Origin of the sequence: Luteimonas aestuarii (assembly GCF_004357985.1) — a bacterium.
In the GTDB taxonomy this organism is placed as follows: domain Bacteria; phylum Pseudomonadota; class Gammaproteobacteria; order Xanthomonadales; family Xanthomonadaceae; genus Luteimonas; species Luteimonas aestuarii.
Window position 1 is genome coordinate 1 of record NZ_SMTF01000021.1, and the last position, 49,744, is coordinate 49,744.

Here is a 49,744-nt window from a genome sequence, read left to right on the forward strand (position 1 = left end):
GGGGGAGGGAGTCGCCATGTGTGCCTCGCGCGCTTCTGCCCCTTCCCCCGCCTGCGGGGGAAGGTCGGGATGGGGGTACGTTCCGACGCGACGACAACGATCGCGCCCGCCTCGCCCCCTCCCCGGCCCTCCCCCGCGAGCGAGGGAGGGAGTATCAAGCCGTAATGTCCGTCGAATGCGACTTCGGTCAACACGGACTGCGAAGGACGTTGCAACGAAGGGCGCGGGCACGGAAACGGCCCTCATCGCTCCGCACCCTGCTCCAGCACCCAACGCCGCTTCTCCAGCACACCGTCGACACGGGCATCCAGCGCAGTGACCGCGCGATCCTGCGATTGCCCGCCGCGGACCACGCGCTCGGTCGCCAGGCGCATCTCCTGGACCACGCGCTCCCACTCCAGAACCTTCGGCACCGGCCTGACCCGCTCCAGCTGGTCGCGGAACGCCACGGCCAGTTCGTCCTGCCGCAACGACGGCGTGTCCCAGGTGCTTCGACGCGGCGGCAGGTTGCCGATCAGCGCATGGAAGCGCGCCTGCACCTCGGGTCGCGACAGGTATTCGACCAACAGCCACGCTTCATCCTTGCGCTCGGACGACTTGAACAGCACCAGGCTGGCCCCGCCCGCGATGCCAGCGCCGGGACCGTCCGGGCCGGGCAAGGCCATCGTCGACCACTTGCCCTCGAGCGCCGCCGGCTGGCGCAGCCGGAATTCGCGGATGTTCCAGGGCCCGGAGAGGTAGAACGCATAGAAACCGTTGAAGAATTCGTCCCACACGTTGGAGATCTCGGTCTCCGACATCCGCGGCGCCCAGCCCTGCTCGAACATGTTGGCGTAGAACGCAAGCGCGGTACGGAAGCCTTCGCTCCGGAAGTTGCCGTAGCGGTCGCCATCGCGCAGCAGCGGGTCGTCCTGCTGCAGCGCCAGCGACAGCTGCTGCTCGAACTCGTTGACCGGCAGCAGGATGGCGTAGCGATCAGGGCCGACGTTGCGCTTGATCGCCGCCATCGCGCGTTCCCACTCGGCCCAACTGGTCGGCGGCGCGTCGAAGCCGGCCTCGGCCAGGATGTCCTTGCGATAGAACAGCAGCCTTGTATCGACATACCACGGCACGCCAAGCAACTGGCCGTCGACCACGCTGGTGTCCCAGATGCCTTCGAAGTAGTCGGCCTGGTCGATCATGGGCGACGCATCCACGCGCGCCTGCAGCGGCTCCAGCGCCCCCAGGGTGGCGAATTCGGGGATCCAGGTGTTGCCCAGCTGGCAGATGTCCGGCAGGCCGTCGGCGGCCCACGCCGTCAGCAGTTTCTCGTGCGCGGCCGTCATCGGGATCGCCTGCACCTCGACGCGGATGCCGGGATGCTCGCGCTCGAAATCGCGTACCAGTTCGGCCACCACCTCCGCTTCCTTGCCCATGGCCCAGAAGCGGAGGGTCGTGGTGGCATCGTCGCGCTTGCACGCCGCCAGCAACAGCGCGGCGACGACAAGCAGGGCGATGGCGACCGGACGCGGCATCGGCGCAGTCTACTGCGGTGGTTCCGACGCCCTCGGTTCGACCGGGCGACTGTCTTCCTGCGAACGGACGCGCTGCTGCGCGCGGCCGATGTCCTCGGCGTTGGCGGTCTCGAGATCCGGCTCGCCCGAGGTGCGCGGCCCGTCCTCCGGTGCCAGCCAGCCGCCGGTGAACCCGGCGCGCTCCAGCCCGCGACGGATATGCGGGTTGCGCCGCATCACGCTCCACACGAAGTCGCTGCGGTAGTTGGCGATCATGGCCAGGATCGGCCCCTGGTCGATGGCGATGTAGTCGCTCGCCACCCATCCCTGCCCCGGCACGATGCGGCCGGTCTTGAGCGGGATGTCGTACTCGAAGCTGGGATTGAACGCGTCGAGGAAGCCGTAGCTGGAATACAGGAATTCGCCATAGCGACGATGGATCTCTTCCGTGGCGGGAATCACGATCTCCGGCGCGAACGCGATCGAGGCCACCGCGGCCGTCGGCGCAAGCGTGCCATCGTCGAAGGCGTTGCTCAGCCCGGCGCCGCGTGCACTGTAATGGCGGAACTGGCGCTGCTCGCCCCGGTACTCCTGCGTGGTGTGCTGCGGGCCATCGCTGGCGGTCAGTCCCCACACGTTCTCGCCGTAGCCCTTCCACTGCATCGGGTTCTCGATGGCGTAGGCGCGCTGGGCGTAGGTGGCGCGGCGGCTGTTCTCGAAGTAGTCCATGCCGCGGTCGCGCATGTAGGCGTCGCGGATGCCGCGGAAGTCCACCCAGGTCTGCGTGTACTGGTGGCCGAAATGAGGCGCGAAGCTCAGGTATTCCTGCCCCTGGAACACGCCCCACTCGGTGTCGTAGGTGCTGCTCCACGCTTCCCACGCATCAGGGTCGACCGGATGCGTCGGCGAACCCAGCGCGAGGATGTAGACCAGCATCGCCTCGTCGTAGCCGTTCCAGTCGTGCGGAATGAAGCCGCGCTCGGGATACCAGCCCATCGAGATCAGCGGCTTGCGCTGCTGCATCCACGGCCATTCGACGCGGCGATAGAGTTGTTCGGCCAATTCCCGGATCTCGGCCTCGCGCGGATCGTCGCCGTCGTAGTACGACTGCGCGAACAGCGCGCCCATCAGCATCAGGCCGGTGTCCACGCTCGACAGTTCCACCCACGTGTTGTAGCGGTGGCCGGTGTCCATGTCGATGAAGTGGTAGAAGAAGCCCTTGTGCCCGGCGCGGCCTTCGGCCTGCGGGCCCTGGGGCGCCTCGCGCAGGAACTTCAGCGTGGCCAGCGTGCGATCCACCGCCTGCGTGCGGCTGACCCAGCCGTTCTCGATGCCGATGGGATACGCCGTCAACGCGAAGCCGACGGCGGCGATGCTGGAGAACGGACGCGACGGGAAGCGGTCCGGCGTGAGGCCATTGGCCTCGTTGGTGGTATCCCAGAAGAACTGGAAGGTGCGCCGCTCGATGTCGCGGAACAGCGGCGGCAGTTCCGGGCGCGCCGGCGCGGCTTCCACCTCCGGCTCTACGACCACCTGCTCGATCGGGCCGGGTTTGGGGGCGTCTACGTCGGCCGGTGCAGGGGATTGCCGGCACGCGCCGAGCGCGAAAGCCAGCAGTAAAGACAACAACAGACAAGGAAACGGTCGCAGGTCGTGTGTTCGCATCAGCCCATCTTGCAATTGAAATCGGTTACACCATCAGCCTAGAAAAAAGCCGGCCACCGCAGTGGCCGGCCTGGAGGAAAGGCTTACCAGTCGAGTCCGAACGACAGCTTGAAGGTCTGGGTCGGGAACTGGATCGCATTGCCGTTGCGCAAACCGACGTTGGGGTTCGGCGGCCCACCCGGATTGCCACGATTGGTGTCGAAGGACGTCCAGTTCCTCCAGTTCAACGCATTGATCAGGTCGGCGCGGACCTTGAAGCTGAGGTCGGAACCCGTGTTCCATCGCTTCTCGACAGCAAGGTCGAGCTGCTTGAAGCCGATCGAGCCTTCCGGCGTGACCGGGTCGTAGAACGCGCGCAGATCCCCGCAATTGGCCTGCCCGGTGATCGGACCGCAAGTGCCGTTCGCCGGCGATTCCAGGCGGTTCACGGACAACAGCGGGATCGGCGACGACACGACGAGCTTGCCGCTGAAGATCAGGTCCCAACCCGGCGAGAAGATGCCGGACAGCACGAGGCGATGTTTCGCCACGCCCGTTGAGTCACGGAACTCGTTGCCGGCATATGCGTAATCGAACAGGAACGTCTCTTCGTTGGAGGCGTTGGGACGGTTCTCCTTGCCGTCCGTCAACGTGTAGGCCACGTTCACCCCCCACGGCGAGACTTCGGTGAATGGCTTGTCCAGCGAGAGCAGCAGGGAAGTGCTGCGGTACTCGAAGCCGTTGTCGCCGAGCAGCAGCCCGCCCACGCCGGGAACATTGTCGCCGGGACCATTGCCGAACGTCTGGCCCAGGCTTTCGTACTGGTGGAACGTGCCGTCGGCCCGGCGGCGACCGTTGCGGAAGTAGATGCCGTCGTAACTGCGGATGTGGGCGACGGTGACCGATGAGTTCCAGTCGTGCCCGGCAAAGGGGATGGTATTACGGATGCCGAGGCTGAACTGGTCGGAGTATGGCGTCTTGAGGTCGTTGTTGATCAGGAACACTTCACTCTGCGTACCGGGCGGATTGGTGGCGGCATAGGCGGCAATGCCTTCGGCCGTCAGCAGCGACGGATCCCACGGCACGCAGGCACGGTTGTCGGCGGCGGCACCGCAGGGATGCAGCGGCGTTTCGAACCCGAGGGTGACGGTGGTGGTGGCGCCGGAGTAGAACTCGCGCGCCATGTAGTCGAAGATGTTCCGGTCGTACGCGCGGCCCGCGCCACCGAACACCACGTGGCGCTGGTCTGCGAACAGATCGTAAGAAAACCCGAGCCGCGGCTGGATCGCGCCCTTGAACGCGGACCGGTTGCTGCCGTTGCTGATGTAGTCCTCGATGTCGTAGTCGGTGTTCTGGATGTTCGGCCAGTTGCGCAGCTGCGTGGCGATGAACGGATCCAGCACCTGGTCCTCGTAGCTCGGATTGGCCTCGTAGTCCCAACGGACGCCGAGGTTGAGCGTCAGCTTGTCGCTGGCCTGCCAGTCGTCCTGGATGTAGATGCCGAACTGCTTGTTGGCCGACGTCACGAACGGGTCGCGACCCGGGCGGACCGCACCGTACTGGATTTGGTACGGACGATCGACCGTGTCGAACACGTCGTAGAAATACTGCGGGAACGGCGGGAAGAACTGGAACGCGTTCAGGTCGACCTGCTTGTACTTGATGCCCATCTTCAGCGTGTGGTTCTCCCACCCGAAGTAGGTCAGGTCGTCCTGGAACGCCCAGCCCTTCTGCCCCTTGTCCTGACCGTTGGTGCCGCTGCCGGTCCACAGCACCACGGTATTGTTGTTGGGGTTGGTCTGGTTCGGCGTGATGACGGTGTAGCGAATGCCCGGCACCGGACTGAGCGGCGACGGGTTGTAGGAAGATTCTTCATACGTGAGCTGGGCATCGTTCAGCCAGTTCATCGAGTTGAACTGGTGTCGCAACGCGACGCGGGTTTCGTCGTTGATCAGCGCGGTTCCCGCCGATGCGATGCGCTGGGTGTTGCCCACGTCGAGCACGCCCACCTCGTCTCGATACCTGGCGGTGAGCTCGATGAGGTTCGACTCGTTCGCCTGGAAACTCAGCTTGCCGAAGTACACCTTCTGGTCGAAAGGCTGGCTGGCGGGGCCATAGAACTGCGTGATCGATGCCGGCAGCGTCACCGCGCTGGCCACACTGGACGGCGCCGCGATGAAGCGCGGCACCACGTAGTCCTTGGCCTCGTAGGTGAAGAAATAATGCAGCCGGTCGCGCAGGATCGGCCCGCCGACGGCAAATCCGTACTGCTCGGTCCGTTCCTCGGCCTTCTGTCCCGCGGCCTCCTCCTGCGGCGAGGCCTTGCGCCAGTCGTCCGAGGTGCGATCCCAGTAGAAGCTTCCGCTGAAATCGTTGGTGCCCGATCGCGTCACCGCCGTGACCGCCGCGCTGCTGATCTGGTCGTACTCGGCCTTGTAATTGGACGTGATGACCTTGTACTCGGCGATCGCCAGCTGGGGGAACGGGTTGCCGCGGCTGTCGTCCTGGCCGGTGATGCCACCCGGAGTGACGTAGTTCTTCTGCCCGACGCCGTCGATGTACACGTTGATATTGCTCGCACCCTGTGCACCACTGCGCAGGCGCGATTCGCCATTGTTCGATTCGGTGAACACCATGCCCGGCACGAGATCGGCGAATGCCAGGAAATTACGCGAGTTCTGCGGCAACAGTTCGATCTGCTGTCGGCTGACGTAGGTCGCAACCTCAGACGTGCGGGTCTCGACCAGCGCCGCGCCAGTCACCACCACTGTGTCCAGGTCGCGTGCATCCGCGGTGCCGGCTTCCGCCACGCCGCCAACGCCAAGGTTCAGCGTTGCCGTCTGGCCGACGGCGAGGGTGACGTTCTGCGAGGTGGTCTGCCCGCCTGCGGTCACGTCGATGCGGTACGTGCCCGGCGGCAGGCCGCCGAGGTTGTAGGCGCCGCTGGCGGTGGTCTGGACGCTGCGGGTCAGGCCCGTGGCGAGATTCGTGGCGGTGACGCGGGCGTCGCTGGCCGGGGCGGAATCCGCCGAGACCCGGCCCTGCAGCGTGGCCGACGTGGATTGCGCGAAGACCGCGGGGGCGGCCATCAGCATGCAACCGGCCAGTGCACAGCACAGCAGGCTGCGGTTGAAGCGGCGTGGTGCGCGGATCTGTTGCTTCATGGTGGTGCCCCTCCCAGGGCTGGAACAGATGTGTAATCGCTTACAACGTGGTGTAAAAAAAACCGGTCAGACCAACGCGCCGGGCAAGGCGCGGCACGGGCTCATGGGGTTGCCTTCGTCGTCGAGTCACGCACCACCAGCTTCGGCACGAGCGGGACGTGGGTTCGGGGGTCCTGCGCACCATCCCCGACCTGTTCAAGCAGCGCACGGATGGCGCGCGCGCCCAGGTCGGCGATTTCCACGCGCATCGTCGTGAGCGCGGGGTGAACGTAACGTGCAAGCGGAATATCGTCGAAGCCAGCCAACGCGATGTCCGCCGGGACGCGCACGCCCGCCTGGCTGAGGGCGAACAGGCAGCCCAGGGCCATCATGTCGTTGGCTGCGAACACGGCGTCCGGGCGCTGCGCCGCCGACAACAGCGCCTGGCCGGCACGGTGCCCGGAGGCCTCGTCGAAATCGCCCGGCAGGACCCACGGCTCCGCATCGGGCAACAGGTCCGCCATGGCATCCCGGTAGCCGCGCAGGCGCTCGCTGGCATCGAAGTTGTCCGCCGGGCCGGTGATGAAGGCGATCCGGGCATGCCCGGCGTCGGCCAGGTGGCCCACCATCGCGCGCGCGCCGGCATACCCATCCACGCAGAACGTGGCCCGGTCGCCGGCCGCCAGCCGGGTGTTCATCAACACCAACGGCATCGCCGGCGCCAGGTTCTCGGAAATGAAGTCCTCGGTACCCACGAAGGGCGACATCAGCAGCAAGCCGTCGACGCGGCCGCGCATGGCACGCAGCGCATTGCCCTGCTCTTCGGGATTACCGTGGTAACTGGAAACCAGCAAATGCAAGCCACGCTCGCGCGCAACCTGGTCGATGCCCCGCATCAGCTCGGAGAAGAATTCGCCATACAGGTCGGGCAGCACCACGCCCACGGTATTGGTGCGGCGGCTGCTGAGGCTGCGTGCCGCGTGGTGCGGGCTGTAGCGCAGCTCGTTGGCCACGCTGACGACGCGCTTGCGGACTTCCTCCGCCACGTTCTGGTGTCCGTTGAGGGCCCGCGAGACGGTGGCGACCGACACGTTGGCCCTGCGCGCGACATCTTTGATGGTGACGCTCATCCGCCCTCCCGGATGATGTTGTCGAGCCGACTGTAACCGTTTTCAGCCAACCGTGTAAACGCGAGCTTCGCAATACCAAATACTGCATGGAAAACAGTGGGTTGACGTATGAATCCAGCAGCTGGAATCATGCTGTGATGCAGCATATATGTCCTGCAGGACATCCGCCACAGGGTACCGTGGCCAGCCGGCTGTCAGGCCGGGCGATGGTCGTCTGCCCCGACAGGCACCATGAGCGTCAACGCACCACCTCGAATCGCGCCTCCAGTTCCGCCGTCGAGCTGCCCCCCACGAACACCGTGAACGTGCCTGGCTCGACCACCTTGCGCAGTCCGGCATCCAGCAGCGCCATGTCGGCGAAGCCGAGGTCGAAGGTCACCGTGCGCGACTCGCCCGGCTGCAGCGCCACGCGCTGGAAGCCGCGCAACCTGCGGACCGGCTGGGTCACGCTGGCCACGTCGTCGCGAAGATAGAGCTGCACCACTTCCTCGCCTGCGCGCTGGCCGGTGTTGGTCACGCGCACGCTGACCTGCTGCTGCAGCGCATCCTTAGACACGCGCGGGCTTGCCACCTGCACCGCGTCGTAGGCGAACGTGGTGTAGCTGAGCCCATGGCCGAACGGATACAGCGGCGTCCACGGCACGTCGATGTACTTGCTGGTGTACTTCTCTTCCTCGCTGGGCGGGCGGCCGGTGTTGCGGTGCGAATGGAAGATCGGGATCTGGCCGACGTTGCGCGGGAAGGTCACCGGCAGCTTGCCCGAGGGATTGACGTCGCCGAACAGCACGTCGGCAATCGCATTGCCGCCTTCCACGCCCGGGAACCACGCCTCCAGCACCGCGCCCACCTTGCCCTGCAGCGCACCGATCGACAGCGGCCGCCCGTTGAGCAGCACCACCACCACCGGCTTGCCGGTCGCGGCGATCGCCAGCGCCAGGTCTTCCTGCGCGCCCGGCAGGTCCAGCGAGGTGCGGTTGTGCGCTTCCGCACTCATGTCCGGATGCTCGCCGAGGAACATCACCACCGCATCGGCCTGCTGCGCCGCGCGGATGGCCTCGTCGAAACCGGACCGGTCACCGCCCTCGATGTCGGTGCCGGCGGCCACGACCAGGCGCGTGCCCTCGCCCAATGCCGCCTGCAAGCCTTCGAGTGGCGTGACCACGTCTTCCTGGCGCCCGGCGACCGCCCAGTTGCCCAGCATCGCCTGCCGGTGTTCGGCCAGCGGACCGATCACGGCCAGCGTCGGCAGCGACTTCGACAGCGGCAGGGTGGCGTTGTCGTTCTCCAGCAGCACGAAGGACTTCTGCGCCAGGCGTCGAGCCGCTTCGCGCTGCTCGGGGTTGAGTGTCAGCGCGGCCTCGCGCGCCGGATCCTTGCAATAGCGGTACGGGTCATCGAACAGGCCCGAGCGGTACTTCGCATTGAGCATGCGGCGCACGGCTTCGTCGATCTGTTCCATCGACACCCGGCCGTCCGCGATCGCCGCCGGCAGGTCTTCGTAGTAGATGCGGCTGACCAGGTCGATATCGACACCGGCGTTGATGCCCAGCGCCCCGGCTTCCTGCCGGTTGGCGGCCACGCCGTGCGGCATCAGCTCCATGATCCCGGTGTAGTCGCTGACCAGCACGCCGTCCCAGCCCCACTGCCCGCGCAGCAGGCCATTGATCAGGCCGCCGTGTGCATGCATGGGCACGCCGCCGACGTCGTTGAACGCGGCCATGATCGACTGCACGCCCGCATCCACCGCAGCCTTGAACGGCGGCAGGTAGACCTCGTGCAGGGTGCGCTCGGAGATTTCGGCGGTGTCGTAATCGCGGCCGCCGTCGGCGGCGCCGTAGGCAACGAAATGCTTGGCAGTGGCCAGCACCGTGTCCGGGGCGGCCAGGTCGTCGCCCTGGAAGCCCTGCACCCGCGCGGTGGCGAGTACGGCGCCAAGGTACGGGTCCTCGCCCGCCCCCTCGACGATGCGGCCCCAGCGCGGATCGCGCGAGACGTCCAGCACCGGCGCGAACACCCAGTGGATGCCATGGGCCGACGCCTCGACCGCGGCATGGCGCGCGGCGATGCGGACTTCCTCGACATCGAAGCTTGCGGCCTCGCCCAGCGGCACCGGGAACAGCGTGCGGTGCCCGTGGATCACGTCGTAGGCGAAGATCAGCGGGATGCCGAGGCGGGTCTCCTCCACCGCGATCTTCTGCAGGCGGCAAGTCAGCTCGACGCCGTGGGTGCCGAAGAACGAGCCGATCTCGCCGCGGCGGATCTGGTCCTCGTTGCCGGCCATCGCCTCAGGCCCGGTGTGGTTGCCCACGCCCGGCGGCTGGTTGAGCTGGCCGAGCTTTTCCTCCAGCGTCATCTTCGCCATCAAGGCATCGACGAAGGCGCGCTCGGCGGCGCGGTCGCCGGCCGAGGAGAACGCCGCCTTCGGAGTGCCTGCGGATGCGTCACCGCCCGCGGCGGCGGGGGCTGTCAGCGCCACGGCCATGAGCCCCGCAAGGACAGCGTTGGATAGGGTGTCTGTTTCACGGGTCATCGCCCCTCCCGGCGTCATCGATACGCCGGAATGTAATCGTTTTCAGGCAAGGATGCACGGAACGGGTGCCCACTCGCCGGTCAGTTGGGCCCGGACGAAGAAAATTAGAGTTCTTCCACCAAGCTCTTGGAACACCTAAGGCGCCTGCCGTTTTCCGGCGCACGGGTAAAACCCAGGCCAGGGTCGGCGCCGTTTCGCTTGTGTCGAACGCGCGATGGTCTGTCCAGCGCAGGTTGGATGCCACCGAACCCAAGCGGATATCGGGCCACGACTTGCAGTGCCATCGGGCCTGCGCCACCGCGCGGCGGCGCCTTCCCCTCGACCGGGGGAAGATCCAGGAAATGTCTCCGGGGCGACGCTCCGGTCAGGGCAGCACCTTCCGGAACGGACGCACCTCGACCCGGGCGTACACGCCGGCCTCCACGTAGGGATCGGCCTGGGCCCACGCGCGCGCGGCCTGCAGGGATTCGAACTCGGCCACCACCAGGCTGCCGCTGAAACCGGCCGGCCCAGGATCCTCTGCATCGATGCGCGGGCATGGCCCGGCCAGCAGCAGCCGGCCCGCGTCGCGCAACGCCGTCAGCCGCTCGAGATGGCGCCCGCGCGCCTGCATGCGCGCCGCCAGCACGTCCTCGCCGTCGTAGCCTTCGATCGCGTACCACATCGCATCCACCTCCGGTCCGGGCAGGGATTGTAGGCGCGGTTCATGCCCCCGCTGGACAGCGCAAGCGACAGCACTTACCCTGAATCCCAGTTCCCGGGTACGAATGCAGCGCCTGTCGGCAGGTTCCGACACCCGATCCACCCAGATCCGCTGATCCTTCGCCCCGGTTCGACGCCCCTTTCGCAACCCGTCTTTCGCCGGCCCGGCCGTCGAGCGCGCGCTGCGCATGGACGTCGATCACCAGTCCCACGACTCCCGCGCCACCACGGCGTGGTCGTAGTGGTTGGACCGGCACCGGACGCCCGCTCGAAGCCAAGGCCCGCCGACCGTACGCGCGCCACCTTCGACTCCGGCGCCAGCAGTCACGGCAACGCCGCTTCAATTGCATCCACCGCATCGGACCCCACGCACGGGGCCGCGCACAGAATCGCAGTGGCCCGGAGAGGGGCCGCAAACCCGATGACCCAATCCGGTCCCGCCACCGCTCCCGATGCCTCCGAGGACAGCAGGCTGTCGCCTGCATCGGCGCCGCAGCAACAGGAAATGCCCCTGGCGATGGTGCACGGCCAGGCGGTGCTGCAGATGCCGCAGGACCTGTACATCCCGCCGGACGCGCTGGAGGTGATCCTCGAGGCGTTCGAAGGCCCGCTCGACCTGCTGCTGTACCTGATCCGCCGGCAGAACCTCGACATCCTCGACATCCCGGTCGCCGAGATCACCCGACAGTACGTCGACTACATCAACGTCATGCAGGAGCTGCGCTTCGAGCTGGCGGCCGAGTACCTGGTGATGGCCGCGATCCTGGCCGAGATCAAGTCGCGCATGCTGCTGCCGCGCCCGGTCAGCGAGGAAGGCGACGAGGGCGACCCGCGTGCCGACCTGGTCCGCCGCCTGCAGGAGTACGAACGCTTCAAGCAGGCCGCGGAAGACATCGACACCCTGCCCCGCATGGACCGCGACACCGCGACCGCGCACGCGCACGTGCCGGACCGCGCCTCGGTCAAGCTGCCGCCGCCGGTGGAACTGCGCGAGATGCTGCTGGCCCTGCACGACGTGCTCAAGCGCGCCGAGCTGCTGACCAGCCACGCGATCAAGCGCGACGCCCTGAGCGTGCGCCAGCGCATGGGCGAACTGCTGACGCGGCTCGAGGACGGTGCCTTCCACCGCTTCGAGGCCCTGTTCGATCCGCACGAAGGCAAGCTCGGCGTGGTGGTGACCTTCCTCTCGGTGCTGGAGCTCGCCAAGGAGCGCCTGCTCGACGTGGTACAGGAAGCCCCGCTGGCACCGATCTACGTCAAGTCCCTGGCCACCGGGCGCGGTGAAGGCGGAGCACTGGAGCTCTCCAGCGAATTCGACGACATCGACGCCGACAACGACACCCGCGCCTGACCCGCGCAACGCACACACCGGATACCGCACGACCGATGGACCAAGCCCTGATCAACCGTATCGTCGAAGCCGCCCTGCTGGCGGCCAGCCAGCCGCTCACCCTGGTGCAGCTCAACGGTTTGTTCCCGCTGGACGAGCCCGCGCCCGATGGCAGCGTGCAGCAGGCGCTGGCCGACCTGCAGGCCGCCTGCGCCGACCGCGGGGTGGAACTAGTGGAGGTGGCCTCCGGCTGGCGCTACCAGGTCAAGGCCGACGTGCACCCCTGGGTGGCGCGGCTGTGGACCGAACGCCAGGTGAAATACACACGCGCCACGCTGGAAACGCTGGCGCTGATCGCCTACCGCCAGCCGATCACCCGCGGCGAGATCGAGCAGGTGCGCGGCGTGGCGGTGAACAGCAACATCATCAAGGCGCTGGAAGAGCGCGAATGGATCCGCGTGGTCGGGCATCGCGACATCCCGGGCCGCCCGGAACTGCTGGGCACCACCAAGGGCTTCCTCGACTATTTTGGCCTCAAGCGCCTCGACGAGCTGCCGCCCCTGTCGGAACTGAAGGACTTCGGCGAACTGGAGCCGCAGTTCGAATTCGGCGACGCGCCGCGCGCCGTCGGCGACGTCGCCTCACCCGATGGCGACACCCACTCCGGCACGCTGGAACACGTCGACGACCCCGATGCCGGAACCAGCGCCGACGCTTCCGGCCTTGCGGGCGGCGCCGACTTCGCCGCCAACGACGACGGCAGCGACGAAGGCGACGCGCCCACCGACAACGGCGACGACCCGCAGGCCGACGACCAGGGCCACGAAGACGCCGGCGACGACGACAGCGACACCCCACCGACTTCGCCGGACGACGGCGACGCGCACAACGCAACCAACGCCCCCGCCGACGATGGCGACGGCACCCGGAGCAACGCATGACCAAGCAACACCCCGCTGCCGACAAGGGCAGCCGCAAACTGTCGCTCAAGCGCGACACCACCGCCGCGCCGGACGCGCCGCGCCTGGAGGAACGCCTGCACAAGGTGCTGGCGCAGGCCGGGCTGGGATCGCGCCGCGCGCTGGAGCAGCGCATCGCCGACGGCCTGGTCAAGGTCAACGGTGAAACCGCGCAGACCGGCATGTCGGTCAAGGCCGGCGACAAGATCGACATCGACGGCCGCACCTTCGTCGCCAGCGCGCTGACCGAACCCGCGCGCGTGCTGATCTACAACAAGCCCGAAGGCGAAGTCACCACGCGCGAGGACCCCGAAGGCCGCCCGACCATCTTCGAAGCGCTGCCGGCACTGAAGGGCGCGCGCTGGATCGCCATCGGCCGCCTCGACATCAACACCAGCGGCCTGCTGCTGCTGACCACCGACGGCGAACTCGCCAATGCGATGATGCACCCCTCGTACGAGGTCGAACGCGAGTACGTGGTGCGCGTGCGTGCGCCGGAAGGCGAAGAGACCGTGGCCGACAAGATCGTCGACCGCCTGCGCCGCGGCGTGGCGCTGGACGACGGCCCGGCGAAGTTCGACGAGATCGAACGCATCGGCGGCACCGATTCGAACGAATGGTTCCGCGTGGTGGTCAAGGAAGGCCGCAACCGCGAGGTGCGCCGCCTGTGGGAATCGCAGGGCTGCCAGGTCAGCCGGCTCAAGCGTACCCGCTACGGCAAGGTCGCGCTGCCGCAGCCGCTGCTGCGCGGCCAGTCGCAGGAGCTGGCGGCCGCCCAGGTCGAAGCGATGCGCAAGGAACTGAAGCTGGAGGAAGGCCCGCCACCGGCGCTGACGCTGCAGCCGGTGATCGGCCAGCGCAAGGCCGCCAAGGCCACCGTGCACGTGGGCGGCGGCCGCAGCGGCAGCGCCTACGTCAACGGCCACAACACCGCCGACGAAGGCCGCGAGCTGCGCCGCTTCGACCACGTGCGCGAGGATCGCGGCCGCCGCGGCCAGCGCAGGCCGTCCGGCGGACTGACGGTCAGTGGCGAGCAGGCCGCCAAGCAGTCGCAGAAGCCGTTCAAGCAGCGCAAGGACAAGGGCGCGCGCGCACTTCCCGAGGGTAACCCGGCCGCGTTCCGCACCTGGTACGTGCCCGATGGCGTCGACACCGGCCCGTCCGGGCATCGCAATGCCGATGGCCGTGGCCCGAAGAAGCCTTACAACAAGAACAAGCGTCCCGGTCAGGGCGCGAGCCAGGGTGCGCAGCGCGGTGGCGGTCCCGGCGGCGGCGCACGCAAGCAGGCCGCGCGTCCCTACGGCCATCCCGACAGCGCGCCGAGTTTCCCCTCGGACCACGCGCATGGCGGTGGTTTCAATCCGTATGGCGACCGTCCGCGCAGTCCGCGTCCGGGCGGCAACCGTCCGGGCGGCAATCGCCCCGGCGGCAACGGGCCTGGAGGCAATCGTCCCGGCGGCAGCAAGCCCGGCAATGGCCCGCGCGGTCCACGCCCCGGTGGCGGCGGCAACCGCGGTGGCGGCAACCGCGGCGGCAATCGCTGAGCGACGCGGCTCCACGTCAGGGAATGTCGACAGGCGCCGGAAGGCGCCTGCCGCGTACCCAGGCGGCTACGGCAAGGGCGTAAGTCGAGTCGCGGTGTCCTCACCGCGGCGCCACGCGGCAGCCATGCCGCAAGCGCAGACAGCTTCGCCGTGGCGCGACTTCACCTCCACTTCACCGCCGCGCCATCGCCAGCCAACACCGCGGCGACATCCTGCACGCAGCGAATCCAGTGGAGCGGTCGATGCAGTGGGATGTGGTGGTGGTGGGCGCAAGTTTCGCGGGCGTGGCCTGCGCTTTGGCTGCACGGCGCGCGGGGCTGCGCGTCTGCGTGCTGGAGCGCAAGCGCGACCCCGGCATCAAGCTGCATACCACCGGCATCCTGGTACGCGAGGCGGTCAGCGCGGGTGTGCTGGGCCGGATACCGGAAGCATTGGTGCATCCCGTGTCCGACGTGCGCCTCTACGCACCCAACCTGCGCAGCACGCGCCTGTCGTCGCCCGGCTACCACTTCCTCACCACCGACACGCCCAACCTGATGCGCTGGCTGGCCGGGCTGCTGGTGGACAGCGGCGCCGAGCTGCGGTTGATGCAATCGTTCACCGACGCGCGCGCGATCGACGGCGGCTGGCGGGTGGATGGCCTGGGCACCGCGCGCTGGCTGGTGGGCGCCGATGGCGCGAAGTCGCGCGTCGCCGCGCGAGCGGGCTTGCCCCCGGTGCGCGATTTCCTTTACGGCGTGGAGCATGAGTTCAACGGCGCGACACTGGACGAGGATGCCCTGCACTGCTTCATCAGCCGCCGCTTCGCACCGGGCTACATCGGCTGGGCGACGCGCAACCCGGTAGGGGTGCAACTGGGGCTCGCGTTCCGGCATCGACCGGATCGGCGCGGCGTCCCCGACATCGACGCCTTCCTGCAGCGTGTCGGACCCATGCTCGGGGTGGACCCGAAACGCCGCCCCGACGCCACGCGCGCGGGACTGATCCCGTGCGGCGGACCGGTGGCGCCGTTGTCGGCGCCACGCGTGATCCTGACCGGGGACGCCGCCGGCATCGTCTCGCCGCTCACCGCCGGCGGCATCCATTCGGCGTGGTTGCACGGCGAGGCCGTGGGCAATGCCATCGCGGCACACCAGGTGCACGGCGCCGCGTCACCGGAGCGGGAGGCCGAACGGGTCGCACCGCGCTACCGGCTCAAGCGCCTGTTGCGCCATGCCTTCGATCGCTGGCAGATGGACTGGCCGTTCAATGTCATGATCGGCACGCCACCCCTGCGCCGGCTGGCAGAAGAGGTGTATTTCCATCGCAGCGCGAGAAGGCGGGACTGACCGGCAGACCGTTGCCGTCGAGGCGGAGACAGGGTCGCTCCGCCGCCCCTCGCCCCTGCCCCTCTCCCGGAGGGAGAGGGCAGACAAGTCGTTCACAGCCACGAGGAACATCTTCGTGCGGCGGATTCCCATGCCGTCAAACCCGCGCAGGCGGGCACCAATGGACGTTCCGGCGAAGCGTGGCGGGGCGCGCAGCGCGCACACAAGCGTCCTTGCGGGACGACGCCGGGCACGAGGAGTGCCCCCGGATGATCATGGCGAGCCGCAACCATCACTCGATGGTAAACGCATCCCCATCCAGCATCGCCGGGAAACGCTCGCGATGCGCGGCCAGCTCCTCGGCCAGCAGGGTCGTGGTCACCACCACTTCCTGGTCGGTGCATTCGCTCACCGGATGGCCGAGGAAATCGATGACCGCGCTGTCGCCCGAATACGCGATGCCGTTGCCATCGCTGCCCACGCGGTTGAGCCCGGCCACGTAGCAGAGGTTCTCAATCGCGCGCGCGCGCAGCAGCGTCTTCCATGGGTATGCGCGAGGTGCAGGCCAGTTGGCGACGTACAGCAGCAGGTCGTAGTCCAGACCGCCTGCGCGCTCCACGTCGAAGCGGTTGCGCGAGAACACCGGGAAGCGCAGGTCGTAGCAGACCTGCGGGCACACGCGCCAGCCCTTCCACTCGACCGTCAGTCGCTCGCGCCCGGCGGCGTAGCGCTTGTGCTCGTTGGCATAGCGGAACAGGTGGCGCTTGTCGTAGTGCCGCAGGTTGCCGTCGGGCGTGGCCCACAGCAGGCGATTGAACACGGCATCGCCCACGCGCAGCTGCACGCTGCCGCACACGGCGGCGTCGAGCTTCGCGGCCTGCTCGCGCACCCAGGCCACCGTGGGCCCGTCCATGGTCTCGGCCTGGTCGATGGCATCGTTGCTGAAGCCGCTGGTGAAGGTTTCCGGCAGCAGTACCAGGTCCGTCAGCCCGCGCAGCGGCGCGACCAGGTTGCCGTAGTACGCACGGTTGCCGGCCGGGTCGTGCCACAGCGTGGCGCCCTGGACCAGTGAAATGCGGAGGTTGTCCATGGATTGGCCGTAGTGCTCGATGCGAGGATTGCATGGTAGCGGGATGACCGCTCGCCTGGACCGTGTATCACCAACCAGCAGTCACAGCTTCGCCAGCCTTTCGATCGCCGCGTCCAGCGTCGCTTCGTTCTTGGCGAAGCACAGCCGCGCAAGCCGCTGGCCCTGCGGCGGCGTCTCGTAGAACGGCGACAGCGGGATCGCCGCCACGCCCTTCTCGATCGTCAGCCAGCGGCAGAACGCGGCATCGTCGAGGTCGCTGACCGCCGAGTAGTCGACCAGCTGGAAATAGCCCCCCGGCACCGGCAGCGGCTGCAGGCGCGTGCCGAGCAACTGCGTGCGGAAGCGGTCGCGCTTGGCCTGGTAGAAGGCGCCCAACTGCTCGTAGTGCCCGGGCGCCTCGTCCAGCATCGCGGCGAAGGCGTGCTGTGCGGGCGCGAAGGTGCAGAACACGTTGTACTGGTGCACCTTGCGGAACTCGGCGCTCAATGCGGGCGGCGCAATGCAGTAGCCGACCTTCCAGCCGGTGCAGTGGTAGGTCTTGCCGAAGCTCGACACCACGAACGCGCGCTCGCGCAGTTCCGGATGGCGCAAGACGGACTCATGCCGCGCACCGTCGAACACGATGTGCTCGTACACCTCGTCCGACAGCAGGAACACGCCGGTCTCGCGGAGGATATCGGCCAACGTCGCCATGTCCCGCGCCGACAGCATCGCGCCCGACGGGTTGTGCGGGCTGTTGATCATCAGCATCCGCGTCCTGGGCGTGATCGCGTCGCGCACGCGCTGCCAGTCCGGCGCGAAGGTGGCCGGGTCCAGGGGCACGTGTACCGCACGCGCACCGGCCAGGTCGATCGCCGGCTCGTAGCAGTCGTAGCACGGGTCCAGTACCACCACCTCGTCACCGGCACGCACCACCGCATGGATCGCGTTGAAAATCGCCTCGGTCGCGCCGCTGGTCACGGTGATCTCCGCGTCCGCGTCCGGCCGATGGCCGTACACGCGTTCCGACTTGGTGGCGATGGCGTTGCGCAATGCGGGAATGCCGGTCATCGGCGCGTACTGGTTGTGTCCGCCGCGCATCGCCCCGTCGAGCGCATCGACCAGACGCCCGGGTACGGGGAAATCCGGAAAGCCCTGGCCGAGGTTCACTGCGCCATGCTCGGCCGCGAGTTGCGACATCACGGTGAAGATCGTCGTGCCGACCTTGGGCAACTTGGTTCCTGGCATGGGCGTTGTCGTTCCGGTTTGGCAGATTGGAGACGCCGCAGTTTACGTGCGGCCCGTGATCGGTTACACCTTAGCGGATGCCTGCCACGCCCGACAGCGACACTCGCATCGCCGAGCTCATGCGCGCCTACCTCGTTGCCGACTACAAGTGGGAGCGCGGCGGGCACTGGCACGACATCCTGATCGGCTTGCCGACGCCCGGCCTCGACCTTGCCTACACCGACGCAACCTCGTACGGCATGCTCTCGGCGTGGAATCCGCATTCGGTCGAACGCGAGGAGCGGATCAACCGCGAGCAGGACGAACGCCTGCAGCACGAACTTGCCGCCGCCGGCAAGCTGTTCCTGCCGGCGTTCGCCTCCGCCCCCAACCGCACCTGGCGCGAACCCAGCTGGCTGGTGTTCGACATGGACGCGGGCGACTTCGACGCGCTTTCCCGCCGCTACGGCCAGCTCGGCACCCTGTGGTGGCGGCCCGACCATCCCGTACGCCTGCGGATGCTGTCGCCGCGACCGGCGGGGGTGTCCGACGAACCGAATGTCGACTGGATAGAATGATGTTCCGAGGGTCGCCGTCGCGGCCACTGCGCGAACGATGCCCAACCCGCCCGCCGCCGACACGCCGCTGCTGACCGTTCGCGGCCTGTGCTTCGCGCGCAACGACGCACCGGTGTTCGGCCCGCTGGATTTCGCGGTGCACGCCGGCGAGGCCTTGCTGGTGCAGGGTGCCAACGGCGCGGGCAAGACCACCCTCCTGCGCGTCCTGGCGGGTCTGCTGCGCGCCGACGCGGGCGGCATCACGCACGCACCGGGGCACGACCATCCCGCCTATCTCGGCCACCTGCCCGCGTTCAAGGCCGACCTGTCGGTAGTCGAGAACCTCGCATTCCTCTGCGGGCTGCATGGCCAGCGCGGGACGCAGTCCGTGGAGGGCGCACTGGCCATCGTCGGCCTGGCCGGGTTCGACGATGCGCTGGCGCGGCAGTTGTCTGCCGGACAGAAGAAGCGCCTCTCGCTGGCACGGCTTTGGCTGTCGCCCGCCGCGCTGTGGCTGCTGGACGAGCCCTACGCCAACCTCGACCTGGAAGGCATCGAACTGGTGAACCGCATGGTGCGCGCGCACCTCGATGACGGCGGTGCGGCGCTGGTCACCACCCACGGTGCCTATGCCGCGCCGCCGGTACGCACCCGGATGCTGGCGCTGTGAGTATGGACGTAACGCTCGCCTCGACCGCACGCGCACTGGTCGCGCGCGACCTGCGCCTGCTCTGGCGCCGCCGCGGCGACGCCCTGCAGCCGGCGCTGTTCGCGGTGCTGATCGTGGTGCTGTTCGCACTGGCGCTGGGCAACGCGCGCGGCACGCTGGCCGCAATGGCGCCCGGCGTGCTGTGGGTCGCGGTGCTGCTGTCGGGGCTGCTGTCGCTCGACAGCCTGTTCCGCGGCGACGCCGAGGACGGTTCGCTGGAACAGTGGATGCTGGCGCCGGTGCCTTTGGCCTGGCTGGTGCTGGTGCGCACGCTGGTGCACTGGGCGACGACCGCGGTGCCGCTGTTGCTGGCCACGCCGCTGCTCGCCGAGTTGATGGGACTGCCACGCACCCTGCTGCCCACGCTGTTGCTGGCACTGTTGCTGGGCACCCCACTGTTGAGCCTCGTCGGCGCGGTGGTGGCGGCACTCACCGTCGGCATGCGTCGCTCCGGCGTGCTGCTCGCCCTGCTGGCACTGCCGCTGTACGTGCCGGTGCTGGTCTTCGGCGCCGGCAGCGTGGCTGCGGCCGCGCAAGGCTTCGATGCCGGCGGCGGACTGCTGCTGCTGGCGGCGGGCCTGGTGCTGGGACTGGTGCTGGCACCGATGGCGGCGGCGGCAGCGCTGCGCATCGCGCACGGTTGACCTCGATCAAGGCGCGCCCGCGCAAGCCGCGGAACACTGGCGCCCGACGTCACGGCACGCGGCCGTGCGCACCAGGAGCCTCCACGATGAACGCCCTTCCCCTGCTTGCCGGCGCGATCGCGCTGGCGCTGTCCGCCTGCAGCCCATCGCCCGCGCCGGACTCCACAACGGCGCCAGCCGCCGACACCGCACCCCTGGCGACGGACGACGCCAGCGAGCCCGCGCTCGACGCCGGCGCCATCGATGATCCCGTTGCCACGCCCGTACCGATGGATGCCGACAGCCGGGCCGCCGACGTGGCCGGTTGCGCCACCATCCTCACCTCCAACGACGCCATGCAGTTCGATGCGGACGCAATCGTGATTCCCGCCAGCTGCGCCAGCTTCACCATCCACCTCACGCACGTGGGCACGCTGCCGATCGGCGCCATGGGCCACAACGTGGTGATCGCGCGCGCCGCGGACATGCCGGCCATCGTGGCCGACGGCATGGCGGCCACGCCCCGGCACATCAAGCCCGGCGACACCCGTGTGATCGCGCATACCGACATGATCGGCGGCGGCGGATCCACATCGGTCACGTTCGACGTCGCCCTCGTCCGTGAAGGCGGCCCGTACCGGTTCTTCTGCAGCTTCCCCGGCCATCTCGCGCGGATGCAAGGCAGCCTGCAGGTGCAATGAATCCCGCTCCCCGGTGCGCCCCGGCCGCCGGGCCGGGGCTGGTAAACTTGCCGGATCGACCGCGGCCTTCGCGCGCCGCCCGCCCAGGCCGTAATGTCCCCGCTGATCCGCTGGTTCCACCAACTCGGTTCGCCCCCCACCTTCGACCAGTTCGCCCGTCGCTGGGCGCCCTGGGCGTACGGGGCCGGCGTGCTGGTCATGGCCGTCGGTGCGTACCTGGCGCTGTTCCACGTGCCGCCGGACTACCAGCAGGGCGACAGCTTCCGCATCCTCTACGTGCACGTGCCCAGCGCGTGGATGAGCCTGGCGATGTTCGCGCTGATGGCGTTCTATGGCGCCATCGCGCTCATCTGGCGGATCAAGCTGTGCGAGATCCTGGCGATGGCCTGCGCGCCGATCGGCGCCGGCTTCACCTTCATCACCCTGGCCACCGGCAGCATCTGGGGCAAGCCGATGTGGGGGACCTGGTGGGACTGGGACCCGCGCCTGACCTCGCAGCTGATCCTGCTGTTCCTCTACCTCGGCGTGATCGGCCTGTACGCCGCCATCGAGGATCGCCGCGCCGCCGCGCGCGCCGCGTCGCTGCTGGCGGTGGTGGGCGTGGTGATGCTGCCGATCATCCGCTACTCGGTGGTGTGGTGGAACTCGCTGCACCAGGGCCAGACCATCCGCGTGTTCGGCGAATCGTCGATGGATGCCAGCATGCTGCCGCCGCTGCTGTGGATGGTGGTGGGCACCAAGCTGTGGGCGATCGGCTCGCTGCTGGCCCGTGCCCGCGCCGACAACCTGCTGCGCGAGGCCGGCAAGGACTGGGTGCGCATGCTGGCCGGGGGCCGCGCATGAGCTACCTCGGTTACGTCATCGCCGCCTACGGCGTGTTCGCCGTGGTGCTGCTGTGGGACTTCGTGGCGCCGCGCATCCGCACCCGCCAGTTGCTGCGCGCCGTGCGCCTGCTGGCCGCGCGCCAGGCGGCCGCGCGCAACGCTGCACAACAAGGTGAACTGAAGCGATGAATCCCGTCCGCCGCCGTCGCATGTGGTTCGTCGTGGTGCTGCTGGCCGCCGCGGCGCTGGCCGCCACGCTGATCGCGTACGCCCTGCAGCGCAACATCACCTATCTGTATACCCCCGCCGAAGTGCTGGCCGACGACGGCGCGCCGCTGCGCACGGGCGACACCCGCTTCCGCCTCGGCGGCATGGTCGCGTCCGGCTCGTTCCGGCGCGAGGCCGGCTCGCTGGTCTCGCACTTCCGCGTCACCGATGGCGACGCGCAGCTTGCCGTGGTGCACGACAAGATCCTCCCCGACCTGTTCCGCGAGGGCCAGGCCGTGGTCGCCACCGGGCGCATGCAGGACGGCGTGTTCGTGGCCGAGGAAGTGCTGGCCAAGCACGACGAAACCTACGTGCCCAAGGAAGTCGCCGACAAGATGGGCCTCGCCCACCAGAAGCACGGCGTCGACGATCCCGCGCCCGCTACGGACGCCTACTGACGTGCTGGCCGAACTCGCACAGGGCGCGCTGGTGCTGGCGCTGCTCGCCGCGCTGCTGCAGGCGGTGCTGCCGATGGCCGGCGCCTCGCGCGGCAACGCGGCGTGGATGGCGGTCGCGCGTCCCGCGGCTTACGCGCAGTTCGCGCTGGTCGGGCTGGCGTTCGCCATCCTGGTCACCGCGTTCGTACAGCAGGATTTCTCGGTGCGCAACGTCGCCGAGAACTCGCACACCCTGCTGCCGGTGTCGTACCGGGTGATGGCCACCTGGGGCTCGCACGAAGGCTCGCTGCTGCTCTGGGTGCTGATGCTGGCGCTGTGGAACGCCGCCGTCGCGCGCTTCTCCGCCCAGTTGCCGCCTGCGGTGTCCGCGCGCGTGCTGGCAGTGATCGGCATGGTGTCGATCGGCTTCCTGTCGTTCCTGCTGCTCACTTCCAGTCCGTTCGAACGCCTGCTGCCTGCGCCGCTGGAAGGCCGCGACCTCAACCCGCTGCTGCAGGACCGCGGGATGATGGTGCATCCGCCCACGCTGTACGTGGGCTACATCGGCTTCGTGGTGCCGTTCGCCTTCGCCATCGCCGCGCTGATCGACGGCCGCATCGACAACCGCTGGCTGCGCTGGACGCGGCCGTGGACCAACGTGGCCTGGGCGTTCCTGACCATCGGCATCTTCCTCGGCTCGTGGTGGGCGTACTACGAACTGGGCTGGGGCGGCTGGTGGTTCTGGGACCCGGTGGAGAACGCCAGCTTCATGCCTTGGCTCGCCGGTGCGGCGTTGATCCATTCGCAGGCGGTCACCGAGAAGCGCGGCAGCTTCAACAGCTGGACCCTGCTGCTGGCCATCGCCACGTTCTCGCTGTCGCTGCTGGGCGCGTTCCTGGTGCGCTCGGGCGTGCTGACCAGCGTGCATTCGTTCGCCGCCGATCCCTCGCGCGGCATGTTCATCCTCGCCTTCCTGACCATCGTCATCGGCAGTTCGCTGCTGCTGTACGTGCTGCGCGCGCCGAAGCTGGAAGACGGCAAGCCCTTCGCGCCCGCCTCGCGCGAGACCCTGCTGCTGCTCAACAACCTGCTGCTGGCCGCGGCCTGCGCGATGGTGCTGCTGGGCACGCTGTACCCGCTGCTGGCCGATGCGCTCAACCTCGGCAAGATCTCGGTCGGCCCGCCCTACTTCGGCCTGCTGTTCTTCATCCTGATGGCGCCGCTGGTGGCGCTGGTGCCGTTCGGCCCGCTGACCAGGTGGCAGCGCGAGCAGGCGTCGAAACCCGTGGCCATGCTGCTGCCCTGGCTGGCGCTGGCCCTCGTGGCGGGCGCCATCGCGTTCTTCATGGCGCCGCAGGGGCCGTGGAAGACGGCCGCCGGCATTGCGTCGGCAACCTGGGTGGCCGCCGGCACGCTGCGCTTCGTGTGGACGCGCCTCCGCAGCAACGGAAAGTTCACGCCGGAGATGACCGGCATGGTGCTGGGGCACCTGGGCATCGCCGTGTTCCTGGTCGGCGCGCTGCTGATCGAGGCGCAGCAGGTGCACCGCGAGGTGGCGATGTCGCCGGGCGATCGCGTCGAAGTGGGCCGCTATGCCTTCCGCTTCGACGGCGTGAAGCACATCGAAGGCCCGAATTACGAAGCCGACCGCGCACTGGTGCAGGTGTTCCGCGACGACGCCCCGCTCAAGCTGCTGCGCGCCGAGAAACGCCTCTACGCCAGCGGTGGACAGGTGATGACCGATGCCGGCATCCATGCCGGCGTGACCGCCGACGTGCTGGTCACCCTCGGCGAACCGCTGGGTGGCGAGACCTGGGCGGTGCGCCTGCACGTCAAGCCGTTCGTGCGCTGGATCTGGGCCGGCGCGCTGCTGATGGCGCTGGGCGGGTTCGTCACCGCGCTCGACCGCCGCTTCCGCAAGCCGGTGGGGGAGCGGCGATGAACGCGCCCCGCGACGACCGTGCGCCAGACCGTGGCCGCGCCACCACGGCGTGGATCATCGGCATCGCCTTCGTGCTGCTCATCGGCCTGCTGCTGTACGGCGTGCTGGTGTCCGACCGCGCCGGCCGCGATGCCCTGCCCTCGCCGCTGATCGGGCGCGCCGCCCCCGAGTTCTCGCTACCCGTGCTGCACGAACCCGGCCGGCTGGTGTCGTCGCAAGAGCTGCGCGGCGAACCCTACCTGCTCAACGTCTGGGGCAGTTGGTGCCCGGGGTGCCGCACCGAGCATCCGGTGATCGCGCGCTTCGCCGAAACCCGGCGCATCCGCGTGATCGGCTACAACTGGAAGGACGAACACGCCGACGCGCTGCGCTGGCTGGAGCACTTCGGCAATCCCTATTGGCTGGTGCTGGTGGACTACGACGGCCGCAAGGCCATCGACTGGGGCATCTACGGCGCGCCTGAAACCTTCCTGGTCGATGCCGACGGCATCGTGCGCTGGAAGCACGTGGGCCCGATCGACGAAGACGTCGTCGCCAACCAGCTCGAGCCGATGCTCGACCGCATCGGGGTGCCGCAGTGAACGCGCCGCACGCGCATCGCCTGCTGGCTTTCGCCTGCCTTGCGGCGCTGTGGCTGGCGCTGTCGTCTGCCGCCGCCCACGCGCAGGCCGTGCGCGACGCCACGCCGCTGGAGTTCAACGACGCCGCCGAAGAGCGCCGCTTCAACGCGCTGCTGGCCGAGCTGCGCTGCGTGATGTGCCAGAACCAGTCGCTGGCCGACTCCAATGCGCAGATCGCGCACGACCTGCGCCGCGAAGTGTTCGACTTGATGCGCAGCGGCCGCAGCGACCGCGAGATCAAGGCCTACCTGGTCGAACGTTACGGCGAGTTCGTGCTGTACCAGCCGCCGCTGGGTGCCTCCACCTGGCTGCTGTGGTTCGGCCCCGCGCTGCTGCTGCTGGCGGGCGCGGTGCTGGTGGCGCGCATCGTGCGCAAGCGCTCGCGCGGCGCGGTGCCCGAAGACCCGGACCAGGAGTGGTGATGACCTACGCCTTCTTCGCGCTGCTGCTGGCGATCGCCGCACTGGCCGCGGTGGCGATCGTGTGGCCGCTGCGCAGCACGTCGCCGCGCGTGTTCGGCGCGGTGGTGCTGCTGGTGCCGCTGCTGACGCTCGGCCTGTACACGCTGGTCGGCACGCCCGCCGGGCTGGATCCCGCGGCCGCGCGCCTGTCCGAGATCGACACGCCCGAATCGCTGGAGGCCGCCATCGCCGAACTGCAGGCCGAGCTGGAGCGCAACCCCACCCAGGTCGAAGGCTGGGCGCTGCTGGCGCGTTCGCGTGCGATGCAGGGTCGCTTCGCCGAGGCGCGCGACGCCTACGTGCAGGCACTGATGCTGCTGCCCGACGATGCCAACCTGCTGGTCGAGGCCGCCGAGGCGCGCGCGCAGGCCAACGAGGGCAACCGCTTCGACGACGAAGCCATCGCCATGCTGCAGCGCGCGCTTGCGATCGACCCCGAGAGCCAGCGCGCGCCGTGGTTCCTCGGCATCGCCCAGCGCCAGCGCGGGCAGGACGCCGAAGCCGCCGCTACATGGGAAGCACTGCTGCCACGCCTCGACGCCTCCACCGCCGCCGCGCTGCGCCAGCAGATCGTCGCCGCGCGCGAAGCAGCCGGCCTGCCGCCGGACGCCGTCATCGCGGCCCCCGTCGCACCTGACGCGGCGCAGCCCGTCGAAGCCGCGGCCGATGGCCTGCGCGTGCGCGTGGCGCTCGACCCCGATTTCGCCGCCCGCGTGCGCCTGCGTGGCGACAGCGTGGTGTTCGTGATCGCCCGCGTCCCGGGCGGCCCACCGATGCCCGTCGCCGTGCAGCGCCATCCACTGCAGGCGCTGCCGCTCGACATCGTGCTCGGCGACGGCGACAGCCCCATGCCCACGCAGAAACTGTCGGCCCTGCGCGAAGTGGAAGTGTTCGCGCGCCTGTCCGCCAGCGGCGATGCCGCGCGCAGCGATGGCGACCTGGAATCGGCGGCGGTACGCGTTGCCTTGCCGAGCAGCGCACCTGTCGAGCTGGTGATCGGCGAGTAATCGCTGCACGCTACAGCCGAGGCGACATCGCTCCGCCTCCCCTCACCCCTCTCCCGCAGGGAGAGGGGCCTCCACCCCTTCTCCCTCCGGGGCGACAGCACACAGCTTGCGCACCGCTGGCGCGCGTGTGCTGGAGCGCCCGTGCTGCTGGCACGGGCCGGAGGCGCGGAGCGGGGATTGGGGTGAGGGCAACGAAGCCACGCCACCCACCCGCATCGCGACAAAGAGCACCCTCCCGCAAGACAGGCGCAACCGCCACTGCGGATAGAATCGCCCGATGACCGAGTTCATCCCCCCCGGCACACGCTTCATCGACCTGCCCTCGCCGTTCCCGATGAAGCGTGGCGGCGTGCTGCACGGCGCACGCATCGCCTATGAAACCTGGGGCACGCTGTCGCCGGCGCGCGACAACGTCATCCTCATCGTCACCGGCCTGTCGCCCGATGCGCACGCCGCCGCCAACGCCGACAACCCCGAGCCCGGCTGGTGGGAAGCCATGCTCGGCCCCGGCAAGCCCATCGACACCAATCGCTGGCACGTGGTCTGCGTCAATTCTCTGGGCAGTTGCAAGGGCTCCAGCGGCCCGGCCTCGATCGACCCCGCCACCGGCACGCCGTGGCGGCTGCGCTTCCCGGAACTCTCGGTCGAAGACGTCGCCGATGCCGCCGCGCACGTCGTGCGCGCGCTGGGCATCGAGCGCCTGGCCTGCGTGATCGGCAACTCGATGGGCGGCATGACCGCGCTGGCGCTGCTGGCACGGCACCCCGGCATCGCGCGCAGCCACATCAACATTTCCGGGGCAGCGCGCGCGCTGCCGTTCTCCATCGCCATCCGCTCGCTGCAGCGCGAGGCCATCCGCCTCGACCCGGACTGGAACAACGGCGACTACGACGACCTGCGCTATCCCGAAAGCGGCATGCGCATGGCGCGCAAGCTGGGCGTCATCACCTACCGCTCGGCGCTGGAGTGGGACGGCCGCTTCGGCCGCGTGCGCCTGGACTCCGACCGCCGCGACGACGAAGACCCCTTCGGCCTCGAGTTCGAAGTGGAAAGCTACCTCGAAGGCCACGCGCGCCGCTTCGTGCGCCGCTTCGACCCCAACTGCTACCTCTACCTCAGCCGCTCGATGGACTGGTTCGACATCGGCGAAAGCTGCCACGGCAGCACCGACGAAGGACTGGCCGCCATCCGCGTGGAAAAGGCCCTGGCCATCGGCGTGCATACCGACATCCTGTTCCCGCCCCAGCAACAGCAGCAGATCGCCGACGGCCTGCGCCAGGGCGGCGCCGACGCCACCTTCCTGCCGCTGGAATCGCCCCAGGGCCACGATGCCTTCCTGGTCGACATCGCCCGCTTCGGCCCCGCGGTCGGCGACTTCCTGCGCGAGCTGTAGCGGAACCGTCCGCGCCCTGCCCGCACGCGCGCCATCCCCTGTCGCGCCTGCGCTTCGCGTTCGCCCTTGCCCCTTCCCCCGCGTGCGGGGGAAGGCCGGGATGGGGGCGCGCTTCCTGCCACGGCAACCACACGCCACCACGCTGCCGCCGATCCGCGGCGACAGCGCGACGCCCTTGCCGCCGGGCCCGCAACCCGCAAGCCCGGCGAACACCCGGAGCGAACGCTCAATCCTTCGGCTTGCAGCCGCAGAGCGTGCCGATGCAGTTCAACGGCGATGCGCAGATGTTGTCCACATGGTGGCAGCCGTCGTACTTCTTGCCCTTCCAGCAGAAGCAGTTGTTGGCCCCGCACCAGATGGCCGGATCGTCCTGTCCGGAGCTGATGTCGGTGACGGCGCTGCTTGCCGGGCTGCGCGGCGGCGTGGCAATGGCCGCGCGCATCGGTCGCGGGTCCGCTTCCATGTTCGACAAGCGGCGGCACCATTCCTGCCACTCGCTCCGCTCGGCACGGCTGAGCCTCGCAGCGTCCGCCCCGCGGATCTGGGCCAGGACTTCCACCCGGCAGTCGTCCGCGGCGGGAGCCGCCACGCTCGCCCGCCGCTCCTGCGCCTGCAGTGCGCCCGCCAAGACCACCAACACCAAGCCGGCCACCATTCCACCAAGCATGGATCGAACCCTTGAACGGATCATGCGCTTACCCTCCTCGACTGACGATGTGCCCGATGAAACCGGATTCGCAAGGCGGTACGGGTGGCGGCCGAAGGCGCCGATGCGCGATGCCGACGGGATCGGCATCGCTCCGCATGCGTCCGGTCTAGTGCGTCCCCCCATCCCTGTCAACGCTCAGCGGCGGATTCCGCGGCCATCCGACCAACGGTCGCACCGTCGCTGCGAGATTCGCGTCGTGTCGAACAAGCGCCCGGTGCCACGGCGGCCTGGAGGCGCGGAGAATCGGCGCTGTAGCGCGTCCGATGGGTTCGGCCATCCACGCAACGCGCCCGTCGCCGGCATCGGCGGTCATCGCCATTCATGCTGCGCCGCAAGGTGACCCACCGCGCCCCCTCGCGCCTGGCCGACGGTCTAGAATGCCCCCATGAACACCGCCGCCCTGCCCGATATCGCCTTCCCCGGCCGCGAGCGCTTCATTGCCGCCGTCGATGCCGCCGTCGCCTCGGGCGACGAACACGCCGTCACCGCCGCCCTGCGCAACGCGCTGTGCGGCCTGATCCGCGACCCGGCCGTGTCCCTGCCCGACTGCGTGCACGACCCCATCGAAGACCACTACGCCCGGCGCGAGATCTACCGCAGCCCCGAGCACGGCTACAGCATCGTCGCCATGACCTGGGGGCCCGGCCAGGGCACGCCAGTGCACGACCACAGCGGCCTGTGGTGCGTCGAAGGCGTGTGGCACGGCGAACTCGAGATCACCCAGTACGAACTGCTGCAGAACGACGGCGACCGCTGCCGCTTCCGCGCCGCCGGCGGCATGCAGGCGGGCCCCGGCAGCGCCGGCAGCCTGATCCCGCCGCACGAGTACCACACCATCGGCAACGCCAGCGCCGACAAGGTGGCCGTGTCCGTGCACATCTACCAGGCGCCGATCGAACACTGCTGCAAGTTCGTACCCGACGACGGCGAGTGGTACCGCCGCGTCGACGCCGACCTGCCGGTCGACCGCGCCGCCTAGGCCCGCACCGCATCCGCTATACTGCGCCCCCGCGCCGGAGTGGCGGAATCGGTAGACGCAGCGGACTCAAAATCCGCCGCCCTTAAAAGCGTGTGGGTTCGAGTCCCACCTCCGGCACCAGATGACGAAAAGGCCAAGCTGCGAAGCTTGGCCTTTTCGTTCTTGGGTAAATGTACGTGACCCCATTTTCTGAAGCTAGTCGCACAGGCTGAGACCTCTGGATTCAAAGCTCTGCTCGAAGCTACGGGAAAGGCTAAGCACCTTACATGCAGCGCTGGAGTTGAATCGATGAGGGGCCACCTGCCACCACATCAGGACAAGCCAGAGATCCTCTGGCCATGCCGCTACTCCCACGTCACTTCCCGATGAAACAATCTCTTCACGAAGCTTGGCGACCTCGTAGGTGCTCGGATAAATCCTTGTGACCTCTGCCCCCCGCTGAGCGCGCAGCGTCCAGTAATCTTCGGATGAAGTGAACTCGAAGCATCTATGTCCGAGCTTAGTGAAGTGCGGCCAGAGTGCCTTCACCTCGTCTATGTATCCGAGAAGAGTGGCGGAACGAAGTAGTGCTTCCGCACAATAGGACGAACCCCTAAATGTTTCCCTATCCGACAAACTCAACCCCGCCGCTTTACGGACACCAATCCGATCTCGTTTGATCTCCTCAAAGGAGTAGTGCGGGGTGGGCAATGCCGTTTCATCTCCCGCGAGATTTCGTCCTATCAATTGCGATAGAACAGTCAGCAACAACGCCTTTGCCTCATCGTGATCGCGCACACTTACTTTGAAAGCTATCCATGGAAACAGCTGGGCAACCGCGCCCTCACCCCAAAGCTCTGCCTTTTCTTTGTGCGAGATAAGCCACGCAGCCAGAGCGGCAAGACTCTCATCACCTAGAACATTCCGCTGGACGGACGCGAATGCCAATACTGAAAGAAGCCCGACAAGCACCGTAACTCGCCAGTGGAAAATGTCCATATCGACCAGCGGACTGCCTTCACCAAGGTTTTCTCTCTCCCTGACCTCTTCCCACAACTCTGTCAGCGCATCCAATACCGCGCTCTCGCAGATCGACACAGCCTCTTCGATTCTTGAGATTTTTCGAGACTTTCCAACATAGGTCGCTCGAATAAGAGACCAACACAGCATCCACCCTACCGCAACAGCATAATGATTCCCACGCTCCGCGAAGCGCGAAATTCCTATACCAGTCGCCCAGCAAGCGCTACTTACGGCGCGGGAAAGTTCCGCGCTTTTGAGGCTCCTGTCTGGAACTGAAAGAATGGACGATAGGAGACCATCAAGAATCTCGACTGGCAACGGATCACCAGCATTAGTCATATACAGCTCTAACAGCGCTTTTGTGTCCGCAATTTCGCTAGGCCACAAAGAAGCCGCATGTCGTTTACAAAGATCAAGCAAGGTACCTCTTGACCAAAGCTCGAGCATTGCAGGATAGGAGGAGTCATTAATCTCACGCGCGGCAACCTGCACCTCTTCGTTGAACTCTCCGTTAGAAACAAGGTAGGCGCGGTAAGGCCCTGCGGGAAAACCTGGAAAGGAAGGGCGCTGCGTCAGTAACTGGACGACCTGCGTCTGCATCTTACGGAAAGACTCCACATTCATTCGGCCACGTGGATCACCCTTCAGTTGGAACGCGCAGCCAACTCCATCTGGCGCCACAGCTAGAACGTCTTTCCCATACTCAAGCGTGCAATGCCTAGTGCTGTGAAGCACGCGATACCCATCAGCTGCGAGCATCTGCACAAACACCGCTTGATAGCTCCGCTCGCTGGCACTATCCAACCAGTTTTCTAGAAGCTTCTCTAGCACGCCATTCCTCCCGTTTTCTTTCCATTAGCTCTTCCCAGCGCTGAGAAATCGCGGGGTCACTAGTAATCTGCTCTTCAACCTTCTTCAAGCCCTCTATCGCCCCAGCACCTGCACTGATTACAAGACCCTTAATGTTCCCAGATTCATCGAAATCAAGATGCACCTTCTCGAAGACAGCAAAGACGCTTTCTAGCGGCGTCATACCTGCCTGACTCACTACTTGACCCGTTGCCTCCAATACTCTGTCAATCTCGCCATAGAAGTGCGTGGCCATCTGCTTCGCCATCCCTTCGGATAGTTCATCAATGAGCTTGGCCCGCTCTTCGATAGTCAACGTCCCAACTTTGCTGGTCGGAATTGATACTTCTCCGCTAGCCATCTTCATGTCGGAGACGTCGCTTGATCCATCGGCGCGCAACGTCCTCATCTGGTCGCCTTCATGGATTATCTGTACAGGTGACAGCGATAGCGCCCCCATCTTGCGGTGAGACTCAGAACGAATGTGCCTATTGATAATTTCCTGCAACTCATTCTTCAGAGACTGGATATTGGGAAGCACGCGCTTTCCCCTAGGTGTTGGCGTCGGCAGATCCTAGCGCACTATCTCAACCACGCCACCCGCACGGGCTCCGCTGGCTCCGACCGACTTAACCCAAAAAATGAGGTCAGGTTCATTTTTCAAACGATGCCCCGCGTTGAACGCAACCGCGCGGGCGATGGCTGCCAACAAACATGGCACCACTCGCTGCAGTAGTTCGCACCCAACTGATCCAACGGACCCGCTTCACACGCCCCACCCCCAACAGCGCTATCGTGCCCACACCCCGCATCGGGATTGCGAACATGACCGCTCGCCTGTCGCTCCTGGCCTGCGAGAGAAAAGGGTCAGGTTCATTTTTCAAACGGCTGCCGCGTTGAACGCAGCCGCACGGGCGATGGCTGCCAACAAACATGGCACCAATCGCTGTAGTAGTTCGCGCCCAACTGATCCAACGGACCCGCTTCACACGCCCCACCCCGAACAGCGCTATCGTGCCCAAACCCCGCATCGGGATTGCGAACATGACCGCTCGCCTGTCGCTCCTGGCCTGTGCCTTGCCCCTGCTGGCCGCGTGCCAGATGCCTGCCGCCGGCAGCGAGGCGGCGCGCAAGGCGGCTGAATCCGAAGCCTGGCCCGCTACGGCAGCGCCCCTGGCGCAGTCCGCGGCACCGGCCAGCGCGCCGCCAACGGCCGACGCCCCGGTGCAGGCCGCCGCCACGCCGCAAAACACCACGCCGCCGCCGATGGCCGGCCCCGCGCCCGCGCGCCGCCTCCCCGACCCGCCCTTCGTGATGGCCACAGTGGCCACGCTGAACGAGCCGTGGGCGATGACGTTCCTGCCCGATGGCCGGCTGCTGGTCACGCTGAAGCCCGGCCAGCTGCGGCTGGTGAACGTGGCCAATGGCCAGGTGGGCACCATCGCCGGGGTGCCGTCGGTCGCCTATGGCGGCCAGGGCGGGCTGGGCGACGTGGTGCTGCATCCGCAGTTCGCCAGCAATCGCTACGTGTACCTCAGCTATGCCGAGTCCGGCAGCGGTGGCGTGGGCGCAGCGGTGGCGCGTGGGCGGCTGACGCTGGATGCCAGCGGCAACGGCGGCAGCCTCACCGACGTGCAGGTGCTGTGGCGGCAGATGCCCAAGGTGGGCGGCAACGGCCACTTCAGCCATCGCCTCGCCTTCGGTGCCGACAACAGGCTGTTCATCACCTCGGGCGACCGCCAGGTGATGACGCCCGCGCAGGACCTGGGTTCCAACCTCGGCAAGATCATCCGCCTCAACGACGACGGCAGCGTGCCCACCGACAATCCGTACGCCTCGCAGGGCGGCCTGGCCGCGCAGGTGTGGACCTGGGGCCACCGCAACCCGCTGGGCATCGCGTTCGACAGCATCGGCCGGCTGTGGAGCCACGAGATGGGCCCCGCGCATGGCGACGAGCTCAACCTGATCGAACGCGGCACCAACTACGGCTGGCCGCTGGTGTCCGAGGGCAACCATTACGACGGCACGCCGATCCCGAGCCACAACACGCGCCCGGAGTTCCGCGCGCCGGCCACCTACTGGGTGCCGACCATCGCGCCCGCGGGGTTCGTAATCTATTCCGGCGACATGTTCCCGTACTTCAAGCGCGACGGCTTCATCGGCGGACTCGCCTCGCAGGCGCTGATCCAGGTGCGCTTCGAGGGCAACACCGCACGCGAGTTCAAGCGCTACCCGATGACGCGCCGCATCCGCGAAGTGGAGCAAGGCCCCGACGGCGCGCTGTGGCTGCTGGAAGACGGCGGCAACTCGAGACTGTTGAAGCTGACGCCTGCGTTGCCCTGATTGCAACCGCGGTGTGTTGGCGGCGCGGCAGATGATTCAACCGGTTGGCGTGTGTGTTGCAAGCCGCACAAGCAGTTGAACGACGAAGTGTTTGAATGCGCGTGTGCGGCATGACTGCGTGCTTTTTGCGGCGCGTCATCGCGCCGACCGACGAACGGTCGGATTTTTTACGGGCGGCTAACGCGGGGTGCGATAGGCTGCAACCGTCGAAGAAAAAGCGGGAAGCGAAAGCCGAACGCAATCGCTTCGACAAGGAAGGTCCAGCCGGACGGGGCAACCCGCCAGACTGGGCCTTCTGCTTTTGGGGGACGCGAATTTTTTTGTGTGCGGGCATGCCGACGACCAACGCACGCCGTCATGTCCGCACAGGCGCACCGTTACCTGGGACGTTCTTGTGATGGTGCGACATGCACACGGCAATCCTGGACGGTTTGCGAGCTTGGCAATGGAGGGTTCGGTCTTCGGCATGGTGGTGGCGTAGCCATTCCGGCCGTCTCACTTCGCCGGCCCTGATCCGACCTGCGGGCACCTCGCTCTGCGCCCCGGCCCTGCGTAGCACGCAGGGCGTTCGGGCGGACGCGAGCCAGTGACTCGCAAGCAGTCCTCCTTCACCCCGGAGGGAGAAGGGACCAGTAGCCCCTCTCCCTCCGGGAGAGCGGTTGGGGTGAGGGGCGGCGAAGCGGTGATGGCTTGGATCGATGCATCCGTTCCGGGCCATTGGATGTGTTCCGGACGGCATCTCGCGCAGCCGGGCATGACGTTGCGCGACTGCATTGCACCTCCATTCCACCCTTCGTGGGCACCACACAGCCGCCGTTCCGGCAGGCGGGCCGCAAACGTGGGAAAATGCCGCCCCGTCCGCTCCGGACGGCCTGGCAGCACCCTCCAGCGCGACCGTCCCGGGATGTCACCGGTGCGCCCCGCCGTGTTGCCGGACTCTTCCAGCCCGTCGGGACCGGTCACTCGATCCCTTGCCGCCGGGCCTTTCCAAGGCAACTCCATCGGGCGCTGGCGTCCATTGCTTGCCGATCCACCGACTGAGCCGCCATGACCACTGATGCCACCCCCCGTTTCACCGATTTCGCCCTGCCCGAGCCGCTGCTGAAAGCGCTGGCCGACGTGGGCTACGAGTCGCCGTCGCCGATCCAGGCCGCCACCATCCCGCCGCTGATGGCCGGGCGCGACATGCTGGGCCAGGCCCAGACCGGCACCGGCAAGACCGCCGCCTTCGCCCTGCCCGCACTGGCCCGGCTGGACCCGGATGCAAAGAAGCCGCAGGTGCTGGTGCTGGCGCCCACGCGCGAGCTGGCCATCCAGGTGGCCGAGGCCTTCCAGAAGTACGCCACCCACCTGCCCGGCTTCCATGTGCTGCCGATCTACGGCGGCCAGGCCTACGGCGTGCAGCTGGGCGCGTTGAAGCGTGGCGTGCAGGTGGTGGTGGGCACCCCGGGGCGCGTGATCGACCACCTCGACCGCGGTTCGCTGGACCTGTCGGAACTGCGCACGCTGGTGCTGGACGAAGCCGACGAGATGCTGCGCATGGGCTTCATCGACGACGTGGAAGCGGTGCTGAAGAAGACCCCGGAGACGCGCCAGGTGGCGTTGTTCTCGGCGACGATGCCGGCGCAGATCAAGCGCATCGCGCAGACCTACCTGAAGGACCCGGTGGAGATTGCGATCAAGTCGCAGACCAGCACCGCGGCCAACATCCGCCAGCGGGTGTGGATGGTCAGCGGCACCAACAAGCTGGACGCATTGACCCGCATCCTGGAGGCCGAGGCCTTCGACGCGATGATCATCTTCGCGCGTACCAAGCTGGGCACCGCGGAACTCGCCGAAAAGCTGAGCGCACGCGGCTTCGCCGCCGCCGCGATCAACGGCGACCTCGACCAGAAGCAGCGCGAGAAGACCATCCAGTCGCTGAAGGATGGCCGCATCGACATCCTCGTCGCCACCGACGTGGCCGCGCGCGGACTGGACGTGGAGCGCATCAGCCACGTGCTGAACTACGACATCCCCTACGACACCGAAAGCTACGTGCACCGCATCGGCCGCACCGGCCGCGCCGGTCGCAGCGGCGAGGCGATCCTGTTCGCCGCCCCGCGCGAGCGCGGCATGCTGGGCGCGATCGAGCGCGCCACGCGGCAGAAGATCGAGCCGATGCAGCTGCCCAGCGTGGAAACGGTGAACGAGCGCCGCGTGGCGAAGTTCCTCGACCGCGTGACCGAGGCACTGGCGCATCCGGAGCTGGCGCTGTTCCGCGACCTGGTGGAACGCTACGAGCGCGAGCACAACGTGCCCGCCGCCGAGATCGCCGCGGCGCTGGCCAAGGTGGTCCAGGGCGACACGCCGCTGCTGCTGGCGGCCTCCGCCGACAAGCCGCGCAAGTTCGACCGCGACGAAGGCCGCGGCCCGCGCGAGCGGATGGAGCGTCGCGAGCAGGCCGGGGCCAGGGTCGACTTCCCACCGTCCCTCCGCGACCGCGCCGAACCGCAGCCGAAGAAGGCCCACGCCGACGCCGGCTTCCGCAAGCCCGCCGACGACACAGCCGCCGCGCCCCATTCGCGCGCGACCAATGCCGGCGAGACGATGTTCGCCGACGACCGCGGCCCGGTGCGCAAGCCGGCCAAGGCGCGCGACAGCGAGTACGCGATGGAAACCTTCCGCGTCGAGGTGGGCCATGTGCACGGCGTGCAGCCGGGCAACATCGTCGGCGCCATCGCCAACGAGGCCGACCTGGAAAGCAAGTACATCGGCCGCATCGACATCCGCGACGACTACAGCCTGGTCGACCTGCCCGAAGGCATGCCGCGCGAATTGCTGGAACACCTGAAGAAGGTGCGCGTGGGCGGCCAGCAGTTGCGCATGCGTCGCGCCGAAGACGCCGACACCGGCGCCCCGCCGCGCGGCAAGCGCCCGTTCGCCGGCAAGCCGCACGGCAAGGGCCCGCCGAAGGGCCGTCCGCCGGGCAAGCGACGTCCCTGAGCCGGGCGGCAGCGCAAGACATCGACAATCCCGTCATCCCCGCGCAGGCGGGGACCCAGGGACGTTGTCCTTGAAGACGATGCGCTGAATCGTCAGCCTTCAACGCTCGGTCGCCCCTCTCACCCCAGCCCCGCTCCGCGCCCGGCCCGTGCCAGCGGCACGGGCGCCATGGCGCGCAAACCGTGCGCCGTCGCCCCGGAGGGACAGAGGTTTCCTGGCCCTTCTCCCTCCGGGGTGAAGGAGGACTGCTTGCGAGCCACTGGCTCGCGTCCGCCTGAACGCCCTGCGTGCTACGCAGGGCCGGGGCGCAGAGCGAGGTGTCCGCAGGGCGGATGAGGGGCGGCGAAGCGGTGATGGCGCAGATCGTGGCGTCTGTCCCGCGCCATCGAATTCCTTCCGCACAGCAATGTGCGCGGGCGCTGACGACGAACGTGTGCAAGTGCGAAGCCCGCGAGCGGGATCGATCGAACCTCCCCTAGAATCCAGCCATGCCCCGCATCCTGGTCTTCCAGCACGTTGCCGCCGAACCGCTCGGCACGCTCGATCCGCTGATCCGCAGCCGCGGGCATCGCATCCGCTTCGTCAATTTCGAACGCGAGCCGGACGCGCAGCCGAACGTCGACCGCTACCAGGGCCTGGTGGTGCTGGGCGGGCCGATGAACGTCGAGGACCAGGCCCAGCGCCCACACCTGCGCACCGAACTGCGTGCGATCGAACGCATGCTGTCGCTGGGGCGGCCCGTGCTTGGCATCTGCCTGGGCGCGCAGTTGCTGGCGCACGCGCTGGGGGCACCGGTACGCCGCCACGTTGCGCCGGAGATCGGCTGGTATCCGCTGCGCACCACCGACGCCGGCCGCAGCGACGCGGTGCTGTCACCGCTGGGCGAACAGGCGCCCGTGTTCCAGTGGCATGGCCGCCATTTCGAAATCCCCGACACTGCCGTGCACCTCGCCCACAGCGATACCTGCGACCAGCAGGCCTTCCGCTGGGGCGACAATGCCTACGGCTTCCAGTTCCACCTGGAGATGGACCAGCCACTGATCGAACGCTGGCTGGCGAACCCGGGATATCGCGAGGAACTCGCCGCGCTGGCCGGCACGCAGGACGAGGCCCGCATCCGCGCCGACACCGCCCTGCACATCGCCGGCATGCAGGCGCGCGCCGACGCGGTGTTCAACAACTTCCTCGACCTGGTGGGCCGACCGAACCGCCGCATCGTGCTGCCGTCGCGGGAGTTCGGATAGCGCATCTGCCTGGCGCGTGCGGCTGGCGTGCAGGGCCTGCAACGCAGGCCTCGTGCATCTTGGCCGACCCCACCCCCACCTGCCGCGCGAGGGTTGGTGCCGACACGCATCAAGCCTGCGGCTAGCAGGCCTACAGGGCGTTGCACACCGCCTTTGCAAGGGTGACGGCCATGGGAAGTGCGAAGAAACATGCTTGCGTATCGATTGGTGAAAGCACAATCGCCCAGCCGCACCGCTCCTACTGGGTGCGCGGGCATGCCGACAGCCTGTCCAGCAACGCCACCCAGAACGCCTCGGGCAGCTGCGCGTCGATCCCCACGCTGAAATGCCGCGCCGTTGCAAACGCGGCGCACTTCACCGCATCCTTCTCGGTCATCAGCACCGGCAAATCGCTGCCGAAGGCCAGGTCGCCCGCCACGTAACGGTGATGGTCCGGGAACGCGTGCGGCACCACGCCGATGCCAAGCCCACGCAGCATCGTGAAAAAGCGCTCCGGATCACCGATGCCTGCAACCGCATGCACGCGCTGGCCGGTGAACGCGGCCAGCGACTGCGGGCGGCCGCCGTGCAGGGGACGCGCCTGCGTGGCGTGAAGCCGCATCGGCCACTCGCCGAAGCCGGGCTCCACACCGTTCGCACTACCAACGTTGAGCACGCGGAAGTCGCAGCGCGCACCGCGTTCGACCGGCTCGCGCAGCGGCCCGGCCGGCAGCAGGCGGCCGTTGCCGTAGCGACGCACGCCATCGACGACCTCGATCTCGACATCGCGCTGCAGGCGATAGTGCTGCAGGCCGTCGTCGCAAACCACGATGTCGCAGCCTTCGGCGACCAAGGCGCGCGCCGCGGCCACGCGGTCGGCATCCACGCGCACGTTTGCATGGGTGCGCAGCGCGATCAGCACCGGCTCGTCGCCGCCCAGCCGTGGATCGGTCGAGGGCTCCACCCAGCGCCCCTGCCCGGCGTCGTCGCGGCCATGGCCACGACTGGCGACCCCCGGGGTCCAGCCGGCGGCGCGCAGGCGCTCGACCAGCGCGATCACGAGCGGGGTCTTGCCGCTGCCACCGGCGATCAGGTTGCCAACCACCAGCACCGGCACCGGCACGCGCTGGCTGCGCAACAGGTGCTTGCGATACAGCGCACGGCGGAGTGCGATGGCGCCGCCGTACAGCGACGCCAGTGCGCGCGCAGGCAGCGGTGGCGCGCGATCGCCGAACCACCAAGCCGGGGGGGTGCCCCGATGGCCGCTCACGCGCCCTGCTCGCGGAACTGCATGCCATGCAGGTGCGCATACAGGCCGTCCTGCCGCAGCAGTTCGGCGTGCGTGCCCTGTTCGACCAGCCGACCGTGGTCCAGCACCAGCACCTGGTCGGCATGCTCGATGGTGGACAGGCGATGGGCGATGACCAGCGTGGTGCGGTCGGGCATCAGCCGCGTCAGCGCGTCCTGCACCAGGCGTTCCGATTCGGTATCCAGCGCAGCGGTGGCTTCATCCAGGATCAGCACCGGCGCATCGCGCAGGATGGCGCGCGCAATCGCCAGACGCTGCCGCTGCCCACCCGACAGCAGCGCACCGTTCTCGCCGACCGGGGTGGCGATGCCCAACGGAAGGCGTTCGATGAACTCCCACGCATTCGCGGCTTCGGCCGCGGCGCGCAGCGTGTCGGGGTCGGCATCGCTGGCATAGGCGATGTTGGCGGCGATGCTGTCGTCGAACAGCATCACCCGCTGCCCGACCAGCGCGATCTGCCGGCGCAGGTCGGCCAACCGGTAGTCGTCGAGCGGCTTGCCGTCGAGCGAGATGCGGCCCGATGTGGGCTCGTAGAAGCGCGGCACCAGCCGGACCAGGCTGGTCTTGCCGCTGCCCGAGCGTCCGACGATCGCGGTCACCGTGCCCGGCCGCGCGGTGAAGCTGATGTCCTGCAGCGCGATGTGCTGGTCGTCCTCGCCGTAGCGCAATGACACCTTGTCGAACACCAGTTCTCCGCGCGAACGCGCCAGCACGGTAGTGCCGGTGTCGCGCTCCTCTTCGGCATCGAGCACGGCGAACAGGCGCTCGGCTGCCGCCACGCCCCGTCCGATCACGCTCTGCACGTTGGTGATGCGACGCAACGACGGCACGATGCCCATCATCGAGGTCATCAGCAGCATGAACTGGCCGGGATTGAGCTGCCCGGCCAGCGATTCACGGATGGCCACCCACACGATCGCCGCCAGCGCCAGCGCCGCGAGGATCTGCACCAGCGCCGACGCCACCGCGCGCGTGGTCTCCACCTTCATGTTCAGTCGCAGGATGCGATTGGCGAAGGTGGCGTAGCGGTGGCTTTCGAATGCCTGCGCGCCGTACACCTTCACGTCCTGCTGCGCGGCCAGCGACTGCTCCGCGCTGGAGGCCAGGTCGCCCATGCCGTCCTGGATGCCATGGCTGATGCGACGGTAGCGCCGCCCCACGTACCAGACCAGCACGCCGATCAACGGCGCGATCAGCACCATCGCCAGCGTCACCTTGATGCTGGTGTACAGCATCAGTCCGAACAGGCCGATGATGGTCAGGCCGTCGGTGACCAGCGTCTTCAGCGCGTCGGAGCTGGCCTGGGTGACCTGTTCGGTGTCGAAGTTGAGCCGGCTCACCATCACCGGCACCGCTTCCTCGTCGAAGCGCGCACTCGGCAGGCGCAGGTACTTGCCCAGCACCAGCTCGCGCAGGTCGCGCACCACGCTGCGGCCGGTGCGCGCCATGCCGTAGTCGGTGACGAAGGTGGCGATGCCGCGCACCACGAAGATGCCCACGATCGCCAGCGGCAGGACCACCGCCATGCCCGGCTGCGGGTCGACGAAGCCGTCGTTGGTCAGCGGTTCCATCAGCTTGGCGAAGGCCACGCCGGCCACCGCCTCGACCACCATCGCCACCATCGCCAGCGCCAGGAACGGCCAGTAGGCCATGGCGTGGCCCAACAGGCGCCGGTAGATCGGCCATGCACCCGCCTCGCCGATGCGCACGTCTTGCTTGCGCGCTTCAGTCATGGAGCGACGGCCGCCGCGGGTTGTTCGGGCGCCGTGGCATTGGCGATGCGGGTAAAGCCCAGCTGCCCCAGTGCGTCGTACGCGGTTACCACGGCCTGCCACGGCGTGCGCGCGTCGGCGCGCAGCAGAACGGTGCGGTCGCGGTCGTCGCCGGCCACTTCCACCAGCGTGCGCTTGAGCGACTCCACGTCGGTGCGCAGCGCCTCGCGGTCCTCGACGAAGTAACGGCCGTCGGCGTTGATCAGCAGGCTCAGCGAATTCGACTGCGCCTCGTTGCGCTCGCCCGTCGCGCGCGGCAGTTCCAGCTTCAGCACCGAGCGTGCGTCGAAGGTGGTGGTGATGACGAAGAAGATGATCAGCACCAGGATGACGTCGATCAACGGCACCAGGTTGATCTCGGGCACGTCCTCGGCGCGACGGTCGCGGATACGCATTCGCTCAGCCCTGGCGCTCGAGGCCGGCATCGGCCACGGCCGCCGCGGCACGACGGGCACGCGGGTCGATGGCGTCCATCAGCTGGATGGCCTCGCTTTCCATCTCGACGATGTAGCCGTCGATGCGTCCTCGGAAATAGCGATGGAAGATCAGCGCCGGCACAGCCACGATCATGCCCGCCGCCGCGCACACCAGCGCCTTGCCGATGCCCCCGGCCAGCTGGTTGACGTCGCCCACGCCATGTTCCATCACGCCCAGGAACATCTGGATCATGCCGACCACGGTACCGAACAGGCCCAGCAGCGGGCCCGCGCCGGCGATGGTGCCCAGCGCATTGAGGAAACGCTCCATGCGGTGCGCGATATGGCGACCCACGTCCTCGACGCGTTCGCGGATCTCCTCGCGCGGGCGGTTGCGCACGTCCAGCGCGGACGCCAGCAAGGCACCCAGCGGTGAGTTACGGCGCAGCGATTCGATGTGCACCGGGTCCAGCTTGCCGCGCGATGCCCAGGCACGCACTTCCTGGCCCAGGCCCGGCGGCAGCACGGCCTTGCGGCGTAGCGCCCAGAAGCGTTCGACCACGATCGCCAGGCCCACGGCGGACAGCAGCAGCAGCGGAATCATCGGCCAGCCGCCCGCCTTCACCAGTTCCAGCACACGCACCCCTTCGGCCCGTCGGCCCGCTCAATCCGGGCGATAGGATACCCCGCCCGCCTCGACCTGCAGCCGCGCTTGCCGGTGCGCCGCGTCCCACGGGCGGCGGTGGGTCTGGCGGCGCGCGTCGATGCGAACGCCGTCACGCTGCAAGCGGATGCGCAGCGCCCCACCCTCGGCCGTGGAAGGCACCTCGGCGCCCGCCACCTGCCAGCGCTGCAATATGTCCGGGTGCGGATGGCCAAAGCGATTGCCGTAGCCCGCCGAAACCACCGCGTGGGAGGCACCGGTGGCGGCGATGAAGCGTGCATCCGATGAATGCCGGCTGCCATGGTGCGCCATCAACACCACGTCGGCACGCACGGCATCGGGCTGGTTGCGCGCCAGCGTGCGCTCGACCACTTCGCCGATATCGCCAGGCAGCAGTACCACGCCATGTTCCCCTGCCACGCGCAGTACGCAGCTGGCCTCGTTGCGGAACGGCGGGAAATGCACGTCGGGGTGCAGGAACTCGAAGCGCACGCCATCCATCGTCCAGGCCGATCCCGCCAGGCACGGCGCGGTCCCGGCCATCGCCGCTTCCAGCGGCGCGAACGCCACGGCCACCGGGAACCGCCGCCGTACCGCATCGTAGCCACCGACGTGGTCGGCATCGGCATGGCTGACCACCGCCACGTCCAGCCGACGCACGCCCAGCGCATGCAGCGCGGGCGACACCACCTGTTCGCCGGCGTCGAACCCATGCGGCATCGCCGGCCCCATGTCGTACAGCAGCGCATGTCGCGCCGTGCGCACCAGCACCGACAGCCCCTGCCCCACGTCGAACACCATCACCTCCACCTCGCCATGGCGCGGCAGCTGCCGGTCCGGCCACAGCAACGGCAACAGCAGCAGCACCGCCAGCGACTTGCCCGGCACGCCACGCGGCAGCATCAGCCAGAACGCCCCCAGCAGTGCCAGCGGCAGCGCGAACCAGCGCGCCTCGGGCAGCCACCACAGCGCGAACGGACTGGTGCCCATCCACGCGAACAGCCGCCAGCTGGGATCGAAACACCATGCCGCCGCGCGCCACGCCGCATCGCCCCAGCCCACGTGCAAGGCTTCCAGCGCAGTGCCGATCAACGACAGCGGTACCACCACCAGGCTCCACCACGGAATCGCCACCAGGTTGGCCAGCGGCCCGGCCACCGAGGCCTGGCCGAACAGGATGGCCGTCAGCGGCAGCAGCCCCAGCGTCGCCACGCCCTGCGCGGTGAGGAAGCCGCGCACCACAGGCACGGAAGTCGCCCGCGGCAGGCACCACACCAGCCATGCCACGCCCGCGAAACTCAGCCAGAACCCCGCGCCCAGCACCGACAGCGGATCGACCAGCAGGATGGCGATGGCCGCCATCGCCAGCGCATCGGCCACGCTGGCGTGGCTGCGCCACAGCCGGGCCAGGGCGACCACGCCGATCATCAACACCGTGCGCACGGTGGGCAGTTCGAACCCGGCCACCGCCGCATAGCCCAGCCCGCCCACGAAGGCCACCAGCGCCGCCGCCTGCGGACGCGGCATCCGGCGCGCCAGCCCGGGCAGCAGCCACCACACGCCCGCCGCCAGCAGCGCAAAGAACCCCGCCGCCAGACCGACATGGAACCCGGAGATCGCGATCAGGTGCGTCAGGCCGGTGGCGCGCAGGGTTTCCCAGTCGGCATCGGTCAGGGCGCGCGTATCGCCGATGGCCAGGGCGCGCACGTAGCGCGACGAATCCTGCGGAATGGCGGCCTCGATCCGCATCGCCACGTCGTGTCGCCAGCCATCGATGCCGCCGGCATCGGACAATCGCTGCACGGGTTCGGCAGCGCGCAAATAGCCGATCGCCGCGATGCGATGCGCCAGCGCGTGCTTCTCGGCATCGAACCAGCCCGGGTTGCGCAAGCCGCGCGGCGCCCGCACCCGCGCCGTGAACCGCCACTCGCTGCCTGGCGCGATGGCGAAGCGGCGTTCGTCCACTGCGCCCCAGCCGTCGTACCACGACAGCCGCAGCTTTCGGCCGCGCAGGAACGCGGGCATGTCATCGCTGCGCGCCACGCGGAACTCGAAGCGCGTGCGCGTGGCTTCGTGCTCGGGCAGGCCGATCACCTGTCCGGCCAGCGCGATGTCACTGCGTTCTTGCGCCAATGGCAGGCGCAGCGACATTGCGTGGCTGCCATGCAGACCACACAGGCCGAATCCCGCCAGCAGCGCCCCGGCCACGCGCACGCGGCCCGGCCGCCACCACAGCAGCAACCCGGCCAGCAGCACCGCTGCGGACAGCACCCAATGCGGCCAGGCGGGCAACCGCAGCGCAGCCGTCGTTCCGAGCGCCAACGAAGCCGCCACGGCGATCCCCACTGGCGGCGTCCGTGCAGCCGCAGTCATCGTGCGCGGTCCAGCGGACTCAACACGCCAGAGCCGCCGCGGTTGAGCACGTGCACATAGATCTGCGTGGTGGTCACATCCTTATGGCCCAGCAGTTCCTGCACCGTGCGGATGTCGTAGCCGGATTCGATCAAATGCGTAGCAAATGAGTGCCGCAACGTATGCGCCGACACCGGCTTGACGATGCCCGTCAGCCGGCAGGCCGCCTTCAACGACCGCGACAGCACCGCCTCGTCGACATGGTGCCGACGCTCGCAACCATCGCGCGGGTCCACACTGCGGCGCTTCGCCGGAAACACGTACTGCCAACCCAGCTCACGCGCGGCATTGGGATACTTCCGCGCCAGGGCATGCGGCAACCAGGCCTCGCCGAAACCGTCGGCAACATCCTGTGCATGCCATGTACGGGACCGCTCGATCTCGGCCCGCAGATGCGGCACCAGCGACGCCGGCAGCACCGTGCGCCGATCCTTGGCACCCTTGCCCTCGCGCACCGTGATCTCGTTGCGTGCGAAGTCCACATCCTTGATGCGCAGGCGGACGCCTTCCATCAACCGCATGCCCGTCCCATACAGCAGGCTCGCCAGCAGCCACGTCCGGCCTTCCATTGCCGCCAGCAACCGGCGCACCTCATCCTGCGACAGCACCACCGGCACCTTCGCCGGCCGCTTCGCACGGATCACATCCTCCATCCACGGGAGCGCCTGCTGCAGCACCTCGCGGTACAGGAACAAAATGGCCGCCAACGCCTGGTTCTGCGTACTGCCCGCCACCTTGTCGCGAACCGCGAGCGTGGTCAGGAACGCCTCGACCTCCGGCCCGCCCAACTCCCGCGGATGGCGCTTGTCATTGGCCAGGATGAAGCGCCGGACCCAACCCACATAAGCCCGCTCGGTGCGCAAGCTGTATCGCTTTGCCCGCAGCTTGTGCCGAACCTGATCCAGCAACCGCGCCGGACGCTTCCCCTCTGCATCCGTTACCGCCCCGTTCCGTGGGTGATAAGACATACCGCCTCACTCCGTGAGATGCGTATGTCGATCATCGGCCGCCAGAAGCCAATTCGGAATCAGCCAAAGCGTTGAATCGTCGTCAGATTTCCCTGATTGACAGTAAAAACCAGCGGCTGAATACTCCTTGCTATGAGCCCTCTACGGGGGGCAATCAGTAGTTAGGCCGCATGAAAGACACATCGGATGTGACTCCTCGGCTGGATCTTTTCGCACGAGCAATCTGTGTTGCATCGGGCGCTGTGCTTGCGGTGATTTCATGGCTGGCGTACAGCGGCGGCGGCCCGGCTTTTGCATACTGGTTCTGTGGGCTTGGAGCAATTTTCTTGCTTACCGCTGGAACTTTCGGGCCACGAAGCTTACGCGTAGGATTGGTCACATGGCTGCCCTGGGTCTAGTGCCACTGCGGCCTAACAATTCATTCAAGCCGACGCCGCTTCGCGGCGCGGCTTAATTCAGGCGTTAGGGCGCATGAGCAAGCAATTTCGGCTACCAAAGTTTTGGATACTAGCGCTGGCTCAACTAGCGCTTGCTGTTGCTATTGCGTGCATCTGGTTCTACTTTCGGACAGAGGCCTTTTTGGCCGGCGCTCCAAGCGGCGACCTATATGCCAACAACTGGGGCTTCCAGCTCATCGCCTTTGTTGTGGTCTGGCTGCCCGGTGTACTTCTGATAACTGGCATTCTGCTTGCCATTGAGCATCAAGCGCTCAAGCCATATTACTTGGCACAACAAACGGAGAGTGCGCGACATGCACCCTAACAATTCATTCAAGCCGACGCCGCTTCGCGGCGCGGCTTAATTCAAGCGTTATGCGGTGGTGGAGCAAGGGAATTTGCGTCGGTGAGCTTCGGTAGCACTTTCGCTGTGTTCCGCACGGGCTCCGGGCCGCACGCGTTGCTCTCGCCGCTACCGGGTACTTCCCGGCTTCGCCAAAGCGCAATTCACTGCCGTAGCGCAATCATCTTCGGCGGGCTTCGGTCAGTCCATGCCCGACAGTCTTTCGGGCAAGCCTGCACCGGCGACCTGTGGCATGCTTGGCTTGGCACGCGGTGTCGTGGTTTCGGGCTCGGTTTCATCCCGGTATCCGGGCCACCATCGCATAACAATTCGTTCAAGCCGATGCCGCTTCGCGGCACGGCTTAACTCAGGCGTTATGCGGCTGTGGAGCGTTGTACCAAGTAGTGTCGTCGCAACGGATTGACTGACATGCTGCCAGCTTCCTGTTCTGCCACTACTGCTCGCTTCTCGCCCTTCGGCAAGTCGCCTTGCCCTGTTGTGTGGGTGCGCCCTGGTGTCGTGGGCTTTGCTTCGGTTGTTTCGTCCGGTCGGTTGGGCGTGCCGGTTGGTTCCACAACCCATCACGACTACTGGCGGCACGCCATCGGCTTCGGGTCGCGGGCAGGTCGTCGGGGTGCGCCCGTGCTAACCGGCTTTCGGACGGGACAAGCGGCTTCGGCAGGTGGCCGGCGTGCGCTCCCGCGCCCAGTCGTCTGGCTTTCTGGTACTTTGCCGCATAACAGTTCATTCAAGCCGACGCCGCTTCGCGGCGCGGCTTAATTCAGGCGTTATGCGGTGGTGGAGCAAAGGCAGTCGCGTCGGTGAGCTTCGGAAGCACTTTCGCTGCGTTCCGCACGGGCTGCGGGCCGCATGCATCGCCCTCGCCGCTATCGGCCATATCTCATCTTCGCCAAAGCGCCATTCACTGTCGTAGCGCAATCATCTCCGGCGGGCTTCGGCCAGCCCATGCCAGACGGCCTTTCGGGCAAGCCTGCCCCGGCGACCTGTGGCATGCTTGGTCTGGCAGGCGGTGTCGTGGTTTCGGGCTCGGCTTCACCCCCGCATCCGGGCCACCATCGCATAACAATTCATTCAAGCCGAACCCGCTTCGCGGGTCGGCTTAATTCAGGCGTTAGGCCGCAGATGGCAGAAGTCACAATCTTTGGTTGGCAGCCCGGCATTCAAGTAGTGTCATGCATCGAGGCATTGCACAAGCACAGCGCTCTTTCGCTCAAGGCGTCTGCTGTCGTCATGGAGAGTGTTCTTGGCGGCACACCTCAAACCGTACCTGTCGCCACGCAATCGGAAGCAACTGATCTTTCGGATACTCTTGTAGGGCTGGGGGCGCTGGCACATGCGGCGTCAGCGGCCTAACAATTCATTCAAGCCGACGCCGCTTCGCGGCGCGGCTTAATTCAGGCGTTAGGGGGCTGGTGTGAGGTGCTTGTGGCTCATGCTATTCGCAGCAGTTCTTGTCACTTCCGGATGCACGTCGCGTCCAACGGTAGATGCTGCGCAATGCAAGGCCCATGGTGGCAATGTTCAAGGTGTCGGGATGTTCGCAACACCGGCATGTGTCGTACCGTACGCGGACGCCGACAAGGCATGTTCGGACAAGTCGGACTGCTTTGGCATATGCAAGGCCGCTCCGGATGCGGTCATCGGAGCTTTGGCCACTGGCACGTGCCAGCGCAACACGCATGACGTTTACGGGTGCTACAACGAGGTTAAGGCTGGGGTCGTTGTCGGTGGCATGTGCTGGGACTAGTCGTGACGCCCCCTAACAATTCATTCAAGCCGATGCCGCTTCGCGGCACGGCTTAATTCAGGCGTTAGACCGTATGGACACAAACGTTTCGCCTTCAAGTTCCAAGTACAACTGGCTTTGGCTTGTCTTTGGCACGGCATTCGGTGCCCCTATGTTTGCTCGGGGCCTAGAAGCCGGCATAACTCATAGGTGGCTTTGGGGCTTGGGCTTCATGCTGTTGGCTACGTTTGCTTTCCATCACCCGCTTGGTCAGAAATTTAGCCACATCCCATCCATGACACCCATCAAGAAGCTTGCGCTCTTTCTCGGTGCAGTTGGAGCCGTCTTATGCATGCTGGCGGCAGTACTCGCCATCCGGTGATACGGTCTAACAATTCATTCAAGCCGACGCCGCTTCGCGGCGCGGCTTAATTCAGGCGTTAGGCACCATGAAAGATCTCCTCTCAGTCGCAGTAGCTTCGTTGGTTGTCTCTGCACTATTGCCCTCTGCCATCGAGCGAGATGTGGTCTCACCAGTTGTTTTCGTCGTTTACTTCTTTCCAGTTGTATTTCTCTTGGCCGCGGCAATCTGCCTGCCATTTTATAAGTGGCTGTCGCTATCCAGCCGTAATAGAATTGCCTATACGGCTCCTTTTAATTTTCTAGTTTCCTCCGTTTCATTTGCGGCAATTTCTTGGCTTAGCAAGCCAGATTTCTCACAAGTTGGCGCTGCAATACTTGTTCAAGGCGGCTCCTATACAGCGTCCGGGGCTCTGCAAATGACGCAGCAATCATTTGCAGTTGGCCTAACGGCTGTAATTGGCACTTGCGTCTTCCACATGCTCCACAAGAGGCTCGCTGGTGCCTAACAATTCATTCAAGCCGACGCCGCTTCGCGGCGCGGCTTAATTCAGGCGTTAGGCCTACATGAAACATTTCTGGCACATAGCGTTACTACTCCTCTCCGCTTCGGCTTACGCCGGCTCGCAGCCGGATTCTTGGCTCCATAGTTGGCCCCAAGGCGCAACCGGCCAAGACGTCCCACCTGACCATATCACTGAGATTCCGCACTCTCTGTTCGGATATGCGGAGGACCTGCTCAAGAACGAGCCATATTTCCACATTGGAGACGGATACTTCCCGGGCTTTAGCTACGCTTGTCCAAATGGTACAAGCGCATACTTAGTTCGCGCGCTCTACGAACGTCCCACCAACGGTACTTTCAATGTTAAACAGCTGGGGCATGATCTTCTGGTTCGGCACTACGCGTTGGGACCAAAGTCGGTCTCGCACCGCTCTGCTCTGGTTGTTTGCCTTAGCTTTGAGCCGAAGCAAGTCTATGTGGCCACAGGCGGTGCGCTGTAGGGGTGAATTAACACGCGAAGTGCAACACCCCAAGTAGTTCTTCAAGTCGCTCGATCGGGGTCTTGTAGTCATAGCGTTTCCTGGGCCTGTGGTTGAGCTTGTGTGCGACGGCGTCGCAGTGGCCTTGCCGTACTTTGGCAAGGCTTCTTCGTTTAGGAAAGTACTGCCGTAGCAAGCCGTTGAAATTCTCGTTGCTGCCACGCTGCCACGGGCGGTGCGGGTACGCGAAGTAGCAACGGATGCCGGCGGCTTGCTCGAGTTCCTTGTAGCCGTGGAATTCGGTGCCGTTGTCCCAGGTGATGGTCTTGAACGGCAGGTCGCTTTCGCGGATCAGCTTCAGCGCAGCCCGGTTCACTGCAGTCGTCGTCCGGTGTGGCAGCTTCGCGACCAGGGCCAAGCCAGTGCTGCGCTCGACCAAGGTCAGGAGGCAGTCACGCTCGGTGACCGAGCCCATGACGGTATCTCCCTCCCAATGACCTACTTCGCCGCGGGTCTCAACCGTCTCGGGTCGAGTGTCGATCATGGGCTTGCCTTGCAGGCGGCTGTAATGACCCAGTGATTTCCTGCTCAGGTGTAACCTTTCCAAGGAGGCACAGATGAGCGCGGTAATGGAAGAAGAGATTAAGCGTTGGACGGCACGTCGGAAGTCGGCGTTGGTGCTG

Annotated in this window: 38 protein-coding genes, 1 tRNA gene and 2 pseudogenes; 23 read left to right on the forward strand and 18 right to left on the reverse strand. The window is 67.2% G+C overall.

Annotation, left to right across the window (positions count from 1 at the left end; translation table 11 throughout):
• Positions 1 to 242 precede the first annotated feature (242 nt).
• The 6 genes from E2F46_RS16345 to E2F46_RS16370 all read right to left on the reverse strand — a co-directional run bounded on the left by E2F46_RS16345 (position 243) and on the right by E2F46_RS16370 (position 10,604).
• A complete protein-coding gene (locus tag E2F46_RS16345; protein WP_133323654.1) occupies positions 243 to 1,514 on the reverse strand; it encodes a sugar ABC transporter substrate-binding protein in 1,272 nt (423 codons plus the stop codon).
• Between the two features lie 9 nt (positions 1,515 to 1,523).
• Entirely contained in the window at positions 1,524 to 3,158 is a 1,635-nt protein-coding gene (locus E2F46_RS16350) for a glucoamylase family protein (RefSeq protein ID WP_133323655.1), read from the reverse strand.
• Positions 3,159 to 3,241: 83 nt separating this feature from the next.
• The gene (locus E2F46_RS16355; RefSeq protein ID WP_133323656.1) at positions 3,242 to 6,301 is read right to left on the reverse strand and encodes a TonB-dependent receptor; all 3,060 of its coding nucleotides are present in this window, start codon (positions 6,299 to 6,301) and stop codon (positions 3,242 to 3,244) included.
• A gap of 101 nt (positions 6,302 to 6,402) precedes the next feature.
• Positions 6,403 to 7,410 carry a LacI family DNA-binding transcriptional regulator gene (locus E2F46_RS16360; protein ID WP_133323657.1) on the reverse strand — a complete coding sequence of 336 codons (1,008 nt, stop codon included), beginning with the start codon at positions 7,408 to 7,410 and terminating at the stop codon, positions 6,403 to 6,405.
• A gap of 238 nt (positions 7,411 to 7,648) precedes the next feature.
• Entirely contained in the window at positions 7,649 to 9,940 is a 2,292-nt protein-coding gene (locus E2F46_RS16365; RefSeq protein ID WP_133323658.1) for a glycoside hydrolase family 3 N-terminal domain-containing protein, read from the reverse strand.
• A gap of 364 nt (positions 9,941 to 10,304) precedes the next feature.
• Entirely contained in the window at positions 10,305 to 10,604 is a 300-nt protein-coding gene (locus E2F46_RS16370; protein ID WP_133323659.1) for a YciI family protein, read from the reverse strand.
• A gap of 459 nt (positions 10,605 to 11,063) precedes the next feature.
• On the opposite strand from E2F46_RS16370, the gene E2F46_RS16375 reads away from it, so the two are divergent.
• From E2F46_RS16375 to E2F46_RS16390, 4 genes and pseudogenes are all read left to right on the forward strand, one after another.
• Entirely contained in the window at positions 11,064 to 11,993 is a 930-nt protein-coding gene (locus E2F46_RS16375; protein ID WP_133323660.1) for a segregation and condensation protein A, read from the forward strand.
• Positions 11,994 to 12,028: 35 nt separating this feature from the next.
• A pseudogene (gene scpB / locus E2F46_RS17880) lies at positions 12,029 to 12,883 on the forward strand (SMC-Scp complex subunit ScpB); the annotation flags it as partial.
• 26 nt (positions 12,884 to 12,909) lie between these two features.
• A complete protein-coding gene (locus E2F46_RS16385) occupies positions 12,910 to 14,475 on the forward strand; it encodes a pseudouridine synthase (RefSeq protein ID WP_133323662.1) in 1,566 nt (521 codons plus the stop codon).
• Positions 14,476 to 14,717: 242 nt separating this feature from the next.
• Positions 14,718 to 15,803, forward strand: a complete 1,086-nt coding sequence (locus E2F46_RS16390) for an NAD(P)/FAD-dependent oxidoreductase (protein ID WP_133323663.1) — start codon at positions 14,718 to 14,720, stop codon at positions 15,801 to 15,803.
• A 271-nt stretch (positions 15,804 to 16,074) separates the two neighbouring features.
• On the opposite strand, the gene E2F46_RS16395 is transcribed toward E2F46_RS16390, so the two are convergent.
• Together E2F46_RS16395 and E2F46_RS16400 are read right to left on the reverse strand one after the other, a co-directional pair.
• Positions 16,075 to 16,872 (reverse strand): amidohydrolase, encoded by a 798-nt coding sequence (locus E2F46_RS16395; RefSeq protein ID WP_133323664.1) that lies wholly within the window; start codon positions 16,870 to 16,872, stop codon positions 16,075 to 16,077.
• An 81-nt stretch (positions 16,873 to 16,953) separates the two neighbouring features.
• On the reverse strand, positions 16,954 to 18,099 hold the full coding sequence (locus E2F46_RS16400) for a pyridoxal phosphate-dependent aminotransferase (protein WP_133323665.1): 1,146 nt from the start codon (positions 18,097 to 18,099) through the stop codon (positions 16,954 to 16,956).
• Positions 18,100 to 18,176: 77 nt separating this feature from the next.
• Between E2F46_RS16400 and E2F46_RS16405 the strand changes: the two genes are divergently transcribed.
• The 12 genes from E2F46_RS16405 to metX all read left to right on the forward strand — a co-directional run bounded on the left by E2F46_RS16405 (position 18,177) and on the right by metX (position 27,559).
• Positions 18,177 to 18,656: a DUF3293 domain-containing protein gene (locus E2F46_RS16405; RefSeq protein WP_133323666.1), complete on the forward strand. Its 480-nt coding sequence runs from the start codon at positions 18,177 to 18,179 to the stop codon at positions 18,654 to 18,656.
• A gap of 37 nt (positions 18,657 to 18,693) precedes the next feature.
• Complete coding sequence (gene ccmA / locus E2F46_RS16410) at positions 18,694 to 19,305, forward strand: heme ABC exporter ATP-binding protein CcmA (RefSeq protein WP_133323667.1); 612 nt, start codon at positions 18,694 to 18,696, stop codon at positions 19,303 to 19,305.
• Between the two features lie 2 nt (positions 19,306 to 19,307).
• On the forward strand, positions 19,308 to 19,988 hold the full coding sequence (gene ccmB / locus E2F46_RS16415) for a heme exporter protein CcmB (RefSeq protein WP_133323668.1): 681 nt from the start codon (positions 19,308 to 19,310) through the stop codon (positions 19,986 to 19,988).
• A gap of 86 nt (positions 19,989 to 20,074) precedes the next feature.
• Positions 20,075 to 20,668, forward strand: coding sequence for an azurin (gene azu / locus E2F46_RS16420; protein WP_207949628.1), 594 nt, complete (start codon positions 20,075 to 20,077; stop codon positions 20,666 to 20,668).
• Positions 20,669 to 20,761: 93 nt separating this feature from the next.
• Positions 20,762 to 21,511: a heme ABC transporter permease CcmC gene (gene ccmC, locus E2F46_RS16425; protein WP_133323669.1), complete on the forward strand. Its 750-nt coding sequence runs from the start codon at positions 20,762 to 20,764 to the stop codon at positions 21,509 to 21,511.
• Positions 21,508 to 21,681, forward strand: a complete 174-nt coding sequence (gene ccmD, locus E2F46_RS16430) for a heme exporter protein CcmD (RefSeq protein WP_133323670.1) — start codon at positions 21,508 to 21,510, stop codon at positions 21,679 to 21,681. The genes ccmC and ccmD overlap by 4 nt, the downstream gene beginning before the upstream one ends.
• Positions 21,678 to 22,157: a cytochrome c maturation protein CcmE gene (gene ccmE, locus E2F46_RS16435; protein WP_133323671.1), complete on the forward strand. Its 480-nt coding sequence runs from the start codon at positions 21,678 to 21,680 to the stop codon at positions 22,155 to 22,157. The genes ccmD and ccmE overlap by 4 nt, the downstream gene beginning before the upstream one ends.
• A gap of 1 nt (position 22,158) precedes the next feature.
• On the forward strand, positions 22,159 to 24,078 hold the full coding sequence (locus tag E2F46_RS16440) for a heme lyase CcmF/NrfE family subunit (protein ID WP_133323672.1): 1,920 nt from the start codon (positions 22,159 to 22,161) through the stop codon (positions 24,076 to 24,078).
• Positions 24,075 to 24,659 (forward strand): DsbE family thiol:disulfide interchange protein, encoded by a 585-nt coding sequence (locus E2F46_RS16445; RefSeq protein ID WP_133323673.1) that lies wholly within the window; start codon positions 24,075 to 24,077, stop codon positions 24,657 to 24,659. The genes E2F46_RS16440 and E2F46_RS16445 overlap by 4 nt, the downstream gene beginning before the upstream one ends.
• Positions 24,656 to 25,120 carry a cytochrome c-type biogenesis protein gene (locus E2F46_RS16450; RefSeq protein ID WP_425599848.1) on the forward strand — a complete coding sequence of 155 codons (465 nt, stop codon included), beginning with the start codon at positions 24,656 to 24,658 and terminating at the stop codon, positions 25,118 to 25,120. Before E2F46_RS16445 ends, E2F46_RS16450 begins: the two co-directional genes overlap by 4 nt.
• Positions 25,120 to 26,166, forward strand: coding sequence for a tetratricopeptide repeat protein (locus E2F46_RS16455; protein ID WP_133323674.1), 1,047 nt, complete (start codon positions 25,120 to 25,122; stop codon positions 26,164 to 26,166). The genes E2F46_RS16450 and E2F46_RS16455 overlap by 1 nt, the downstream gene beginning before the upstream one ends.
• Positions 26,167 to 26,443: 277 nt before the next feature.
• Entirely contained in the window at positions 26,444 to 27,559 is a 1,116-nt protein-coding gene (gene metX / locus E2F46_RS16460; RefSeq protein WP_133323675.1) for a homoserine O-acetyltransferase MetX, read from the forward strand.
• 226 nt (positions 27,560 to 27,785) lie between these two features.
• Here metX and E2F46_RS16465 read toward each other — a convergent pair whose 3' ends face one another.
• The gene (locus E2F46_RS16465; protein WP_133323676.1) at positions 27,786 to 28,355 is read right to left on the reverse strand and encodes a hypothetical protein; all 570 of its coding nucleotides are present in this window, start codon (positions 28,353 to 28,355) and stop codon (positions 27,786 to 27,788) included.
• 298 nt (positions 28,356 to 28,653) lie between these two features.
• Here E2F46_RS16465 and E2F46_RS16470 point away from each other — a divergent pair, with 298 nt between their 5' ends.
• Together E2F46_RS16470 and E2F46_RS16475 are read left to right on the forward strand one after the other, a co-directional pair.
• Positions 28,654 to 29,247 carry a cysteine dioxygenase family protein gene (locus E2F46_RS16470; RefSeq protein ID WP_133323677.1) on the forward strand — a complete coding sequence of 198 codons (594 nt, stop codon included), beginning with the start codon at positions 28,654 to 28,656 and terminating at the stop codon, positions 29,245 to 29,247.
• A gap of 33 nt (positions 29,248 to 29,280) precedes the next feature.
• A tRNA-Leu gene (locus E2F46_RS16475) sits at positions 29,281 to 29,367 on the forward strand.
• A 75-nt stretch (positions 29,368 to 29,442) separates the two neighbouring features.
• Here the strand turns inward: E2F46_RS16475 and E2F46_RS16480 are convergent.
• The gene (locus tag E2F46_RS16480; RefSeq protein ID WP_133323678.1) at positions 29,443 to 31,080 is read right to left on the reverse strand and encodes a hypothetical protein; all 1,638 of its coding nucleotides are present in this window, start codon (positions 31,078 to 31,080) and stop codon (positions 29,443 to 29,445) included.
• Positions 31,046 to 31,639, reverse strand: coding sequence for a hypothetical protein (locus E2F46_RS16485; protein WP_133323679.1), 594 nt, complete (start codon positions 31,637 to 31,639; stop codon positions 31,046 to 31,048). The genes E2F46_RS16480 and E2F46_RS16485 overlap by 35 nt, the downstream gene beginning before the upstream one ends.
• A 725-nt stretch (positions 31,640 to 32,364) precedes the next feature.
• Here E2F46_RS16485 and E2F46_RS16490 point away from each other — a divergent pair.
• From E2F46_RS16490 to E2F46_RS16500, 3 genes are all read left to right on the forward strand, one after another.
• Positions 32,365 to 33,441 (forward strand): PQQ-dependent sugar dehydrogenase, encoded by a 1,077-nt coding sequence (locus E2F46_RS16490; protein ID WP_243720495.1) that lies wholly within the window; start codon positions 32,365 to 32,367, stop codon positions 33,439 to 33,441.
• A gap of 1,047 nt (positions 33,442 to 34,488) precedes the next feature.
• Complete coding sequence (locus tag E2F46_RS16495; protein ID WP_133323680.1) at positions 34,489 to 36,426, forward strand: DEAD/DEAH box helicase; 1,938 nt, start codon at positions 34,489 to 34,491, stop codon at positions 36,424 to 36,426.
• A 488-nt stretch (positions 36,427 to 36,914) separates the two neighbouring features.
• Positions 36,915 to 37,670 (forward strand): type 1 glutamine amidotransferase, encoded by a 756-nt coding sequence (locus tag E2F46_RS16500; RefSeq protein WP_133323681.1) that lies wholly within the window; start codon positions 36,915 to 36,917, stop codon positions 37,668 to 37,670.
• A 238-nt stretch (positions 37,671 to 37,908) separates the two neighbouring features.
• Here E2F46_RS16500 and lpxK read toward each other — a convergent pair whose 3' ends face one another.
• The 6 genes and pseudogenes from lpxK to E2F46_RS16530 form a co-directional block, all read right to left on the reverse strand.
• Positions 37,909 to 38,919 carry a tetraacyldisaccharide 4'-kinase gene (gene lpxK / locus E2F46_RS16505; RefSeq protein ID WP_133323682.1) on the reverse strand — a complete coding sequence of 337 codons (1,011 nt, stop codon included), beginning with the start codon at positions 38,917 to 38,919 and terminating at the stop codon, positions 37,909 to 37,911.
• Entirely contained in the window at positions 38,916 to 40,691 is a 1,776-nt protein-coding gene (gene msbA / locus E2F46_RS16510) for a lipid A export permease/ATP-binding protein MsbA (protein ID WP_133323683.1), read from the reverse strand. Before msbA ends, lpxK begins: the two co-directional genes overlap by 4 nt.
• Positions 40,688 to 41,125, reverse strand: a complete 438-nt coding sequence (locus tag E2F46_RS16515) for an ExbD/TolR family protein (RefSeq protein ID WP_133323684.1) — start codon at positions 41,123 to 41,125, stop codon at positions 40,688 to 40,690. The genes msbA and E2F46_RS16515 overlap by 4 nt, the downstream gene beginning before the upstream one ends.
• A 4-nt stretch (positions 41,126 to 41,129) precedes the next feature.
• Entirely contained in the window at positions 41,130 to 41,783 is a 654-nt protein-coding gene (locus E2F46_RS16520) for a MotA/TolQ/ExbB proton channel family protein (RefSeq protein ID WP_133323693.1), read from the reverse strand.
• Positions 41,677 to 44,183 (reverse strand): annotated as a pseudogene (locus tag E2F46_RS16525) (DNA internalization-related competence protein ComEC/Rec2); the annotation flags it as partial. The pseudogene E2F46_RS16525 and the gene E2F46_RS16520, both read right to left, overlap by 107 nt.
• On the reverse strand, positions 44,180 to 45,190 hold the full coding sequence (locus tag E2F46_RS16530) for an integron integrase (protein ID WP_133323686.1): 1,011 nt from the start codon (positions 45,188 to 45,190) through the stop codon (positions 44,180 to 44,182). The pseudogene E2F46_RS16525 and the gene E2F46_RS16530, both read right to left, overlap by 4 nt.
• A 471-nt stretch (positions 45,191 to 45,661) precedes the next feature.
• On the opposite strand from E2F46_RS16530, the gene E2F46_RS16535 reads away from it, so the two are divergent.
• Together E2F46_RS16535 and E2F46_RS16545 are read left to right on the forward strand one after the other, a co-directional pair.
• The gene (locus E2F46_RS16535) at positions 45,662 to 45,952 is read left to right on the forward strand and encodes a hypothetical protein (protein ID WP_133323687.1); all 291 of its coding nucleotides are present in this window, start codon (positions 45,662 to 45,664) and stop codon (positions 45,950 to 45,952) included.
• A 2,214-nt stretch (positions 45,953 to 48,166) separates the two neighbouring features.
• A complete protein-coding gene (locus E2F46_RS16545) occupies positions 48,167 to 48,586 on the forward strand; it encodes a hypothetical protein (protein WP_133323688.1) in 420 nt (139 codons plus the stop codon).
• Between the two features lie 503 nt (positions 48,587 to 49,089).
• Here the strand turns inward: E2F46_RS16545 and E2F46_RS16550 are convergent.
• The coding region (locus E2F46_RS16550; protein WP_133323689.1) for an IS30 family transposase at positions 49,090 to 49,744 on the reverse strand (655 nt) is incomplete at its 5' end.

Bases quoted from the DNA above. Each gene is read 5' to 3' on its own strand.
- msbA (WP_133323683.1), bottom strand. From the start codon at position 40,691: ATGACTGAAGCGCGCAAGCAAGACGTGCGCATCGGCGAGGCGGGTGCA.
- ccmD (WP_133323670.1), top strand. From the start codon at position 21,508: ATGAGCTACCTCGGTTACGTCATCGCCGCCTACGGCGTGTTCGCCGTG.
- E2F46_RS16490 (WP_243720495.1), top strand. From the start codon at position 32,365: ATGGCCGGCCCCGCGCCCGCGCGCCGCCTCCCCGACCCGCCCTTCGTG.
- E2F46_RS16370 (WP_133323659.1), bottom strand. From the start codon at position 10,604: ATGTGGTACGCGATCGAAGGCTACGACGGCGAGGACGTGCTGGCGGCG.
- E2F46_RS16345 (WP_133323654.1), bottom strand. From the start codon at position 1,514: ATGCCGCGTCCGGTCGCCATCGCCCTGCTTGTCGTCGCCGCGCTGTTG.
- E2F46_RS16465 (WP_133323676.1), bottom strand. From the start codon at position 28,355: ATGCCGATCCCGTCGGCATCGCGCATCGGCGCCTTCGGCCGCCACCCG.
- ccmE (WP_133323671.1), top strand. From the start codon at position 21,678: ATGAATCCCGTCCGCCGCCGTCGCATGTGGTTCGTCGTGGTGCTGCTG.
- ccmA (WP_133323667.1), top strand. From the start codon at position 18,694: ATGCCCAACCCGCCCGCCGCCGACACGCCGCTGCTGACCGTTCGCGGC.
- azu (WP_207949628.1), top strand. From the start codon at position 20,075: ATGAACGCCCTTCCCCTGCTTGCCGGCGCGATCGCGCTGGCGCTGTCC.
- ccmB (WP_133323668.1), top strand. From the start codon at position 19,308: ATGGACGTAACGCTCGCCTCGACCGCACGCGCACTGGTCGCGCGCGAC.
- E2F46_RS16515 (WP_133323684.1), bottom strand. From the start codon at position 41,125: ATGCGTATCCGCGACCGTCGCGCCGAGGACGTGCCCGAGATCAACCTG.
- E2F46_RS16405 (WP_133323666.1), top strand. From the start codon at position 18,177: ATGCCTGCCACGCCCGACAGCGACACTCGCATCGCCGAGCTCATGCGC.
- E2F46_RS16445 (WP_133323673.1), top strand. From the start codon at position 24,075: ATGAACGCGCCCCGCGACGACCGTGCGCCAGACCGTGGCCGCGCCACC.
- E2F46_RS16350 (WP_133323655.1), bottom strand. From the start codon at position 3,158: ATGCGAACACACGACCTGCGACCGTTTCCTTGTCTGTTGTTGTCTTTA.
- E2F46_RS16390 (WP_133323663.1), top strand. From the start codon at position 14,718: ATGCAGTGGGATGTGGTGGTGGTGGGCGCAAGTTTCGCGGGCGTGGCC.
- E2F46_RS16545 (WP_133323688.1), top strand. From the start codon at position 48,167: ATGAAAGATCTCCTCTCAGTCGCAGTAGCTTCGTTGGTTGTCTCTGCA.
- E2F46_RS16495 (WP_133323680.1), top strand. From the start codon at position 34,489: ATGACCACTGATGCCACCCCCCGTTTCACCGATTTCGCCCTGCCCGAG.
- E2F46_RS16365 (WP_133323658.1), bottom strand. From the start codon at position 9,940: ATGACCCGTGAAACAGACACCCTATCCAACGCTGTCCTTGCGGGGCTC.
- E2F46_RS16535 (WP_133323687.1), top strand. From the start codon at position 45,662: ATGAGCAAGCAATTTCGGCTACCAAAGTTTTGGATACTAGCGCTGGCT.
- E2F46_RS16500 (WP_133323681.1), top strand. From the start codon at position 36,915: ATGCCCCGCATCCTGGTCTTCCAGCACGTTGCCGCCGAACCGCTCGGC.
- E2F46_RS16355 (WP_133323656.1), bottom strand. From the start codon at position 6,301: ATGAAGCAACAGATCCGCGCACCACGCCGCTTCAACCGCAGCCTGCTG.
- E2F46_RS16385 (WP_133323662.1), top strand. From the start codon at position 12,910: ATGACCAAGCAACACCCCGCTGCCGACAAGGGCAGCCGCAAACTGTCG.
- ccmC (WP_133323669.1), top strand. From the start codon at position 20,762: ATGTCCCCGCTGATCCGCTGGTTCCACCAACTCGGTTCGCCCCCCACC.
- E2F46_RS16360 (WP_133323657.1), bottom strand. From the start codon at position 7,410: ATGAGCGTCACCATCAAAGATGTCGCGCGCAGGGCCAACGTGTCGGTC.
- E2F46_RS16400 (WP_133323665.1), bottom strand. From the start codon at position 18,099: ATGCCAGGAACCAAGTTGCCCAAGGTCGGCACGACGATCTTCACCGTG.
- E2F46_RS16395 (WP_133323664.1), bottom strand. From the start codon at position 16,872: ATGGACAACCTCCGCATTTCACTGGTCCAGGGCGCCACGCTGTGGCAC.
- E2F46_RS16470 (WP_133323677.1), top strand. From the start codon at position 28,654: ATGAACACCGCCGCCCTGCCCGATATCGCCTTCCCCGGCCGCGAGCGC.
- E2F46_RS16530 (WP_133323686.1), bottom strand. From the start codon at position 45,190: ATGTCTTATCACCCACGGAACGGGGCGGTAACGGATGCAGAGGGGAAG.
- E2F46_RS16455 (WP_133323674.1), top strand. From the start codon at position 25,120: ATGACCTACGCCTTCTTCGCGCTGCTGCTGGCGATCGCCGCACTGGCC.
- E2F46_RS16375 (WP_133323660.1), top strand. From the start codon at position 11,064: ATGACCCAATCCGGTCCCGCCACCGCTCCCGATGCCTCCGAGGACAGC.
- metX (WP_133323675.1), top strand. From the start codon at position 26,444: ATGACCGAGTTCATCCCCCCCGGCACACGCTTCATCGACCTGCCCTCG.